43 protein-coding genes and 1 pseudogene (2 of these 44 cut by a window edge) are annotated in these 57,671 nt (G+C 50.1%); 19 read left to right on the forward strand and 25 right to left on the reverse strand.

Annotated features, from left to right (window positions below; genetic code table 11):
• Nucleotides 1-1,328: the 5' portion of an L-glutamate gamma-semialdehyde dehydrogenase gene (gene pruA / locus HNV11_RS23105; protein ID WP_171741907.1), read on the reverse strand. Its footprint begins 304 nt before the window's first position; the window shows 1,328 of its 1,632 coding nt (coding positions 1-1,328); it begins with the start codon at nucleotides 1,326-1,328; the stop codon falls past the left edge of the window.
• A gap of 195 nt (nucleotides 1,329-1,523) precedes the next feature.
• Between pruA and thrC the strand changes: the two genes are divergently transcribed.
• Nucleotides 1,524-2,834: a threonine synthase gene (thrC, locus tag HNV11_RS23110; protein ID WP_171741908.1), complete on the forward strand. Its 1,311-nt coding sequence runs from the start codon at nucleotides 1,524-1,526 to the stop codon at nucleotides 2,832-2,834.
• Between the two features lie 41 nt (nucleotides 2,835-2,875).
• On the opposite strand, the gene HNV11_RS23115 is transcribed toward thrC, so the two are convergent.
• The 5 genes from HNV11_RS23115 to HNV11_RS23135 form a co-directional block, all read right to left on the reverse strand.
• Nucleotides 2,876-4,642, reverse strand: coding sequence for a tetratricopeptide repeat protein (locus tag HNV11_RS23115; RefSeq protein ID WP_240163658.1), 1,767 nt, complete (start codon nucleotides 4,640-4,642; stop codon nucleotides 2,876-2,878).
• Between the two features lie 531 nt (nucleotides 4,643-5,173).
• Nucleotides 5,174-6,052 (reverse strand): class I SAM-dependent methyltransferase, encoded by an 879-nt coding sequence (locus HNV11_RS23120; RefSeq protein WP_171741910.1) that lies wholly within the window; start codon nucleotides 6,050-6,052, stop codon nucleotides 5,174-5,176.
• A gap of 81 nt (nucleotides 6,053-6,133) precedes the next feature.
• Nucleotides 6,134-7,993, reverse strand: a complete 1,860-nt coding sequence (gene mnmG, locus HNV11_RS23125) for a tRNA uridine-5-carboxymethylaminomethyl(34) synthesis enzyme MnmG (RefSeq protein WP_171741911.1) — start codon at nucleotides 7,991-7,993, stop codon at nucleotides 6,134-6,136.
• A gap of 147 nt (nucleotides 7,994-8,140) precedes the next feature.
• Nucleotides 8,141-11,446: a DUF4175 family protein gene (locus tag HNV11_RS23130; RefSeq protein WP_171741912.1), complete on the reverse strand. Its 3,306-nt coding sequence runs from the start codon at nucleotides 11,444-11,446 to the stop codon at nucleotides 8,141-8,143.
• A gap of 19 nt (nucleotides 11,447-11,465) precedes the next feature.
• Complete coding sequence (locus tag HNV11_RS23135) at nucleotides 11,466-11,810, reverse strand: hypothetical protein (protein ID WP_171741913.1); 345 nt, start codon at nucleotides 11,808-11,810, stop codon at nucleotides 11,466-11,468.
• A 69-nt stretch (nucleotides 11,811-11,879) separates the two neighbouring features.
• Here HNV11_RS23135 and HNV11_RS23140 point away from each other — a divergent pair, with 69 nt between their 5' ends.
• Entirely contained in the window at nucleotides 11,880-12,590 is a 711-nt protein-coding gene (locus HNV11_RS23140; protein ID WP_171741914.1) for a ComF family protein, read from the forward strand.
• 33 nt (nucleotides 12,591-12,623) lie between these two features.
• Here HNV11_RS23140 and HNV11_RS23145 read toward each other — a convergent pair whose 3' ends face one another.
• The 7 genes from HNV11_RS23145 to pdhA all read right to left on the reverse strand — a co-directional run bounded on the left by HNV11_RS23145 (nucleotide 12,624) and on the right by pdhA (nucleotide 21,283).
• Nucleotides 12,624-13,883 (reverse strand): SUMF1/EgtB/PvdO family nonheme iron enzyme, encoded by a 1,260-nt coding sequence (locus tag HNV11_RS23145; RefSeq protein ID WP_171741915.1) that lies wholly within the window; start codon nucleotides 13,881-13,883, stop codon nucleotides 12,624-12,626.
• 40 nt (nucleotides 13,884-13,923) lie between these two features.
• Nucleotides 13,924-17,277 (reverse strand): transcription-repair coupling factor, encoded by a 3,354-nt coding sequence (gene mfd, locus HNV11_RS23150; protein ID WP_171741916.1) that lies wholly within the window; start codon nucleotides 17,275-17,277, stop codon nucleotides 13,924-13,926.
• 130 nt (nucleotides 17,278-17,407) lie between these two features.
• On the reverse strand, nucleotides 17,408-17,854 hold the full coding sequence (locus tag HNV11_RS23155; protein ID WP_171741917.1) for a barstar family protein: 447 nt from the start codon (nucleotides 17,852-17,854) through the stop codon (nucleotides 17,408-17,410).
• 213 nt (nucleotides 17,855-18,067) lie between these two features.
• Nucleotides 18,068-18,364 carry a muconolactone Delta-isomerase family protein gene (locus HNV11_RS23160; RefSeq protein WP_171741918.1) on the reverse strand — a complete coding sequence of 99 codons (297 nt, stop codon included), beginning with the start codon at nucleotides 18,362-18,364 and terminating at the stop codon, nucleotides 18,068-18,070.
• A gap of 38 nt (nucleotides 18,365-18,402) precedes the next feature.
• The gene (locus tag HNV11_RS23165) at nucleotides 18,403-19,035 is read right to left on the reverse strand and encodes an alpha/beta hydrolase (protein WP_171741919.1); all 633 of its coding nucleotides are present in this window, start codon (nucleotides 19,033-19,035) and stop codon (nucleotides 18,403-18,405) included.
• An 84-nt stretch (nucleotides 19,036-19,119) separates the two neighbouring features.
• Nucleotides 19,120-20,058 carry a ring-cleaving dioxygenase gene (locus tag HNV11_RS23170; protein ID WP_171741920.1) on the reverse strand — a complete coding sequence of 313 codons (939 nt, stop codon included), beginning with the start codon at nucleotides 20,056-20,058 and terminating at the stop codon, nucleotides 19,120-19,122.
• Nucleotides 20,059-20,209: 151 nt separating this feature from the next.
• On the reverse strand, nucleotides 20,210-21,283 hold the full coding sequence (gene pdhA / locus HNV11_RS23175; RefSeq protein ID WP_171741921.1) for a pyruvate dehydrogenase (acetyl-transferring) E1 component subunit alpha: 1,074 nt from the start codon (nucleotides 21,281-21,283) through the stop codon (nucleotides 20,210-20,212).
• A 195-nt stretch (nucleotides 21,284-21,478) separates the two neighbouring features.
• On the opposite strand from pdhA, the gene recF reads away from it, so the two are divergent.
• Nucleotides 21,479-22,621 (forward strand): DNA replication/repair protein RecF, encoded by a 1,143-nt coding sequence (gene recF, locus HNV11_RS23180; RefSeq protein WP_171741922.1) that lies wholly within the window; start codon nucleotides 21,479-21,481, stop codon nucleotides 22,619-22,621.
• Here recF and HNV11_RS23185 read toward each other — a convergent pair.
• Nucleotides 22,618-24,114: a hypothetical protein gene (locus HNV11_RS23185; RefSeq protein WP_171741923.1), complete on the reverse strand. Its 1,497-nt coding sequence runs from the start codon at nucleotides 24,112-24,114 to the stop codon at nucleotides 22,618-22,620. The two genes, recF and HNV11_RS23185, sit on opposite strands and share 4 nt — an antisense overlap.
• 237 nt (nucleotides 24,115-24,351) lie before the next feature.
• On the opposite strand from HNV11_RS23185, the gene HNV11_RS23190 reads away from it, so the two are divergent.
• The 11 genes and pseudogenes from HNV11_RS23190 (at nucleotide 24,352) to HNV11_RS24060 (ending at nucleotide 36,685) form a co-directional block, all read left to right on the forward strand.
• Nucleotides 24,352-25,716: a glycoside hydrolase family 140 protein gene (locus HNV11_RS23190; RefSeq protein ID WP_171741924.1), complete on the forward strand. Its 1,365-nt coding sequence runs from the start codon at nucleotides 24,352-24,354 to the stop codon at nucleotides 25,714-25,716.
• Nucleotides 25,717-25,924: 208 nt separating this feature from the next.
• Nucleotides 25,925-26,554 carry a TetR/AcrR family transcriptional regulator gene (locus HNV11_RS23195; RefSeq protein WP_171741925.1) on the forward strand — a complete coding sequence of 210 codons (630 nt, stop codon included), beginning with the start codon at nucleotides 25,925-25,927 and terminating at the stop codon, nucleotides 26,552-26,554.
• A 46-nt stretch (nucleotides 26,555-26,600) separates the two neighbouring features.
• Nucleotides 26,601-28,181, forward strand: a complete 1,581-nt coding sequence (locus HNV11_RS23200; protein WP_171741926.1) for a TolC family protein — start codon at nucleotides 26,601-26,603, stop codon at nucleotides 28,179-28,181.
• Between the two features lie 25 nt (nucleotides 28,182-28,206).
• A complete protein-coding gene (locus tag HNV11_RS23205) occupies nucleotides 28,207-29,337 on the forward strand; it encodes an efflux RND transporter periplasmic adaptor subunit (protein ID WP_171741927.1) in 1,131 nt (376 codons plus the stop codon).
• A 98-nt stretch (nucleotides 29,338-29,435) separates the two neighbouring features.
• Entirely contained in the window at nucleotides 29,436-32,870 is a 3,435-nt protein-coding gene (locus tag HNV11_RS23210; RefSeq protein WP_171741928.1) for an efflux RND transporter permease subunit, read from the forward strand.
• Nucleotides 32,871-33,001: 131 nt separating this feature from the next.
• The gene (locus HNV11_RS23215) at nucleotides 33,002-34,300 is read left to right on the forward strand and encodes a metallophosphoesterase (protein WP_171741929.1); all 1,299 of its coding nucleotides are present in this window, start codon (nucleotides 33,002-33,004) and stop codon (nucleotides 34,298-34,300) included.
• Between the two features lie 114 nt (nucleotides 34,301-34,414).
• Complete coding sequence (locus tag HNV11_RS23220) at nucleotides 34,415-35,269, forward strand: dienelactone hydrolase family protein (protein ID WP_171741930.1); 855 nt, start codon at nucleotides 34,415-34,417, stop codon at nucleotides 35,267-35,269.
• 127 nt (nucleotides 35,270-35,396) lie between these two features.
• Nucleotides 35,397-35,720 (forward strand): hypothetical protein, encoded by a 324-nt coding sequence (locus HNV11_RS23225; RefSeq protein ID WP_205402739.1) that lies wholly within the window; start codon nucleotides 35,397-35,399, stop codon nucleotides 35,718-35,720.
• 78 nt (nucleotides 35,721-35,798) lie between these two features.
• Nucleotides 35,799-36,002, forward strand: coding sequence for a YDG/SRA domain-containing protein (locus HNV11_RS24105; RefSeq protein ID WP_262889961.1), 204 nt, complete (start codon nucleotides 35,799-35,801; stop codon nucleotides 36,000-36,002).
• Between the two features lie 29 nt (nucleotides 36,003-36,031).
• Nucleotides 36,032-36,208 (forward strand): annotated as a pseudogene (locus tag HNV11_RS24110) (YDG/SRA domain-containing protein); the annotation flags it as partial.
• On the forward strand, nucleotides 36,209-36,685 hold the full coding sequence (locus HNV11_RS24060; RefSeq protein ID WP_240163989.1) for an HNH endonuclease: 477 nt from the start codon (nucleotides 36,209-36,211) through the stop codon (nucleotides 36,683-36,685). It begins immediately after the preceding pseudogene.
• A 1-nt stretch (nucleotide 36,686) separates the two neighbouring features.
• Here the strand turns inward: HNV11_RS24060 and HNV11_RS23235 are convergent, their stop codons facing one another.
• Complete coding sequence (locus HNV11_RS23235) at nucleotides 36,687-37,127, reverse strand: gamma-glutamylcyclotransferase family protein (protein ID WP_171741931.1); 441 nt, start codon at nucleotides 37,125-37,127, stop codon at nucleotides 36,687-36,689.
• A 75-nt stretch (nucleotides 37,128-37,202) separates the two neighbouring features.
• Here HNV11_RS23235 and HNV11_RS23240 point away from each other — a divergent pair, with 75 nt between their 5' ends.
• The gene (locus tag HNV11_RS23240) at nucleotides 37,203-37,409 is read left to right on the forward strand and encodes a hypothetical protein (protein ID WP_171741932.1); all 207 of its coding nucleotides are present in this window, start codon (nucleotides 37,203-37,205) and stop codon (nucleotides 37,407-37,409) included.
• Between the two features lie 217 nt (nucleotides 37,410-37,626).
• Entirely contained in the window at nucleotides 37,627-39,441 is a 1,815-nt protein-coding gene (gene typA / locus HNV11_RS23245; RefSeq protein WP_171741933.1) for a translational GTPase TypA, read from the forward strand.
• A 54-nt stretch (nucleotides 39,442-39,495) separates the two neighbouring features.
• Here typA and HNV11_RS23250 read toward each other — a convergent pair whose 3' ends face one another.
• The 9 genes from HNV11_RS23250 to HNV11_RS23290 form a co-directional block, all read right to left on the reverse strand.
• A complete protein-coding gene (locus HNV11_RS23250) occupies nucleotides 39,496-39,684 on the reverse strand; it encodes a hypothetical protein (protein WP_171741934.1) in 189 nt (62 codons plus the stop codon).
• A gap of 17 nt (nucleotides 39,685-39,701) precedes the next feature.
• Complete coding sequence (locus tag HNV11_RS23255; protein ID WP_171741935.1) at nucleotides 39,702-40,325, reverse strand: hypothetical protein; 624 nt, start codon at nucleotides 40,323-40,325, stop codon at nucleotides 39,702-39,704.
• 21 nt (nucleotides 40,326-40,346) lie between these two features.
• A complete protein-coding gene (locus HNV11_RS23260; protein WP_171741936.1) occupies nucleotides 40,347-41,654 on the reverse strand; it encodes an LVIVD repeat-containing protein in 1,308 nt (435 codons plus the stop codon).
• Nucleotides 41,655-41,825: 171 nt separating this feature from the next.
• On the reverse strand, nucleotides 41,826-42,251 hold the full coding sequence (locus tag HNV11_RS23265; RefSeq protein WP_171741937.1) for a hypothetical protein: 426 nt from the start codon (nucleotides 42,249-42,251) through the stop codon (nucleotides 41,826-41,828).
• 3 nt (nucleotides 42,252-42,254) lie between these two features.
• A complete protein-coding gene (locus HNV11_RS23270; protein WP_171741938.1) occupies nucleotides 42,255-42,698 on the reverse strand; it encodes an META domain-containing protein in 444 nt (147 codons plus the stop codon).
• Complete coding sequence (locus tag HNV11_RS23275; RefSeq protein WP_171741939.1) at nucleotides 42,695-43,942, reverse strand: serpin family protein; 1,248 nt, start codon at nucleotides 43,940-43,942, stop codon at nucleotides 42,695-42,697. The genes HNV11_RS23270 and HNV11_RS23275 overlap by 4 nt, the downstream gene beginning before the upstream one ends.
• Before the next feature lie 141 nt (nucleotides 43,943-44,083).
• Complete coding sequence (locus tag HNV11_RS23280) at nucleotides 44,084-44,563, reverse strand: hypothetical protein (protein ID WP_171741940.1); 480 nt, start codon at nucleotides 44,561-44,563, stop codon at nucleotides 44,084-44,086.
• A gap of 11 nt (nucleotides 44,564-44,574) precedes the next feature.
• Nucleotides 44,575-46,152: a hypothetical protein gene (locus HNV11_RS23285; protein WP_171741941.1), complete on the reverse strand. Its 1,578-nt coding sequence runs from the start codon at nucleotides 46,150-46,152 to the stop codon at nucleotides 44,575-44,577.
• Nucleotides 46,145-46,735: an RNA polymerase sigma factor gene (locus tag HNV11_RS23290; protein ID WP_171741942.1), complete on the reverse strand. Its 591-nt coding sequence runs from the start codon at nucleotides 46,733-46,735 to the stop codon at nucleotides 46,145-46,147. Before HNV11_RS23290 ends, HNV11_RS23285 begins: the two co-directional genes overlap by 8 nt.
• A gap of 143 nt (nucleotides 46,736-46,878) precedes the next feature.
• Between HNV11_RS23290 and HNV11_RS23295 the strand changes: the two genes are divergently transcribed.
• From HNV11_RS23295 to HNV11_RS23305, 3 genes are all read left to right on the forward strand, one after another.
• Entirely contained in the window at nucleotides 46,879-47,751 is an 873-nt protein-coding gene (locus HNV11_RS23295) for a sugar phosphate isomerase/epimerase family protein (RefSeq protein WP_171741943.1), read from the forward strand.
• 87 nt (nucleotides 47,752-47,838) lie between these two features.
• Complete coding sequence (locus tag HNV11_RS23300) at nucleotides 47,839-50,922, forward strand: PVC-type heme-binding CxxCH protein (protein WP_171741944.1); 3,084 nt, start codon at nucleotides 47,839-47,841, stop codon at nucleotides 50,920-50,922.
• Nucleotides 50,923-51,048: 126 nt separating this feature from the next.
• Nucleotides 51,049-57,450, forward strand: coding sequence for an alpha-2-macroglobulin family protein (locus HNV11_RS23305; RefSeq protein ID WP_171741945.1), 6,402 nt, complete (start codon nucleotides 51,049-51,051; stop codon nucleotides 57,448-57,450).
• A gap of 71 nt (nucleotides 57,451-57,521) precedes the next feature.
• On the opposite strand, the gene HNV11_RS23310 is transcribed toward HNV11_RS23305, so the two are convergent.
• Nucleotides 57,522-57,671, reverse strand: the 3' end of a protein-coding gene (locus tag HNV11_RS23310) for a phage holin family protein (protein ID WP_171741946.1). The gene runs 186 nt beyond the window's last position; 150 of the gene's 336 nt are visible here — the last part of the coding sequence; its start codon lies off the right edge, out of view; the stop codon is at nucleotides 57,522-57,524.

The following is a 57,671-nucleotide window of genomic DNA, read 5'->3' on the forward strand; positions in this document are numbered from 1 at the left end:
TTTTCAAACTCTGCTGGTTCATAAACGTAAACAGACAAGACAGGCCCGAATATCTCTTCACACATTGTCCGATAGCTTGGATCATTTACCTGCAGAACAGTTGGTTCGATAAAATATCCTTTGGATCCCTCGTAATTACCCCCAGCAATAACGATGATCTGGCCGCTTTTTTTGGCTTCGTCTATATATCCGGTAATTTTTTTGAATGAGCGTTCGTCGATGACGGCGTTAATGAAGTTGGTAAAATCTTCCGTGCCTCCCATTTTCATTTCACGGAGGAACTGCGTCATTTTTTCCTTGACAGCCGGCCAGAGCGTTGACGGGATATAGGCACGGGATGCCGCTGAACACTTTTGCCCCTGGTACTCAAAAGCACCCCGTACCAGTCCGGTAGCTACCTCTTCTTCATCGGCAGATTCGTGTACTAGAACAAAATCTTTACCCCCTGTTTCTCCAACGATCCGCGGATAAGATCTGTACTTGTGAATGTTTGCGCCAATTGTGCCCCATATTTGTTGAAATACCTTAGTACTTCCCGTAAAGTGGATACCGGCAAAGTCAGGGTGGTTAAAGATTACTTCGCCAGCAACAGGACCATCAACATAAATCAGGTTAATAACTCCCGCTGGTAAGCCAGCTTCGTGGAGTACTTCCATAATAACTTTTGCTGATAACACCTGCGTATAAGCAGGCTTCCAGACAACCGTATTACCCATTAATGCGGCTGACGTCGGCAGATTACCCGCGATCGCTGTAAAATTGAAGGGGGTCAAGGCAAAAACAAACCCTTCCAGTGGCCGATACTCCAGCCGATTCCATACACCCGGCGACGAATTCGGCTGTTGTCGGTATATTTCTGTCGCATAGTGTACATTGAAGCGTAAAAAATCGATCAGCTCACAAGCGGAATCAATTTCGGCCTGATAAGCATTTTTTGACTGCCCAAGCATTGTAGCCGCGTTAATACGAGCCCGGTACGGTCCAGTAATCAGTTCAGCAGCTTTCAGAAAAATGCTTGCCCGATGCTCCCAGGATAAGTTTGCCCAGGCTTCTTTAGCGGATAAAGACGCTTCAATAGCTTGGGTTACGTGTTGCGCATCACCTTCATGAAAATAACCTAGAGTGTGCTGGTGGTCGTGTGGGGGCGAAACACGGAGTTTACGATCTGTGCGAATTTCCTGGCCACCAATGTACATGGGAATATCTGTTTCCTGCGAACGAAATTCGGCAAGGGCTTTTTTGAGAGCCTCGCGTTCTGGTGAGCCGGGCCGATATTCTTTGACTGGCTCATTGACTGGCGTTGGTACGTTGAATTGTCCGAAAGACATACTTTTAGAAATTTGATTATGGGCGATTCCTGCATGAATACAGTGCCGGCCACCGCTGTGTTGTGAAGCGTATACAAAGTTAGAGTGGATCTCTCTTATCAACTTATAAACTTAAGTTTTCCACATTTCCGTTCACAACCCGCCGATTCATTGGGCTGATTTGCCGTACTTTGCAGTTTTACAACGATTTGCTGTATGCGTTTCTACAGTACGAATAATCCGCAGGCTACCGTGTCTGCCGAGGAAGCTCTTTTCCACAGTATGCCCAGTGATAAGGGCTTGTATATGCCCACGCCCCTTCCCCAGCTGGGCGCTGGTTTCTTTGAGCGGATTGCCGGACAGTCATTGGCTGAAATTGGCTTTGCCATCAGCGAAGCTTTATTTAGTAATGAAATTAGTCAGGCAGACTTAGAAGAGCTAACGCATCGGTCGTTTCCGTTTGACACACCAGTAGTGAACTTAGAGCCGGGCACGACAAGTGTGCTGGAATTATTTCATGGGCCTTCACTGGCGTTCAAAGACGTTGGTGCCCGCTATATGGCGGCTCTGATGTCGTATTACTCGAATCGTAATGATAAAGAAGTAAATATTCTGGTAGCCACGTCTGGCGATACCGGTGGCGCTGTGGCAATGGGTTTTCACAATGTGCCGGGCGTACGGGTTTCAATTCTTTACCCAAGCGGTCGGGTTAGCGATCTGCAGGAAAAGCAGCTGACCACGTTGGGTGGTAATGTGCAGGCCTTTGAAGTAGATGGCTCTTTTGATGATTGCCAGGCAATTGTTAAGCAAGCCTTTATTGATGCTGAACTGAATACCAACTTATCGTTGTCCTCAGCTAATTCGATAAATATCTTCCGGCTAATTCCTCAGGGCTTTTATTACGTGCGGGCCTACGGACAAGTTCGTCAATATGGCAAACCGGTTGTGTTTTCTACGCCGAGCGGCAATTTCGGCAATCTGAGTGCGGGCGTAATTGTTCAGCAGATGGGATTACCGGTATCCCATTTTATAGCCGCTACGAATCTCAACCATGTTGTACCGTCCTACATAAAATCAGGTCAGTATCTGCCTAAGGAATCCGTTGCCACAATTTCAAATGCAATGGATGTTGGCAGCCCCAGCAACTTTGTTCGTCTGGCACATTTGTATGGCGACGATCATGACCGCTTCAAAGCGCAGATGTCTGGTTACTTTTACAATGATGAAGAAACCCGGGCAGGCATGAAGCGGATTTTTGATGTTTATAACTACGTCGCCTGTCCTCACACCGCCATTGGTATCATGGCACTGGAAGCTTATCAGAAAGAAAAAAAGCAGGATGTTGTGGGTGTATCATTAGCAACGGCGCACCCCGCCAAATTTAAGCCCCTTGTAGAGGAAGTGTTGGGGCGGCCGGTTGATGTACCGGAACGACTGGCGATTCTGGCCGATCGGCCAAAGCAAAGTATTCGAATACCCGCGCAGTATGACGCATTTAAAGAATCACTACTCCAGACAGTAGCTTGAAAACGAGAAAGGGCCAGATTTAGAAGTCTGGCCCTTTCTCGTTAATTGAGGGTATCACCCCGTAATGCTCGAAACCGCTTACGAGCCTCCGCTCCAAAAATGCTACCCGGATACTGAGTCAGTATTTTCTGGTAAGCATCCATGGCAGCCTGTTTATCCTTTAAACGTTCTTCGTAGATTTTGCCCTGAGTGAATAAAGCGTCATCTCCCAAGATATCAGTCGGGTACGTAGCGACGATCTTTTTGAGATCTTCGAGCGCTTCGGCGTTTTTTCCCTGCTTCATGTACGTATTGGCGCGTAGCCAAAGTACTTCATCGGCCAGACTATGTTCGGCATACTTTTTCCACATCTGGTTGAGTTTATCCACAGCCTCATCTGTTTTGTTCTGAAAAAGTAACAGATCAATTGCTGCGTATTCACGCATGGCTGCCTCGGTACTATCCATGCCGGTGTTATCCACAATTAATAAACTCAACTGCTCGGCGTCGTTGGCAATCTCGCGGGAGGTAGCCAGTTTCAGGATGTCCAGAATATCTTTGGAAACGGCAAAATCACCTTTGTAGTAATAAAGTTTCGCATTTTTAAGCTTTGCTTCATACCCAAGCAATTCTTCTTTCTGCGATTTCTCTACTTGGGAGTACAGCAGTGTAGATTCCCAGGGCTCCCCTTTCAGTAAATAGATATCGCCTTTATCGAGCTTACACCGATCGACAAAATTTTTGTCGGTTTTACCCAGATCAATTGCCAGATCCAGAACTGTCAGGGCGGTGTCTTTACTGTCCAGATACGTGCCATACAGATTGGCAGTACTCCGTAAAGCTTCCAGCGTTTTATTGCTCGTTCCAATTTCCTGCAGCATGCGCTGGTAATCGTTGATAAGCTTACGAATTTCAGCTTTATCCACCGGGTAAGTATTTTTTACCTGTTCCTCCCGAGCATTGATCACTAGACGACGAGCAAACGGATACAACTGGCCCTGTGGATAGGTTGTGATAACGTAATCAAATGCCTCAGCTGCGGTTTTATATTCTTTGTTATTCATTGCTAGCATGCCAAGGTCATATACTCGACCACCATTCAGCTTAAGCCGCTTATCAGTTGCTTTTTCCTGAAGCAAAGCCCGGCTGAATCTCTGCTTCTGGACAAAGTACCAGATTAGAAGTTCGTTGTAGGCAAGCTCATTCGGCTCCTGCTGAATTTTATTATACAAGGCTTTTTCCACAAGAGGTTCATCTTTAGTGTTAATAAATCCCTGTAATGATGCCAGCACAGCTTCTTTTTTATCAGATTGTTTGCTGGTAGTAATAATTTCGTCAATTGCTTTCTCAGTTTGGCCGGTGGCTTTATACAGCGTCATTAAATCCTCGCTGTACGACGCTGGCTCTTTACTGACCTCTCGGGCCATTACCAACGCGCGAATCGCCCAGCGGGGCTCTGCGGCCTCGTTAAAGGCCGTAGCAATCTTTTCCAGCTTTGATACTGACGCTTTACTTGATTGAAGCGCTGCACTGAACAGTTCTTTTGCCTGGGTTGTATCGCTACGTAGCGTTGCTAGTTGTCCCGCTAATAATTCATAATAGGCCCGGTTTTGCTCGTCACTGCGCTGCTGTTTGCGAACATACTTAAGGGCATCTTCAGCTTTGTTGCTTTTCAGGAGACTGTTTACGTATCGCGATAGCCGCGCCCAGGTCACATCAGTTTTCAGCAGCTTGCTGTATTCGTTGGCCGCCTTTTCAAACTCGCCGGCTTTATAATACTCGTCAGCCAGTGTCGCCCCACCCTGACCCATCGTGAACCCAATAGACAAGGTGCACAGCAGTACAGCAAATCCAATTGACCTTATTAACATTTTATATAAAGCTTTTTAAAAGAAACGTTATTATAACCATTAAGCATGTGGAAATGTGTACAAATAAGTTGTCCACTATTCTACTTCACTACTGTGGATAAATATAAGATGTTTTCAACACTCAGCGCATGACTTATCCACTTATAACTGGCTCATTAGGAAGTAAATAACATTTTATCCACAATTTGTGTGCTTCACTCGTGTGGATTTGTGCATAAATTTTATACACCGGATCAAGTGGGGAAAATATGTGGAACTGACGGTTGACATGTTGACCTTTTTCCACACATTCACTCATTTTAAAAGTACTTGTGGATTACTTGAGGGGTAGTCCACAGGCGATCAGTAGCTTATAAACAAGTTTTCCACCATACTGGTCTAGTTATACACATACTTATCTACATGAAATTTTAACTTTTTTTATTTAGAATTGACCTGTAGACCGGCAGAGAGGAAATTAGTGTTTAGAGACCACATTTAGCTGGTTTACTATTTTTTGAATAGATACGTAATACTAGAGGAGTTGCCTGTTCGACTAGCTTCCATATTTGATTTCAAGCCTATCTGAAAACTTTTTATATAATCAGTCTTACCGGTTTGATACCGGGTGCTAAGCATAGAAATATAATATGCATCAAAGACCATTGGTCGTTGTCCCACCAAACTGAAACCATACTTTTTAAATAAGGGCTCGATAGTTTTAGGGGTGAAATGATGTAAGTGGCGCGGTACGTCATAAGCTGCCCAATACTGTTTGAAATACTGCGCATCGTATGAGTCAGAGTTTGGGACAGCAATCAATAAGGAACCTTTTTCGGAAAGCAGGGCGTGCAGAGTTTGGAGTGCCAGGTCTATATCAGCAATGTGTTCGAGCACATGCCAGAGGGTAATGATATCGAAGGGCTTTTCTAAACCTATACTTTTCAGCGTAGGCTTTATATCTACGTTAAGCTTGGTGGCCGCGATGGTCCGGGCATCTGGATCAGGTTCCATACCCGCTACCTGCCACCCTCCCTTCTGGCATATTTCTAAAAACGCGCCAGTTCCGCAGCCAACATCCAGAAGCCGACCGGTACCTGTATGTAAGGTATTGATTAATTTTAACTTCGTGCGTAACGTATAATTTCTGACAAGTCGATAAACTGTATTTACTGGTCCGCTACTCGAATCATTGTGCGAAACGTATTGATCAGATTTATAATAAGAGCCAATTTCATCTGCATTAGGTCGCGGATTAGTAAACCGGAAGCTACAATTCAAACATTGCTGAATCGAAAATTCCTGGTTGCTTACCAGGTAATCCTTACAAACTAAATAGGGGCTAAACTGGGTGTGGTTGCAAACCGGGCAGTGAGTGATAGCTTCCAAAGGTTAATCAGTCAATAGTAAAACAAAAAGTTCTGCCCATAAATGAAGTGTTCATTCACAGGCAGAATTGTATAAATCATTTTATCGACCCATATAAACGAGCAGAATCGAAACATCAGAAGGGCTAACGCCACTTATTCGGGAGGCCTGTCCGATTGTTGATGGCCGGAGTTTTTTAAGCTTTTCCTTTCCTTCAAACGATAGAGCTTTCAACTGATCGTAGTCAAAAGTGGGGTTTATTGACAAGTTTTCCCACTTGTCCAGCTTTTCAGCGTTCTGCTTTTCACGATTCAGATAGTCTTCGTACTTGATTTCGATGACAGTTTGTTCTACAATTTCCGTTCCCTCCTGCGGTAGTTCAGGGAACATTGCTAACAGTTCGTCAACATCCTTCTGCTCAATTTCGGGTCTTTTTAGCAGTGTGTATAAGCTATTCTTCTCACGTAATGGTGAACTGCCTTTAGATTCAAGCCAGTGATTTACGTCTTCAGGTTTCACCTTTGCTGTTCGAATAGCTTCTGTAAGTTTAGTGACACCCTCCCGTTTCTGAACCATATTATCATAGCGCTCCTGCGAGGCTAGGCCTATCGCATAACCTTTTTCTGTTAAACGCAAGTCAGCATTATCCTGACGAAGTAAGGTACGGTATTCAGCCCTCGACGTAAACATTCGATAGGGCTCTTCAGTCCCTTTCGTGATCAGGTCATCAATTAATACACCAATATATCCTTCAGAGCGCTTGATAGTAAATTCAGCTTCTTCATGTACGTTACGGTGCGCATTGATGCCGGCCATTAACCCCTGGCAGGCAGCTTCTTCGTACCCCGTAGTTCCGTTTATTTGTCCAGCGAAGAATAAATTTTTTACCAGCTGAGTTTCAAGAGTCGGCTTAAGCTGAGTTGGTGGAAAGAAATCATACTCTACTGCATAGCCCGGGCGAAACATGCGTACATTTTCAAAACCCGGTATTTTACGGAGTGCATCATATTGTACAGTCTCTGGCAGCGAGGTTGAAAATCCATTCACATACACTTCTACGGTATCCCAGCCTTCAGGTTCTACAAAAATCTGATGCCGATCTTTATCAGCAAAGCGGTTAATCTTGTCTTCGATAGATGGACAATATCGAGGCCCCAACCCTTTGATCCGACCCGTAAACATAGGCGATTTCTCAAAGCCGGTTTTTAACTTGTCATGTACATCCTGATTAGTATAGGTTATCCAGCAACTACGTTGTGTCTTTAATGGAGAGGTGTTGGTGTATGAAAACTTCCCTGGGTTTTCATCGCCTAGTTGTTCCTCCATTATTCCATAATTCAGGCTCCGGCCATCAACCCGTGGCGGTGTTCCGGTTTTCATACGGCCCGATTCAAACCCTAATGATACAAGTTGCTCGGTTAATCCAGTGGCTGATCTCTCGGCTGTCCGGCCACCACCGAATACTTTTTCACCAATAAACATTTTGCCGTTCAGAAAAGTACCGTTCGTTAAGACAACGGCTTTGGCCGTGAACTCCACGCCCAAGCTTGTCTTTACTCCACTTACCCGGCCATCCAGTACGATCACTTCGCTAACTGTATCCTGCCAAAAATCAACACGTCTGTTTTCTTCTAAAGCTTTACGCCACTCCCAGGCAAACATATTTCGATCGCTTTGGCAGCGCGGGCTCCACATGGCGGGACCCTTTGACCGATTCAGCATTCGAAACTGAATCATACTTTTGTCGCTGATGATGCCAGACATTCCTCCTAACGCATCAACTTCGCGTACAATCTGGCCTTTCGCTACCCCGCCCATAGCTGGATTACAGGACATTTGCGCAATGGTCTGCAAGTTCATGGTGATCATTAACACACGTGAGCCCATGGTGGCAGCAGCATGAGCCGCTTCACAACCTGCGTGACCTGCCCCTACTATAATTACATCGTACGACGAATACATTGCAATGAAATTTAAAAATGTTTCACGTGGAAACTTTTCACATAATTGATAAAAGTAGATGAAAGCGAATAGCTCAACATACTATTGTGCAAACAAAAAAGCGTTAACCAAAGTGCATGGCTAACGCTTTTTTGTAAAATTAGAATGCTACTTGCCTACCTTTTGAAGATACTGGTTAGCTTCCTTTTTATAGAATAAGTTGTAATTAGGATTAACAGAACGAAGCACTTCAACCTGTTTCGCTTTATCCTGCAAGTTGGTGGAATCAAAAAACGACGGTGAACTTCGCTTCATTGACTTAGCAGATTCGGCTTCCCGTTTTGGGTCCTCTTCCTGTTGTTTGAGGGCTTTTTCAGATTCAAGCAGGCGTGTCAAAATTTCATTCTGACGATTAATTGTATTCTGGTTGACACGTTTATTTACTAAGTCAGTTTCAGTCTCATCCATTTTTTCCATAAGATCCTGAACCTGTTTTTCTTGTTGTTTTCCTGTCTCAGTACCTTTTGCATTTTCCTGCAATTTCTTGAGTAAACTACGGATCATTGCCTGTTCAGCTGCCATTTGAGAGAGCTCTTCGGATAATCCCCTACCAGACTTCCCCCCTTTCTGGAGATCCTTCATACGCGCATTCAGTTGTTTCTGCATTTCACCCATACCGTCACCAGGCTTCTTACCTTTCTTACCTTCCTGACCTTTTCCAGGCATGGACATAGCATTCATTTGCTGCTGCATATTTTTCAGAACGTCGCTAAGCATAAGCGCCAGATTGTTAATAGATGTCATAGCGAACTGTTGCTTAGAGGCCGCCATACTTAAACGACGATCGCGAAGTTGCTGCACACTTTCATCCATATAAAATTTCATGTTCGTTAACTCACGAGTAACGAAAGACTGAATCTGAACGACGCGGCTAGCCAACGCATTCAGGCTATCTTCAATGATTTTTGCATCATCCTGTAACTTTAGTTGCTCCTGAGATAACTTCGTAACACGTGGGTCCTGAAGGCTCATTCCACGGAAATCCTTCATAACTCGCTCCTCACTGAACGATAATGTGATGAGGTTCTCAAGGATGTTACGAAGATCCTCCATGTTCTCCTGCATTTGCTGCATTTCCGAAGATTCCATTGACTCCTTCATAGCCTTACTCATCGAACGCATGGATTTTGCCGATTTGTTTTGCGATGAAGCCGCCTTTTTACCCTGGTTCTGCTTCATTTGTTTCATGGCTTCATCCATCTGCTTCTCAATCTCCTGCTGTTCATTTTCGGACGCATCAGGTTTATTCAAATCATCCTTTTCGGCCTGTTCTTCAATTTGTTTGAGTTGCTCCTGTGTGTTCTTAAAATCTTCCTGAGACTTCTCTTGCTGCTTTTGCTGATCTTCTGTCGTCTCATTCTGTTTGGCACTTTCTTCAGCCTGCTTTTCTAGGTTTTCGGCCTGTTTCTCTAGATTTTCGGCTATATTATTAACCTTCTGCTCCAGCTGCATTTGCTTGAAAAGCTTTAAAGCACGGTCAAGGTCCCGTTCCATATTCCGTTCTTTGCGGCTTAAACGGTCCAGTAGTTCAGAGGCTTTTTCGTCCTGTTTACGTTCCAGGAGCTGCTTAAGCTGTTCATACAATTGCTTCGATTCAGGGTCCAGCAGTTCGTTGAACAGCTTTTGTAACTGTTCCATTTTATCCTGCATAGCCTGGTTTTTCTGAGCAAATCGTTGCTGAGTATCGTTCGTTTTCTGAAACTGCTCCTGAAGCTTCTGAACCTCACGCAACAGTTCTTCGCGTTTTTGAAGTACGTCCTGAAGCTGCTTTTTATCCTGAAAATCGGAAGACTTTTTAGTACGAAGACGGTCTTCCATCTGATTAAGTTCTTTCTTGATTGCCTGGGTTTTACTGAGTGCATTATTAATGTCATTCTCAGTTTTTTCGGCCGATTGATCTACCTGCTTCTGAATTTCAGCATTAGAAGGAATGACGAAATTCAACTGATTAGACCGGCTGGACTTCGGACCAGTAACGCCATCGTTATCCCATACCTGCACAAAATATTCCAGACGATCCTCCTGCCCTAGTTTCAGACTGTCCAAAGACCAGTTAAAAACAAAGTTTTGTGAGGTTGTTGATCGGTTAACCAGGATGTCCTTTGTGTATAAAGGGGAAGCTTTACCATTCCGATTTATTTTATAATTCAGCCGTAGTTTCGAAAAACCGTAGTCATCGGATATCAATCCAGACAAAGCAATGTAATTATACGTAACGGTGTCCTGAATCCGGTCAACAGAGATTTGGGGAAACCGGTCTGGAATAACCTGAACATTGTATTGAATTGTTGATGGTGTATTAACCTGATTATTACGAAGTGACACCGTATAAGTTGCATTCTGCATCAGGCGTCGGTTTACAGCAAACGTATTATTGTCAATCAGTCGGGCCGGTAATGGCTTGGAATCCGTATTAAACCGGAGAGATAAGGAATCTGTATGGTCAGCCGCAAACTCCCAGTTTACAACCGTCCCCTGAGGCACCAGTAAATTTCCAACGTTTGAAAGCTGCTCAGTTGGCTTATTCAGGTAAACCGGATAATCGAGACGCACGTTAAAAGATAGAACTGCCGGACGATCAATTAAGGCAACCTTATAGGTAGGTGAATTGAAGCCAGCCGCTTCCAGATGAAAATCCAGATCCCGCTGCAGGTTGTCGAATGTATAGAAATACTTAGTGCCTGACTGCTCAAGTCTGAACCGTGTTCCATTTGTAACGACATATACCGCCTGCGGCAGCACATCGCCGTTTAATCGTACCGATAGAGGGAAATCTTCATTCCGGAACGCCTTTAGCGATTTGTTCTGAACAACGAACTGAAAGGGTGCTTCTTCAACAAACTCTTGATTATAATTAACAAGACGTGTCGATGACTTGGTAAAAAACGCCGGATTGATGATTAAAATTGCCAGGATCAACGCCAACGGGGGAATGGCATATTTTAAAAACTGACGATTACGGCTAATCTGAATAGCACTGGCAAACCGATTGATCAATAACTGCTGAGACCGCTGATCCAGACTGGCCTGAAGCAAATCACTCTGAGCTGCACTGATTCGCTGAAGCTGCAGTGTGTTGAGTAGCTTATCCCCCACTTCCGGAAAATACATCCCTATCTGACGGGCAGCCTCATCGTTGGTTAAGGGTTTATTTAGCCCATACAAGCTCATTAACGGACGAAGGATGAATAAGTATAGACCGGTTGCAATCGTGAGCAGAAAGCCAAAAAATAAGGCTCCCCGGCCAACCGAATTGAAGCGACCAACAAATTCAGCTGTGTTAATCAGAAGATAGCCACTGCCCAATAAGGCGACAAAAAAGAGAGTGCCTTTTACCAGCTGGTTTTGAAAATACCGTTTTTTATACTCGTCAATGCGCTGCAGCAGCGTTGTATAAGCGTTTGAGGACTGCATAAGAATTCAGATTGAGCGGTTAAACCAGCAATGACTGAAAATACTGAATTACGTGTTCCTTTAAAAAATTCTCTTGTTTTAGCAAATCGCCAGGGGGTATTGGTTTTTCCAGCAACCATTTGGGCCAGCCATCTTTGTCATAACCATCAAACGTATAGTAACCCGACTGACTCAACACCCGACAGACGGCAATGTGCATTAAATCCTGTTTAGCTTCTTTTGAAAACCGCTTCGGTCCCTTCCCTAATTCCTGCACGCCAATTAAAAATAGAACGGCATTCAGATCAGCAGGCCGCTTACCAACCAACGACTGAAGTTGGCCCAGTAAGTCCTCCCAGCGTTCATCTATAGTTTTTTGATCCATGTAAGCACAAACTTTATTCTTCTCCCTAAATTACGAACCTTTCCACTAGCTAACTAACGAACACCCACCATGTTTCGGTTTATTCATAGACTCTTAAGCGACTTTGTTAATCTGATTTTTCCGAAGCTTTGTCTGGGCTGTGATCGATTGATTGGCGTGAACGAACGTGTATTATGCTCCCAATGCCGACTGAGCCTACCCGAGACTGGCCAGCATCGTCTTGCAACTACCAGTTATGTGGCTAATCAATTTGCTGGCAAAGTCCCAATCCAATTTGCAACTTCCTATCTCTACTTTAAAAAGGGCGGGGTCGTACAAAAACTAATTCATCAGATAAAGTATAAAGGGCAAAAAGAAGCCGCCAAAGAAATAGCCAGCTGGTATGGGTATCAATTGAAAGCTGAAAGTGAAATGGCTAAACAAATAGACGTATTAATCGGCGTTCCGTTGCATAAAAGCCGACTTAGCCAGCGGGGATATAACCAGGCTGACTGGATCGCCGAAGGACTGGCTGAGTCGCTTGGCGTACCGGCACAAGCCGATATTCTGATCCGTGAACGGTTTAACGCGTCGCAGACGCGTAAGAATCGGCTGGAACGCTGGGAAAATGTAAAGACGGTATTTGCCGTACAGAACCCTGCAACTGTAAAAGGGAAAAACGTCGCTGTTGTTGATGACGTGTTAACCACGGGCGCAACCATTGAAGCCTGCGCCATTGAACTGCTTAAAGCAGGCTGTAAATCGGTAGGTGTTATAACAATAGCGGCCACCCATCGCTGAGTGGCCGCTAAGGACTTATATTCGGTCGCGCTATTACTTGTTCCGGCCTACGCCAATCATGGCGCAACGGAAGCCCAGCATAGCCGTAGCGGAATCCTGATCGAGGAAGCGACGCGTACCCGGCGAGAGCCAGTACGCTACGTCATTCCAGGAGCCGCCTTTGTAAACCCGCAGCTTATCGTCAATCAGCGACTGCTTGTTCTTTGTGTCGTAATTTTTCGCATCATCCAGATAGCCGTTCCGACGGATTGGGTTCAGGTCGTTAACGTCCTGATACGATAGCGGGCGATATACGTCATATACCCACTCGTTTACGTTACCAGCCATGTTGTAGAGACCAAAGTCGTTGGCGGGATAGGCGTAAATCTCAGCAGTAATGATAGCACCGTCGTTTGAGCGACCAGCGATACCAGCGTAGTCACCGCGACCCCGCTTGAAGTTAGCCAGCATCTGACCTTGCTTCCGTCCTTTTTTCGGATTACGTACCGACGAACCATCCCAGGGATAAATCCGCTGGTTAATCTGGTTTTCGTCCATATACTGCGTGCCGATAAGAGCCTTTGCTGCGTATTCCCACTCAGCCTCCGTTGGGAGCCGGTAATCGGGCAGGATCATACCACTTTCCAGGCTTGGCTTGGTTGACGCGGTCGCCGTACTTGTTTCAGCCAGAGCAGGATCTTCGGTTTTCTTCGACTTCCGCTTCAGGGAGAACCCCCCTTTTTTCTTTTCGCCACCACCTTTCGCCAGTTCATTATTTACAGCAGCCGAGCGCCAGGCTGCATAATCGCTAGCCTGCACCCAGGATACGCCAACAACAGGATAGTAACGGAAAGCAGGGTAACGAAGGTACTGCGTAACGTATGAATCGTTGAAAGACAAGGGGTTAGCCCATACAGTCGTGTCAGGCAGAGCCGCTTTAACAACTTCTTCAGACGAATCCCGCGTAATCGCACTCAGGTACTCAAGGTAGTGAACGTTCGCGATCTCAGTTTCATCCATGTAAAAGGATTGAATCGATACCGTCCGTTCGCGGTTATCGCGGGTGTTCATTACGTCTTCTTCAAGCGCACCCATCGTGAACCGGCCCCCTTCAATAAAGACGAGGTTCGGTCCGGCTTTCTGACCCGCAAATTTCTTTACCTGGAAGCCTTCTTTCTGGTTGTAAGCAATCCCCGTTGCCGTACTCTTCTTGCCTGGCTGCACGCTGGTCGGATGCTTAGGCTTACAAGACGCCAGGGCCGCCGTTGCCAGCAGCACATAAGCCGCTCGTTGCAGGTGATACTTCTGAATCATTGCTTTATTTTGTGTAAATACGTAGGTGCAAAATTCGCTGTTAATTTGTCATCGCGCCCATGATTTCATCCAGTTGCTCGACTGAAAATACGTCGGAATGAGTAAAGATTGGGCGTCCTTTTGACTCTTTCAACGAGCATTTGGCCGGATTTCGCTTAATGTAGTCAATTACCTTGCCAAACTGATCGGACTTGAAGAAGTCATCATTCCCGTTAGAAACGAAGTAGCCCTTCAGGATATTATTCTTAAGCGTCAGTTTTTCAAGGTATAAACGCTCTGCTTTCCAGCGCACGTTGACCATTTTGATCAGGTTTTCAACCTCTTCCGGCATCGGTCCAAAGCGATCGAGCATCTCCTGTCGAAACGCCTGTAGTTCTTCGTTGTTCTGAATATTGTCTAAGCGGGTGTATAGCGCCAGCCGTTCGGAGATGTTCGATACGTAACGTTCCGGAATAACAACCTGCAAATCAGTTTCAATGACCGTATCCGGCAAAGATACCTTCAACTCGCCGGGTTTGGTTTCAAACAGGTCTTTAAATTCGTTTTCACGTAATTCCTGAACGGCTTCGTCCAGAATCTTGTGGTACATCTCAAAGCCGAGATCATTCACGAAACCACTTTGCTCAGCACCAAGTAGGTTACCCGCCCCCCGGATGTCGAGGTCGCGCATGGCAATCTTGAATCCCTCCCCCAGATCTGAGAAATCTTCGAGGGTCTGTAGCCGCTTGCGGGCATCGGCGGTTAGCACCGAAGGCGGGGGCGTTATCAGATAGCAGAATGCCTTCCGGTTCGACCGGCCAACCCGTCCCCGCATCTGGTGGAGGTCTGACAAGCCGAAATGATGCGCATTGTTGATGATGATTGTGTTGGCGTTGGGTATATCCAGACCCGATTCAATGATGTTGGTCGATACCAGAACATCATAATCGCCCTCAATGAATCGGGTCATCATACGTTCCAGTTTATCACCTTCCATCTGTCCATGCGCTACGCCAATACGGGCTTCGGGTACCAGCCGCATGATGAGGTTACCGATTGACTCAATGTCGTTGACGCGGTTGTGGACAAAGAAAACCTGTCCCCCACGCCGGATCTCGTAACTAATGGCATCCCGAATGGTCGCTTCGTTGAACGCGTGAACCTCGGTCGTAACCGGCTGACGGTTGGGTGGTGGCGTAGCGATAACCGACAAATCGCGGGCACCCATGAGCGAAAAATGGAGCGTTCGTGGAATTGGCGTAGCCGTTAGTGTCAGCACATCCACCTCAACGCGCATCTCTTTCAGGCGATCTTTGGTTTTTACGCCAAACTTCTGCTCTTCGTCGATAATGAGAAGGCCCAGGTCCTTGAATTTGATGTCTTTATTAACTATCCGGTGGGTACCGATCAGAATGCCAATTTCACCGGACGTAACACCTTTCAGAATTTCCTTGATCTGCGTAGGCGTTCGAAACCGGTTAATGTATTCAATCTTAACCGGAAAGTCGGCCATGCGATCCGTAAAGGTCTTATAATGCTGCATGGCCAGGATAGTCGTCGGTACGAGTACGGCGACCTGTTTGTTATCCGTAACGGCCTTAAATGCAGCCCGGATGGCAATTTCGGTTTTGCCGAAGCCCACATCACCACACACAAGCCGGTCCATAGGGTGTGGCTGCTCCATGTCATCCTTGACATCGTTGGTCGCTTTAGCCTGGTCCGGCGTGTCTTCATACAGGAACGAAGATTCAAGTTCGGCCTGTAGAAAGCTGTCGCGGCTGTACGCATAGCCCGGCGCTGTCCGGCGTTTGGCATACAGCGCAATCAATTCGCGGGCAATGTCCTTGACCTGCTTCCTGATTTTAGACTTCTTCTGCTCCCATTCCTGCGAGCCGAGCTTGCTCATGGTCGGAGGACCGCCTTCCCGGCCGCTGTACTTGGCGATCTTGTGCAAACTGTGGATACTGACCAGCAGGATGTCGTTATCGCGGTAGATCAAGCGTATGGCCTCCTGTTCGCGGCCAGCGTTGTCGACCTTCTCTAATCCCGCAAAGCGCCCGATGCCGTGATCAACATGCGTAACATAATCGCCGGGCTGCAGCGTTTTCAGCTCACGTAATGTCAGGGCTTTTGACTTCGAGAATTTATCCTGGACGCGGTATTTGTAATACCGGTCAAAAATCTGGTGATCCGTGAAGCAGGCAATTTTAAGCGCGTCGTCAATGTAGCCTTCGCGCAACCCAATGTTCATGGGCTGAAACTTGACGAACGGATCAAGCTCCTCAAAAATCGTTCGTAACCGGTCGAGCTGCTTGAATGATTCAGCTGCAATGATGTTGGTGTAGCCCTTGGCCTGGTTGTCGCCGAGTGTATCAACTAAGCGCTTAAAATCCTTATTAAAAGACGGCTGCGGCTTTGAATTATATTGCTGACGACCTTCGGTTTTAAAGTAAAATTTACGGCCAAACTCTACAGTCCGGAAGCCTTTCAGCTCGTTCAGAAAGGCTCGGCGCGTTTCAAACAGCTCGGCGGGGTCCGATATTACCTGAATACCGCCACTCCCGGCCAATACCGACGCAAAACTCTGCTCTGCTTTCTCGTATGATTTCTCGATGATATCGAGCGTAAACTCAACATCTTTCACCCAAATCGTGGTTGCTTCCGGCAGGAAATCCAGAAATGGCTCGCGGGTTTCTTCGATAAGCTTAGTCTGGATGTTTGGGATAATGTTGATAAAATCAACCGGTTCGGTAGAAAGCTGCGTCTCCGGATTGAATTGACGGATGCTTTCTACTTCGTCGCCAAACAAATCAATCCGGAAGGGAAACTCGCTGGCAAACGAAAAAACATCAATGATTCCACCTCGTACGGAGAACTGGCCTGCTTCGTAGACGAAATCCGTTTTTTCAAATTCGTAGTTCAGGAGCAGTTCGGACACGAAATTGGTATCAAGCTTCTCCCCCACCCGAATGGTGAGCGTATTGGCCTGCAACGACCGTTTGTTGATGACCTTTTCCGATAAGGCTTCCGGGTAGGTCACCATCAGCAAACCGTCTTTCGGAGCCGGGTTAAGCTTATTAAGTACTTCGGCCCGCATCAGGACATTGGCGTTCTCAACTTCCTCGTACTGATACGGTTTCTTGTACGACATTGGAAACAGCAGCACCTCGCGGCCAAGCAGGTTTTGCAGATCGTTGAAGAAGTAAGCGGCTTCGTCGCGATCCGTCAGTACGTAAAGGTGATTACCTCCAACGGACTTAAATATAGCCGACGCCAGAACTGCATCCAGACTACCCGCCAGGCCCTTGATTTGCAGGCGCTGGGGTTCGCCGGTAGGCTTACGGCCAAACGGTTCGGCCAGTAATTTTATAAAGCTATCGTCAGCATAAAGGCTGAGCAATTCGTCTGGTTTCAAGTGTGTTCAGGTTGTGATAGTCAAACGCGAAAAGCCGCTGGAAGGCTAATTCCGGCGGCACGTTAGGGTAACAGCAGGTTTCGGTAATTTGTTGCAGAACAGCGTGATGGGTTAGCTTAGGTCGAAAAAATTAATCCAGCTCGGCCATTAGCTTATAGTCAATGCTCTCCTGATCGAGCAGTTTCCGAATACGAGGGCTGTCTTCAAAGACGATAATAATCTCTTTTCGGTCGGCCTGTTCGTCGTCATCTACCCATTTCCAGTCTTCGGCGGTAGCATCCAGAACATTCAGGACGCTGCTCATCTTAGCTGGATCGCGCTCCTTGCTAATGAAGTCGGCCGTGTTTGTGATGTACAGAACGATGCGCTCGTCTTCAAGCCAGCCCAGATCATTGAGCGCATCATTCAGGGCTTCAAGTGTAAATCCGAAGTCCGGGATTTCGAGCAGGTCGGCAATCGCTTCGTAAAACTGCCGGAGTGTGGTGGTTTGACGTCCGTCAATGTGGGCGATAAAGTCAGCAGAAAAGTGGCGTTCGAGCTCGCTTTCAGACTGAGAGAGGAGAATGTTTGGATTCATGAATTCTGGTGGCGAGTTAGGCGATTTTCTCAAAAATGAAGAAATCTAACATTTGCTGATTTTCAATGCCTTACTTCTGTATGTAACCAGTTTTATGGTGGTTACTTTAATGTTTTTAGCTAAAATTGCGCTCTAAAGTTCCTAGCTAAAGGGACGTAAAATTAGACGTAAGGCCGACAAAAAAGCCCTCTTTTAAAGAGGGCTTCGTTGGGATCAGTTCAGTGAAAAAAGTGGAATTCGGGCCGCGACCATGTTATGAAACATCAACTCGGTAATCATCGGCGTCATGTATTTTATCAGCGGAAATTCCGAAATTGACTCCATAACCTCCAGTTCAGAATCAGCTTTGAAGATGCACCAAAGTTTCTGACGGTCAGCGGAAAGCGAATAAGAGAGAAGAAACCCTTTTTCCATTAGTTCTTCCACTTTAAGCCGTTGGGCGGGAATTCGATTCGTGAAATTCTCGTCCATAACAGCCGGAAGCTCAAATTCAACCATGTACTGGCTCATAAGCATTGCTGTTTAGTAGTCGCCGGCTCGATCGGTGGCTAACGTTCACCGGCTATAAGCAAATTAACAAAGTTTAGCTCATCTTCGTTAATCGTGTGCGGAAAATTTGGGTATAGCTTAGCCGTTACGTTAGCACCCATATCACGAAACACCCGTTCAGACTCCAGAAAGCGTTCCTTAGGAATGTGCGTGTCAACGTCACTACAGCCCAGGAAAATGGGCGTGTTTTCAAATGAGCCTTCGTAGTTGCGTGGCGTACCAGTCGGGCCAATCAAGCCCCCGCTCAACCCGAATATACCACCATATTCCATGGCATTGCGGGCTACGTACTCCAGCATCAGACAAGCGCCCTGCGAGAAGCCGAACCAGTAAATTTGTGGTAATTTAAAATTGTAATCCGATTGTAGCCGGGCCCGTAGGCTGGTCAGCATCTGCAAAGCAGAGGACAGGTAAGGTTCGTTTTCGTTCAACGGCCGTAGAAACGAGTTTGGATACCACGTACCGTTAGCCGCTTCGGGAGCTACATACGCAAAGCTGTCGTCATTTATATACTCCGATAGTGACAGAATGTCCCGCGCCGAACTGCCTCGCCCATGGATCATTACCATTACTTTAGCGGCTTCTTCCAGGGGTTTTCCGGTGGTGACTAGGTTGTTCGGATTATGTATCATATTCTTCTTGTTAATGCATTAGGTCCGAATTATTAAAACGCAGGATATTACCCAGCTTTACTAATTCGGACCTAATGGGCACATTTATTTTACCGTAATCTGGGGCAAAGCTTGTTCTAAAGCAGCCCGGCGGGGTTCATACTGAGGAGGAAGTTTCAAGTTCGTTCCCAGTTCAGCCAATGGTTCATCAATGGCAAAGCCTGGTGGGTTGGTTGCAACCTCGAACAGAATCCCGCCCGGCTCGCGGAAATAGATGCTGTTAAAATAATTACGGTCCTGAACCGGTGTGACGTGGTAACCCGCATCGAGCAGCTGGTGTTGGATTACCAATTGGGTTTCGTCGGAATCCGTCGAGAAAGCAACGTGGTGTACTGAACCGGCCCCCTGCAACGACCTGACATCGTTGGGCGAAGCCAGCACATCAACATAGTTGCCCGGTCCACCCGTACCGGCTTTGAACCGGAAACGGCCCTGCTCCTCCCCTACTAGTGTGTGCTGCATAACTTCGGTCAGGAGCGTAACAGTCCGGTCGGGATTTGATTCATTTAGCGTAACGGTATGAAAACCCCGAACGGCAAAGTCGGCGGGAATGCGGCCGTTGTCCCAGCCCGGCCGCTGATCTTCGTCATTAAAAATCAGTTCGATACCCATGCCGTCGAAATCCTCGAAACGCAGATACGTTTCCGAAAAGCGTTTGTACGGTCCGGCGTAAGGAATGTTACGTTCGTGCAGACGATCCATCCAGAAGCTGAGCGAAGCTGTTGGCGCTGAAAACGCCGTATAGGTTAACTGACCAACGCCTTTACGGCCCCGTGGAATGCCGCCATACGGAAAGAACGTCAGGATTGTGCCCGGCGAACCGGTTTCGTTGCCGTAGTATAGGTGATAGACGTCGGGCGCGTCAAAGTTGACGGTTTTCTTAACCAGCCTCAGGCCAAGGATGTCCGTATAGTAGTCAACATTTCGCTGGGTATCGCCAGCTAACGTAGTGACGTGATGAAGGCCATTGATGAGCGTTTCCATGAGCTTGAAAGTGAAATATGGTCAGAAATGTTTTAGCCTGCAATTATGATGTATTTACATTTAATGTATATACAATTAAATAGTAAAAAATGTTCCACAAAAAAAGTCCGAAGGTTATCCCCGGACTTTTCCTTGCTCAAATAAACTAGCTCTATTCCTTCAGGAACGGATAGTCACTTTGCATATAAACATCTTTGTAAGCTTCTTCGGCAGGCGGGTATGGCGACTCTTCGGCAAATTTAACCGACTCATCAACAATACCTTTTATTTTCTGATCGATAGCGTTCAGATCATCTTCCGTAGCGATACCCTGTTGCAGAATACGTGCCTTAACCATTTCAATCGGGTCGCGCTGCTTATACTGCTCAACCTCTTCCTTGCTACGATACTTCTGTGGATCCGACATGGAGTGACCCCGGTAGCGATACGTCCGGAACTCAAGGAAAGTAGGGCCTTCGCCAGCGCGGGCCCGTTCAGCTGCGCGGCTTACCGCTTCGTGAACAGCTTCCACGTCCATTGCATCGACCGGCTCTGATGGCATATCGTAGGCTTCGGCAAGGGTGTACAGGTCAGTTACGTTCGATGTACGGGCAACCGACGTGCCCATGGCGTAACCGTTGTTCTCGACAACGAAGATGGCGGGTAACTTCCAGAGCATGGCCATGTTGAAGGCTTCGTGAAGAGCGCCCTGGCGAACGGCTCCGTCGCCCATGAAACATATGCAGAGGTTTTTAGTCTTGTTATACTTCTCTGCAAACGCAATCCCCGCTCCCATCGGAATCTGAGCGCCAACAATACCGTGGCCACCCATGAAATTAACCGACTTATCGAAAATGTGCATGGAGCCGCCCTTGCCTTTCGACGAGCCCGTTTGCTTGGCAAACAATTCGGCCATTACGGCTTTCGGATCAGAGCCGAGGGCAAGCGGAATACCATGGTCCCGGTAGGCGGTTATCCATTTGTCGTCTTTAGTCAGAGCCGAATACGAGCCCGACGAGGCTGCCTCCTGACCGATGTACAAATGGCAAAAGCCCCGAATTTTTTGCTGACCATACAACTGCCCGGCTTTCTCTTCGAATTTCCGCTGCAACTGCATAGACTCATACCAGTACATATACCGCTCCTTAGGATGCTGCGTTTTTGCTGCAGCCGGAGCCTTACCGTTTTGTTTTGCGGTTTCCGGATTAGCGGATTCCCGCTCGGATTTTTCTTTGACGCTTGCCATGAGGAATGAGTTCAATGAAATCAGCAATCGCTGTTACCGGCCTTCTGACATATAAACCGACCATTTGAGCAGTCTATTTACCTAACAAACCGGCTGTATCTTTGTTGCCAATACCGAATCATAACTTGCGGTAACGACTGGCTTCGGTTGGCAACAGCCGCGAAATTACGCAATCTCCCGTTATGCGCCACACGTATGCACCTCGAAAAGCTGAGCCTAACCAATTTTAAAAATTACGAAGATGGCCGGTATGCGTTTGGGCGGCAGGTAAACGTAATCGTTGGACCAAATGGCAGCGGCAAAACCAACCTGCTGGACGCCATTTATTTTTTAGCGCTGAGCAAAAGTGCCTTTCAGAATCAGGATGCGCTGAGCATTCTGCACAATGCCGATTATTTTATCCTCGACGGTATTTTTGAGGAGCAGGAGCAGCATCACGTTCAGATTACGATTAGTCTGCAGCGAGGACAGCGTAAGGTCGTTATGGCCGATAAGAAGCCCTATGAACGGGTGAGTGAACACATTGGCCGCTTCCCGGTCGTGTTGATAGCTCCTAATGACACTGACCTGGTGCGTGAACATAGCGAAGACCGGCGACATTTTTTCGACGGGGTTCTGTCGCAGCTTGATGCCGAATACCTGCGCGATTACCTAATGTATCAGCAGGTTCTGAAACAACGGAATAGTCTTCTGAAACTATTTGCCGAGCGCAACCAGGTGGATAATGACATGCTGGATACGTATGATGTGCCGTTGCTGGAGATTGGTCAGCGGATTCATGACCGGCGTAAGCGGTTCGTGACGGAATTTTTGCCTGGTTTTCGGGCGCATTATGCCTATCTGAGCGACGAGCGCGAGGCTGTTGATATTGTATATGAATCGGAGGTGAGCGATCCAGAATTCGTTGCTGAATTTCGGCACTTCCGGCGTCGTGATACGGTCCTGCAACGAACAACGATGGGCGTTCATAAAGATGATTACAGCTTTCGGATTGGTGGTCGCGACGCCGATACAACCTCTTCTTCCAGCCCTGGACTTTTTAGCTCTGAACCAATTCCATTAAAAAAATTCGGGTCGCAGGGGCAGCAAAAAACGTTTGTTATTGCGCTGAAACTGGCGCAGTTCGACCAGCTCGAAGCCCGAAAGAACATTAAGCCGATTTTATTGCTGGATGATATTTTCGATAAGCTGGACGACCGACGTATTGGAAAACTTATTCAGCGCATGGATGAGGGCGACTTTGGCCAGTTGTTTATTACCGATGCCCGACCTGAGCGCACCCGCGAGCTTTTGAAACGGGTGAAAGCCGACGTGCGGTTTTTCGAGACGGGCAGTTAACAATTTCGGAACGTATTCAGCACGGGGAAAATCGCGTCTTCGTCCAATAAACCTCGTGGACCGTGGGTTTCAAAATACGTAATGGAGGCCGCTCCGGCTTTTGTGAGCGTTTCCAGGCTTTGCCGGGTCCATTCAGCGCCAAACGAGGTCATCTGACGTGGGTCGGCGGGCAGTACACCCCGACCTGAACCGGATGTTGCATCGGGGTTGAAACGAGGCAGTAACGTAACCGTTGAAATATGAACTGGTTTGCCGCCTGACAGCGTTCGTGCTGAACGAACTGTATCGCCCTGGGCGGCAATATTCTCCAGTAGCGTCTGGTCATCGAAAGCATGAACCTGCGGGTTTATGGAATAGGTGACAAAGTCAATCTGCTTAAAATCGAACCGGTGCCGGTTCAGCTCAACGAAATAAGCGTCTGTCCCACCGCCAAGCTGAACATCGGGTAGTTGTTGGCGAAATATTGGCGTTACCTGATTCAGTAATTCGTCGGTTGTTCGCCAGATGTCGGCCTGAAAAAGCAGTAGTGAATGAACACGTAAAGCCTGTTGGCGAATAAAATCAGTAATTTGATGAGCTTCAGTTGGAGTATGAGCACCGAAGAACAGAGCTATTTCTAAAGAAACATTCAGCCGGTCGGCGTCATGCCAGGCGGCTATCAGTTTATTCTGCCAGTCGTCCTGAGCCATAAATACATCAGCCCGCAGATGGGATAGGTTAAGCGCCTTAAGCTTGTCAACCTCCTGTTGCAACAAGGGCCGGCCGTCGGCAGGATATCCTAAGCCAATGCGAGGGCTTACCTCAGTCTGCGACGTTACGTTACGCGGATGCATCTGAGCTAAGGTTTGAATAAAAACGGGCCGGAACGTAACTCGTTGCCAAACTTCCGTACCGGCCAGCACTTCAACCGGAAATGGACGTTCGAGGGGTGTGCAATAGGTTTTATAAGACGTATCGCTCCAGTTGCGCTGATCTTCGGTTTCGAAAATGTCGCCATCAAAGTCCAGCCGGAACTGCTGCCCCGAGGCCATCGTCCACACCATGGCCTGTATATCTAGAAATGGCTGGTAGGGATCAATAAACTCAGGGAAAATAGATTCAGTCGTTTGTCCATCAGGATGTTCAATCCGGCAGGCTTGACCGGCAAGGCCATCAACGGGATGCAGAATACAAAAACCAAGACGATTCCGGTAGAACGTGTTGATTGCTTTGCCGTAAAAGCCAAAGCTGATTTCGCCCTGAGAGTTGCCTTGAATGTGTACGTTACCACTTATCTGAATGCCCAGATCATCAATCTGCCAGTCGTAACGGATGAGGAATGCATCCGTATCGGTCTGCACCGATTCATTTGTTATACGCATCCGGGCTGTGTTCCAGTCGCGGTCGCGCAGAGCAAAATAGATCATACGCAACGACTCTTCGCTATTAGCAGTCAGGGTGCGCAGAAAGCCATTTTCGTACTGGAGCTGGATTGAACCGGCCGTAAGTTGCATGCAGTCAGGGTTAAGTAGCCATCGCCAGTTGGACTGGCCTGGTTTTGTGAGAAGAATCAGCAGGAAAAGATCTTCTACTTATGTTAAGTCAGCGAATAGTTTGCCTGCCTGTTATTTTCAACGAATTCGGGGCTTTATACCTGAACGACAGGGTCGTAAACTTTGATTTCGTTGATTACCGTTAAAAAGCCTTTGCTGGATGAGATTTAACCCTTGCTTACAACCCTACCTTCACCTATGAAAAAATTTGTTCTCCTTGCCGGACTCTTATCTATGCAGCAGTTTGCTGTAGCGCAGAATCCGTTTACAAAAGGTCCGCTACGCGTGTCTGATAATAAACGGTACCTGGTTCATTCGGACGGCAGTCCGTTTTTCTACATGGGCGATACGGCCTGGGAGCTTTTCCATCGCCTGTCGCGTGATGAGGCCGACCGCTACCTGAAACGGCGGGCCGAACAGGGTTTTACGGTCGTGCAGGCAGTAGCCCTGGCGGAACTCGACGGGCTGAACTCGCCAAACGCAACGGGCGATAAACCGCTGTTGAACAACGACCCCACTACGCCGAATGAGGCATATTTTAAGAATGTCGATTACGTAGTCGATAAAGCTGCGGAGTACGGGATTGTCATTGGTCTGCTGCCAACCTGGGGCGATAAGCTGAATAAAATGCAGTGGGGGAAAGGGCCAGAAATCTTTAACACGCAAAATGCAGGTACGTATGGTCGCTGGATTGGCAACCGTTACAAAAACCGACCGAACATCATTTGGATATTAGGGGGCGACCGCAACCCACGCGATGGATCGCAGGACGTAGCGGTCTGGCGTGCCATGGCCGAAGGAATCGAAGCGGGCGTTGGCGGAGCGGATAAAGCGCTAATCAGCTATCATCCACAACCCAATGGCATGCAGGGTGGCGCTACCCAATGGTTTAACGCAGAACAATGGCTGGATTTCAATATTCACCAAAATGGACATTGCCGCGATACACCCATGTATGATTACATAACGGCATCCTATAACCGAACGCCCACTCGGCCAACGATGGATGCCGAACCCATCTACGAAGACCATCCGGTATGTTTCAATGCGAAGGACCTGGGTACGTCTAACGCTTATGACGTTCGGAAATATGCCTATCTGGATTTGTTCGCTGGAGCATACGGCCATACGTACGGCTGCCACGACATCTGGCAGATGTATGCCCCCGGTCGGGAGCCGGTCAACGGCCCACATCTGCCCTGGACCGAAGCGCTGGAGCTTCCCGCAGCGAATCAGATGAAATTTGTTCGGCAGCTCATGGAGTCACGACCTCTACTGGATCGCGTTCCCGACCAGTCCTTAATTGTCGAGAACAATTACTCGCCGGCAGATCGGATACAGGCAACCCGTGGCAAAGAGTATGCCTTCGTGTACTCAGCGGCAGGCAAACCCTTTACCCTTAAACCTAATAAAATTGCGGGTAAACAGCTTACTGCTTCCTGGTTTGACCCACGCACGGGCGAAATGCAACCGGCCGGCTCATTCGAGAACACCAGACCACAACGATTCACTCCGCCTAGAAGCGGCTACGGCCAGGACTGGGTGCTGATAGTTGGTAAGTAAGACTTACCGAAAAACGCGTCTCGATTGATACGAAGGCCACTTTCGTATTTTTCATCAGAATACAGCCCGGCAGCCATTCAGGTTCGTCGGGCTTTTTAGTTGGTTCACACCAGTATTTAGGCCGTTCGTCACTTATCGGAAAACAAGCCGGAAACTCTGAACTATATTTGAGTTTCCAAGGTTCAGCCCGTAAAAGTTCAATTTCATAATGAAAGAACGGATACTGGCAGAGGCTGAGCGATTATTCTGGAAATACGGAGTTCGGTTGGTAACTATGGAAGATATTGCCCGGCAACTTGGTATTTCAAAAAAGACAATCTATCAGCATTTCAATGATAAAGAGCAGATAATTTATCAGGTAATCGCTGATAAAGCGGTTAAAAATCAGTCGGAAGTGGCGTGTATGACGACCACAGCCTCTAATCCGGTAGAGGAAATCCTACAGGTATTGAATATGATGCAGAAGCATGCGGAACAGGTCAGCCCAAATCTGCTGATTGACATCAAACGGCACTACCCGCAGGCATTTGCTTTATTCCGTCAGTATAAAGAGCATCAGATAATGCGATCAATTCTTGAAAATATACAAAAAGGTATTTCTCAGGGACTTTACCGATCGGATATCAACCCGGCAATTCTGGCCCGGCTTCGGGTCGAGCAGATTGAGCTCGCTTTCAACAGTGAGCTATTTCCTACAGATCAGTACACTATGCATCAGATTCAGCATGAACTGATCCATCATTTTGTGCGTGGAATGCTGACTGAAAAAGGATTTGCTACCTACAATGCCTACTGCCCCAAGCCCAGCGAGTACAACCCAACCATCAACCCCGAGTAATGTCGCGAGCCCATTCAGTCGGACCACGGCCCTAATTTAACTGCCAATGAAAAAAATAATTACCTATCACCCGCTCCTTGTTGTGGCCCTGCTGCTGACCGCTAACCCGACCAATCGGGTGTGGGCGCAAGTGCAGGCAGCCCCTGCCGGGCAGCAACCCGCCACACCCGTGTCGCCGGCACAGCAACCTGCCGGACTACAACCGGTTAATCCGCCAGCAACAACGGTTCCTCCGGTGCCCGTACCAACGCCCAGCCAAGCCGATTTGAGCCCGATTGGCACAACGCCAGCCGGTGAGGTTGGCCGGCCGGCCAATGCGCCACTGGTGGCCGGTCAGGGCTTTACGATGCAGGAGGCCATCAATTTTGCCGTACGCCAGAACGTAAATGTGCGGAACAGCCAGCTCGATGCGCTAAGTGCTGAGGCCCGGATTAAAGAAGTGAAGTCTTCGGCGCTGCCGCAGGTTAGCCTTAACGGCTCATTTACCGATAACCTGATTATTCAGCGGGCGTTTTTACCGGCTAATTTTTTCGATCCCAACGCGTCGCCCGATGCGCCGGCCGTACCGGTTCAATTTGGTGTAAAGTTCGCTGGTAATGCTTCGGCTGCTGTCAATCAGTTAATCTACAGTGCCAGCCTGAACGTTGGTCTGCGGGCCGCGGCAACGTATCGCGAACTGGCGCAGCGCACTACCGAGGCTACGAAAGTGACGGTGGCTGAACAGGTCGCTAAGGCGTATTACGGTGTACTGGTGGCCCAGGAGCGCGCTAAACTGCTCGACCTGAACATCGGTCGGCTCGACACGCTGCTGCGCGAAACCCGGGCTCTGAACCAGCAGGGATTCGTAGAAAAGATTGACGTTGACCGGCTGGAGGTGCAGGTAAATAACCTGCGCACCGAACACCAGAATGTCCAGAACCTCGTTCAGTTGAGCTATACGCTGCTAAAGTTCCAGATGGGCCTGGGTGTTAATGATGAGATCACATTAACGGAGCAGCCGCTTCAGGAGCGAAATCTGAACGAACTGGAACAGATGATTACGCCAGACCCGACATTCCGGTATACCAGCCGGATTGAGTATTCAACGTTGGAAACGCAGATCAAGCTGGCTCAACTGGATATTGAAAGCACCCAAAAAGGCTACTACCCAACGCTGGCGGCATTTGCTAACTACGGCTACAACAGCGGCCGGAATCAGCTTTCACAGCTCGTTACGTCGCCCTGGCTGAACTTTGCAACAGCCGGTATCAGTCTGCAGGTTCCGATTTTTGACGGATTTCTAAAGCGGTACCAGATTGAGCAGAAACGCATTACGTTACAGAAAGCTCAGAACAGCGGGGAGTTGCTCCGGAACTCGATTGATCTGCAGATCCGGCAGGCAAACATTACGCTGACCAATAGTTTGCAGACGCTGCGCACCCAGCAGCGGAACCGCAATCTGGCCAGCGAAATTGTTCGTGTAACCCGCATCAAGTATAAGGAGGGCGTCGGCTCAAACATTGAAGTGCTCAATGCCGAAAGCTCGTTTCGCGAAGCACAGACCAATTATTTCGCGGCTCTGTACGACTTCCTGATTACAAAGGTTGATCAGGACAAAGCCATCGGTAAACTCTACACTGGAAATTAACACTCTCCCATTGAATCCATTACAAATGAAAGCATATTACGCAATTGCCCTGACCACCAGCTTGTTGATGGCATGTGGCGGTGAAAAGAAATCGGATCTGCAAAGTAAACGGGAAGAATTGACCGAGCTAAAATCGCAGCAGACCGAATTAAACAGCAAGATTAAAGTGCTGGAAGGCGAACTGGCCAAACTCGACCCGACTAAAAAGGAAGAGGCTCGCGTAAAAGATGTAGTGACAGCACCGGTTGCTCCGTCGACGTTCCGTCGGTACGTTGAGATACAGGGGACCATTGATGCTAAGAACAACGTGCAGGTGTCGCCTAAAACGGGCGGGGCCGTAACGGCGGTTTATGTGACCGAAGGCTCATCGGTACGCGCGGGTCAGGTCCTGGCTCGCATTGACGATCAGATTCTGCGGACCTCCCTCGAAGAGATAAAAACCCAGCTGGTCTTAGCTAACACGGTTTTCGAAAAGCAGTCGAACCTCTGGAAACAGCAGATTGGTACGGAAATCCAGTACCTCCAGGCCAAAAACAATAAGGAGTCGCTGGAGCGTCGGCTGGCGACGCTGAACACGCAGTTAAACCAGTCGAGCGTAACCGCCCCTATCTCGGGTGTAGTCGATAAGGTGTTTGCCAAAGTGGGTTCGGCTGCCGGACCGGGCATACCGATGTTTCAGGTGGTCAACCTTTCGCAGCTGAAAGTAAAAGCTAACGTGGCCGATACGTATGCGGGTAGTGTGCGCCGGGGCGATGAAGTCATTGTTCGTTTCCCGGACGTGAACAAGGAGCTGAAAACCCGCATCAACTTCGTATCGACGACCGTAGACCCTCTCAGCCGCACGTTTACAATCGAGGCTCCGCTGCCATCAGACAACGCCCTGAAGCCTAATATGCTGGCACAGGTTAAAATCAACGACGTAAATAAGCCCAATACCCTGGTTATTAACCAAAACCTGATTCAGAACACAGAGTCGGGACAATTGGTGTACGTAGCCGTGAATGAGGGTGGCAAGAAAGTGGCCAAGTCGCGGAAAATCACGACCGGGCAGAGCTATGGGGGGCAGATTGAGGTGGTTGCAGGCCTGCAGCCGGGCGATCAGCTTGTAACGCAGGGCTATCAGGAGTTGACCGATGGCACACCCATCAAATTTTAGTCATTCGCTGTCAGTTTGTGGCATTCTGAACCGAGTGCCCATGACATCCAATGACGCGAAGCGAATGACAACTTTATGACAACAAATGACCTCAAGGTATGAAAGCAGAACACATAAAAACCCTCAGCTTTACCAACTGGTGTGTTGAGAACCGGACGGCCATTTACATCTTCACGTTCATTATCACGATGGGCGGTCTGCTGGTGTATAACAACCTGCCCAAGGAGCAGTTCCCGGACATCAAAGTGCCGACAATCATCGTCCAGACGGTGTATTTCGGTACAGCGCCGACCGATATTGAGAATACGATTAACAAACCAATTGAGAAGCAGATCAAATCCATCTCGGGCGTGAAGCGCGTCAAATCCAATGCGCTGCAGGACTTCTCACTCATTACGGTTGAATTTAACCCCGACGTGCCGACGGCCGAAGCGTTGCAGCGCGTTCGGGATGCTATCGACAAATCGAAGCGCGATCTGCCTCAGAAGCTCGATGATGGTCCCACGGCTCAGGACGTAAACTTCTCGGAGTTTCCGATCATGAACATTAACCTCGCGGGTAACTTCTCGCTGAATCAGCTGAAGACTTATGCCGAGGACATGCAGGATGCCATTGAAGCCATGCCCGAAATTAGCCGGGTCGACATTGTGGGTGCCCTGAAACGCGAAATTCAGATCAACGTCGATCTCTCCCGGATGCAGTCGGCAGGACTGGCTTTCTACGATATTCAACAGGCGGTACAGGGCGAAAATGTAAACGTGTCGGGTGGAGACCTGAACGTAGACGGTGTTCGGCGAACGCTGCGGGTGAAGGGCGAATTTACGGATGTTCAGTCGCTGCAAAACCTGCAGATTCGCACTGCTACGGGGGCAACCGTTCGCCTGGGCGACGTGGCTGACGTACGCGATTCGTTTGAAGAACAACAGGACTTTGCCCGGTTGAGTGGCAAGTCGGTTGTGACCCTCAACGTAATTAAACGGGCCGGAGCCAACCTGATTGCAGCCTCTGACCGGATTGAACAGACCATCGACGAGTACAAGGCAGATCGGTTTCCATCGGGTCTTGACATAACCGTAACCGCCGATCAGTCGGAACGGACCCGCGCCGAGCTCAATGATCTAATCAATACCGTTGTACTCGGCTTTATCTTCGTGGTACTGGTGCTCATGTTCTTCATGGGTATCCGCGACGCCATCTTCGTGGGTCTGTCGGTGCCGCTCTCGGCGCTGGTGGCTTTCGTACTCATGCCTGTTATCGGGCCGGTCGTTGGTGCGGCTTTTACGCTGAACACCATCGTTCTGTTTGCGTTTCTGCTTGGCCTGGGACTGGTGGTCGACGACGCCATCGTGGTTATCGAAAACACACACCGCCTGTTTAACCTGCACAGAAACTGGAACATCAAGCAGGCCGTAAAGGCAGCCGCGGGTGAGGTATTCGTGCCGGTTTTGTCGGGTACGCTGACAACCATTGCCCCGTTCTTCCCGCTGCTGTTCTGGCCGGGGATTGTGGGTGAGTTCATGAAGTTTCTGCCACTTACGCTCATCCTGACGCTGTTTGCGTCGCTGTTCGTCGCTTATGTAATGAACCCCGTCTTTGCGGTCTCGTTCATGAAACGGCACGATGAACAGGAGCACAGCACGAACCCAACATTTGCCCAGATTCAGCGGACGCTTCTGATCCTGACAGTACTGGCAGGAATAGGCTACGTGATTGATCGCGGCATTGGTAACCTGTTCATCTTCTTCATCATTCTGTACGTTTTCAACCATTACATCCTGACGCCCCGGATCATCGTGCCGTTTCAGGAAAAGTGGTTGCCTAAACTGATGCGGGGCTACCGTAAACTCATCTCGTGGGTGCTGGTGGGCTACCGGCCCGTAGGTGCCATCCTGAGCATGTTTGTACTGCTGGCCGTCACGTTTGTTCTGATGGGTATCGTGCAGCCTAAGGTTATCTTTTTCCCCAGCGGTGAGCCCGATTACGTGTACGTCTACAATGTCATGCCGATTGGTACCGACGCCCGCGTGACCGACTCCGTGACGAAAATCATTGAGCAGCGGGTGTTCAAGACGCTCAAAGACGAGAAGGCTGAAGACATGGTGAATTCCGTAATCGCCAACGTCGGAAAAAACGCCGGTGACCCGTTCAACCCCGACCGCAACGCCACCCCCCAGAAGTCGAAGGTAACAATAGCCTTTATAAAAGGGCAGGATCGCGGAGGGCGGTCATCGTCGGCCATTCTCGAAAAGATCAGAACCGCCGTTCAGGGTATTCCGGGCACTGAGATTTCGGTTGAGCGCGAAGCCAATGGCCCACCCACGGGTAAACCGATCTCGATTGAGATTGCGGGTGAGGAATTTGCCCAGCTGACTAAGCTGGAAAAAGAAGTTCGCCAGCGGATTCAGCAGGCGGGTATCGAAGGGATCGATCAGTTGAAGTCTGACCTGATTACCAATAAGCCTGAGATTACGGTCAATATTAACAAGGATAAAGCGCAGCGCGAGGGCATTTCGGCGCAGCAGGTCGCCTTTGCTATTCGTACGGCTTTGTTCGGTACCGAAATCTCGAAGTTCCGCGATGCCAAAGATGAGCACCCGATCATGGTTCGACTGAAACAGGACGATCGCAGCCAGATTGAGCGATTGCTGAGCCTGAATATCGTTTACCGCGACATGAATCTGGGCGGGCAGTTGCGGCAGGTGCCGATCTCGTCGGTAGCTGATATTAGCTACTCGACAACGTTCAGCCAGATTAACCGCAAGAACCAGGAGCGTCTTGTTACGCTTGGGTCCGATGTGGTACCGGGTGCCAATGCCAACGTCATTAACGGGCAGATTCAGCAGGTCATCAATCAGATGGAGATCCCGAACGGCTACTCTGTGAAGCTCGGTGGTGAGCAGGAAGACCAGCAGGAGTCCGCTACGTTTCTGATGACAGCCTTTGGAGTAGCCATCCTGCTGATTTACCTGATTCTGGCTACGCAGTTCAACTCGGTCGTGAAACCGCTGATTATCTTCTTCACAATTCTGCTGTCGCTGATTGGGGTGTTGCTGGGTTTCATGGCTACGGGCAAAACCTTCTCCGTAATTATGTCGGGTGTCGGTATTATTGCGCTGGCGGGTATCGTGGTGAAAAACGGAATCCTGCTCATTGAGTTTATCGACGAGCTGCGCGGACGCGGTATGCCTCTGCGTGAAGCTGTGATCGAGGGCGGGGCTACGCGTCTGACGCCGGTATTGCTGACGGCTTCGGCCGCTGTACTGGGGCTGATTCCGTTAGCGCTCGGCCTAAGCGTCGATTTCGTGGGCCTGTTCCGCAATTTGGCTCCGAACGTCATTATCGGTGGCGACAGCGCGGTGTTCTGGAACATCCTGGCCTGGACTATCATCTTCGGCCTGACGTTCTCAACTGTACTTACACTGGTGATTGTGCCCTGTATGTACTGGGTAAACGAACGTATCCGGATGAAGTGGTTCGGGAAGAAAGACCCCGCACTGGAGCCAAAAGAGCAGCCGGAAGAAGAGTTAGTATAAGTTTATTCTGAACAAAGAAAGACACGGAAGGCACAGGGGAAACTTTGCGCTCGCCGTGTCTTTCTTCATTCGGTGTATGCTTAAAAACATTGTATAGTCCACCTGGTTTACCATATGTTTTTAGTATTGTCATGAACCGTACCGTCTTCTTTTTTATCGTACCTATCTTATTTCTTCTCATTGACTGGTACGTGTATCAGGCCGTTCGTACCCTCGTTCGGTCAACCAGCGAAACCACCCAGCGAACCATTGCTATTATTTACTGGGGCTTTACGGTGGTATCCATCGTATCTTATGTGGTTATGCAACTCCTGCCGCCCGATTCGCTTGGGCGCCATACCCGCACATTCATCTGGGCCAGTATCGCCATTCCTTACTTCTCTAAATTTTTCGCCGTTCTCATTATCTTCATTGACGATCTCGGCCGATTTTTCCGCTGGATCGTTTCGCTGTTCTATAAGCCCGAGGTTCGCGAGGCAGTAGAAGACACTTCGCGCCAGACAATTCCAACGGCCCGTACGGTTCCGCAGGATGCAATTTCGCGCTCAGATTTCCTCATGAAAACGGCCATCGTCGCCGGAGCGGTGCCCCTGGTTGGCTTTACGTGGGGGATTCTGTCCGGGGCGCATGACTACCGCATCCGACGCGTCAAACTGCCGCTGAAAAATCTGCCGTCCGGCTTCAACGGCATGACGATTGCGCAGATTTCAGATATTCACTCGGGAAGCTTTTTCAACAAAACGGCCGTTCGGGGAGGGGTTGATTTACTCCTGAAGCAAAAGCCTGACCTGGTGTTTTTTACGGGCGACTTAGTCAATAGCCATGCCGAGGAGGTGAACAGCTATATTGACATTTTCAATAAAGTCAAAGCTCCGCTGGGCGTTTATTCAACGCTCGGCAATCATGATTACGGTAAGTATGTTCGCTGGTCGAGCGCGCAGGCCGAGCGGCAGAATGTGCTGAACGTGATAGCCGCCCACCGCCAGATGGGCTGGAATATTATGCTCGATGAGCACAAAATTCTGGACCAGAACGGTGACAAGATTGCCCTGATTGGTGTTCAGAACCTCGGTTTTGGTCCGGCAGCTCTGCGGGCTGGGGATCTGGCTAAAGCTTACCGCGGCACTGAAGACCACCCTATCAAGTTACTCCTATCCCACGATCCGACACACTGGGACGCTGAGGTTCGGCCGAAGTATTCCGATATTGACGTAACGTTCAGCGGGCATACGCATGGCGCCCAGTTTGGGGTAGAAATCGGCCGGGCTGCCCGATGGAGCCCTGCCCAGTATTTTTATAAACAATGGGCAGGATTATACCAGGAAGGCAACCAGCGGCTTTACGTAAACCGGGGTTACGGGTACATTGGCTATCCGGGCCGGGTTGGTATTTTACCGGAGATTACAATATTTGAATTAACAAAAGCCTGAGCTACATCTGCTTTTGCAGATTACAAGTAGATACATTAATTCGTATTACTTTGTCAACCATTTGCCTGATCAACCCGTTACGCAGATAGCTTACCTAACCAACTCCAAGCTTGTATGAAGATTGTTTTTATCACTGGTCTCTCGTTTTTCATGTCGTTCTTCTCGTGGCTGATGCCAAAGCCTGAAGAAACTAAAATCCCGGTCTGTCATGCGCCTGCTAATAACATGGCCATGATGGCAGCCGACCCGGCTTTTCAGCGCCTACACGAAGCTCCTTTGCCCTTCACGTATGTTGGGGCCGGTGAAATGGTTAAGTTTTCAACGCCCGACGGACAATCGGCCAATGGGTTTTTGCTGAAGGCGAAAAAGCCTTCTAACAAATGGTTGCTGGTTTATCAGGAATGGTGGGGTCTGAACGATAATATCAAACAACAGGCCGAATCATTTTATAATGACCTTAAAGATGTGAACGTACTGGCCGTAGACATGTATGATGGTAAAGTAGCTACTGAGCCATCTGAGGCTGGTAAATTGATGCAGAGCGCCGATAAAGCCCGGCTCAACAGCATCATGAAGGGCGCGATTGCTTACGCAGGCCCTAAGGCGGAGTTTGCCAGCGTTGGCTGGTGCTTTGGGGGTATGCTTTCGCTTCAGTCGGCATTGCTGGAGGGCAAGCAGGCTAAGGGCTGCGTCATGTACTACGGTCGCCCGGAGCAGGATGTTGAAAAGCTGAAAACGCTGAACACGGACGTACTGGGTATTTTCGGGAGCCGCGACAAAGGAATCACTCCTGAGTCGGTGAAGCAGTTTGAAGAAAACATGCAGAAAGCTGGCGAAAAGGTAACGATCAAAATGTATGATGCCGGTCATGGCTTTGCCAATCCGAGCAATCCGGTTTACGACAAGGAGGCCACGGCTGATGCCTATAAGCTGGCCCTGAACTATCTGAAAGACAGATTAAAGGCGTAATAACCTCCACTCCTGTTGAACCCCATGGCACTAAACCGCTATGGGGTTCGTTTTTTAGAAGAGGGTTAAACCTTTTGTCGGCCGGGTTGTCTAACAGAAAAGGTTGACGATTAAATCGCATTTGATTATGAAAACCATAAAACTCATGCCTTTATTGACGGCCGGTTTGCTGGTCGTATTACTAGCAAGTTGCGGACCGTCGTACGTGGGTGTTCGCACGGCTCCGCCTTATGGACCTGCACCTGGCTATTATGGTCCCCGCCCCTACTATGGATACAACTACGGCTATAGGCCCTATGCATATCGCCGTCCGCCGGTAATCATTGAACGGCGAACCTACGTAACGCCCCGTTATCGATACAATAATGCGCCGAATGCCCGGGCTGGGGTGCCCAATGGCGGTTATCGGGGGAATAACTACAACAACGGTCGTTCCCGCGGCCCAAGGTAAGGTCTTGTTGAATAGTTAATAACAACAAAAATACCGGCTCTGGTGGGCCGGTATTTTTGTTTCTGTTTATATTGGCTAGTGAGCAAAGCAATGTCGATGCGGGTATTTGGTCATGTTTCATTCTACCGTCTGGGCGACAGTTTCAAAACCCGTATCGAACTGGCGCAGAGCGGTGTACATAAGCCTCGGCAGGCTGGCATCAGTGGCTCTGTAACGGAAGGTGCCGATTCCATTGTCCTATCAGGAGGATACGAAGATGATGAGGATTTTGGCCAGATCTGATTCTGTATACAGGGTATGGAGGACGCGATCTGAAATCCGGTAAGCAGGTTGCTGACCAGCAACTAGTTGGCTACAATCTGGCACTGGCACAAAACGTCGCAACTGGCCTGCCAGTGCGCGTTATCCGCGGGGCAAATAGTCATTCACCTTATGCACCCGCAACTGGCTACCGGTATGACGGTCTGTACCGCGTTACGCAATACTGGATGGAGAAAGGAAAATCTGGTTTTACAATCTGGCGTTATCGGCTGGAGCAGATTCAGGATCCAGAGGCTGTTAACGATGAGGTAAGTGAGCCAGAGAGTACCTATCTGGCAACTCCACGGGCCGTGCAAATTATACAACGAATTGTGAGAGATACGGCCTTAAGCCGTTACGTTAAGACGTTGTATAAGTACACCTGCCAGGTTTGTCAGGTACGCCTAATTACCAATGCCGGTTTTTATGCGGAAGCTGCACACATTCAGCCCTTAGGGAATCCACATAATGGTCCGGATAACTTAGGCAATTTGCTATGTCTGTGTCCTAACCACCACGCGCAACTTGACTTGGGCGGCTATTCAATAAGTGACGATCTGCAATTACTTGGCTTGGATGGCCGGCTTATGGTTGATGCTCGTAGGCACCGTATCGCCACCGAGTTTGTTCGGTACCATAGAGAGCATTTTTACCTCAATCGCTAATTCACAAATTAGAGTTATTGATTGTAATCCGCTCCAGACAGTACGTTACGTAATCGCCCGATTGAATGCATAGATTGCCGTCAGTGGAAAGATTATATAGATAAACCCAGCAGGTAAGCGTCTCGGTGCCGCAGCGAACGGGAATGAGCGTTCTGACGTATTCCGTTGGCTGCTGGAAGCTCTCTCCTACTCCTTCGTATTCGTCCAGGCGATCTAGTAGCTGGTATTTGTCATTTCCAAGCTGGTATACAGTGCCCCATACCCTTGTCTGGCTGTCGGGTTGATAAAGAGCGCCGGGGTAAGTTCCTAAATCGACCAGCAGCCCTGGGAAAGTGCCCTCGCCGACGTATTGGCTATGCTGACGGAGATATTGGGCAGGAGAATTAGTAAAACCCGGTCGCAACGTGCCGTAGACGATGAGAAAATCAGAATCATCAGCCATATTGACTAAAAAATCTTGTCTGTTTGTATGACAAACTCCGCAACTTTGGCGTTAAGCATAAAACGACCTTTCACTATGAAAAAGACGAAAGTACTGCTATTACTCTCTGCGTCGCTGATACTGGTCGAGATTCCGTTTGAAACGATGGCTTCGGCGAGTGAAACCAAGTCTGAAATGACGACCATTGGCCGTAAGCGGAAAGGTTATAAACCCCGTCGGGGAGGGCTCTTCAATACGGGTCTGTTTAAGAAGAAAAACCCCTGCGGCTGCCCGAATCATTAAGCTAATGTTAAGAAATTGGATTTATAACAGAGTCGGGCCTTATTAAGGCCCTTTTTTTGTTTTATTAATTGTAAAATTCTGGGTTTCAGCGTAAAATTTTGTATCTTTGCGGTTTGAAACTGGCTTGAACTGTGGTTCGTGTGATTCAATTGATTACGCTAACTCGGAGGGAATCATAGTTCAGCAGATAAATCACCAGAATCACAGCTCAGACTGTATGCAATCAATTCGCAACATAGCTATTATAGCTCACGTCGACCACGGCAAAACAACCCTGGTTGACAAAATTATTCACGCGTCGAAACTCTTCCGGGAGAACCAGGAGTTTGGCGACCTGATCCTCGACAACAACGATCTTGAGCGCGAACGGGGTATTACCATCGTTTCGAAGAACGTTTCGGTACGCTACAAGGACGTAAAAATCAACATTATCGACACCCCGGGCCACAGTGACTTCGGTGGTGAGGTAGAGCGCGTTCTAAAAATGGCGGATGGCGTCTGCCTGCTGGTTGACGCTTTTGAAGGCCCGATGCCCCAAACCCGTTTCGTACTCAGCAAGGCCCTGCAACTGGGTCTGAAGCCGATCGTAATTGTTAACAAAGTCGATAAGGAAAACTGCCGGCCTGACGAAGTGCATGAGCAGGTGTTCGACCTGATGTTCAACCTCGGCGCTACCGAAGATCAGCTGGATTTTCCAACGGTTTACGGTTCGTCGAAGCAGGGCTGGATGGGTCCGGACTGGAAAACGCCGACCGACAACATTACGTATCTGCTCGATACGATCGTCGAAAACATCCCATCTGCTCCGATCAATGAAGGTCAGCCGCAGATGCAGATCACGTCGCTCGACTACTCGGCCTTCGTGGGTCGGATTGCCATCGGTCGCGTGCACCGTGGTACGCTGAAAGAAGGTGCTTTTATGGCCCTTGTGAAGTCGGATGGTTCGGTTAAAAAAGTACGCGTTAAAGAACTGCACACGTTCGAAGGTCTCGGCAAGCAGAAAGTTACTGAAGTTCAGTGTGGCGACATCTGTGCCGTAACGGGCCTTGAAGACTTCGAGATTGGCGACACATTGACCGATGCAGAGAATCCCGAAGCGCTAGACCGGATTTCAGTTGATGAGCCGACGATGAACATGCTGTTCACGATCAATAACTCGCCCTTCTTCGGTAAAGAAGGTAAGTTCGTTACGTCGCGTCACCTGCGTGACCGGCTGTATCGGGAGATTGAAAAGAACCTTGCCCTGCGGGTTGAAAATACCGACAGCGAAGACCGCTTCTTAGTCTTTGGCCGGGGTATCCTGCACCTGTCAGTTCTGATCGAGACCATGCGTCGCGAAGGGTATGAACTGCAGGTTGGTCAGCCGCAGGTATTGTATAAAGAAGACGAAAACGGTCAGAAACTCGAGCCAATTGAAATCCTCGTGGTTGACGTACCGGAAGAAACGGCAGGTAAAGTCATTGAACTGGCTACGCAGCGCAAAGGAGACCTGCTCATCATGGAGCCAAAAGGCGATCTGCAGCACCTGGAGTTTGAAATTCCATCGCGTGGTCTGATTGGTCTGCGCTCCAACGTCCTGACGGCTACCTTTGGTGAGGCTGTCATGTCGCACCGGTTCAAGGAATACCAGCCTTACAAAGGCAACATTCCGGAGCGGATCAACGGCTCGCTGATCTCCATGACCAGCGGTGCGGCTACTGCCTACTCGATCGACAAACTCCAGGATCGGGGCGTATTCTTCATTGAGCCGGGCGATGAGATTTATACGGGTCAGGTAATTGGCGAACACAACCGCCAGAATGATATCGTTGTGAACGTAACGACTGCCAAGCAATTGACCAACATGCGGGCATCGGGTTCGGACAACAACGTAAAGATTGCCCCCAAAATCGCTTTCTCGCTCGAAGAGTCAATGGAGTATATCCAGAAGGATGAGTATCTGGAGGTAACGCCTAAGTCGATGCGAATCCGGAAGATTTATCTGGATGAAAACGAGCGCAAACGGAATCAGAATAAGTTCGCGATGGCGTAAGGAACAAAATAGTCTATAAAAAAGGCCTTCTGAATATTCAGAAGGCCTTTTTTATTAAGAGGGCTTTACCACAAATCGAAAAGCCGGGGATTTTTTCATTTCGGCTGAAACTGTTGTGGGCGTTGTGTAGGTAGGCGTTGTAATGGCCGACTTAGCCGTAACATATTCGGTTTGTCGGCGGGTCTGGTGATAGCCGGTTATAAAGAGCGTAACTCCTATAACGAGCATAACTACTTTTCTCATAACGTTTTTTATAGCACTTAAAAACTGAATCCCATTCTGAAAAACAGCCGGTTGTAACGCCGGTATTCTACCTGCGACAGCGTCTGGGTGCCGTCTACGGATGCAATATGCCGCGCTTGCTGATGCTTGTAGCCGGCGCTGATGAGGAAACCCGTGCCGTTTCCCTTGTTGATGCGTAAGCCAATACCCGGACTCCATAGCCAGCCTCCTTTCAGTTCTTTTTCGTGGGGGTTCGGTCCTCGGAACGCGTACCCACTTTCAAGACAGTAAAAAGGCGTAAGCCGTTGTATGCGCTTGAAAATATTTCCCTGAACAGTTGCTGCTACCGGAAAAAAAGCTGAATTATTGTAATAATCTACGCCTGTTGACAATCCAACATGGAGCGAAGGCGTAAAGGTATAACCCGAGAACGCATGAATTGTTAAACCTACCCGGTTTCCGGCGGGTCGCTGGCTATAGTATGGCGCCGGGTAATAAGACCAGTAGCCGTAATTCTGATTCAGATTGTCGGGTCGTACGCGGCCTGTCTGAACACCCATTTCGATTGTTGTTAACCAGCGGCCGGCAGCGATGGGTTCGTTTTGTGCACACACGAAGCCGATACGCAAAAGCCCTAAAAGCAACGTAAACAGTTTTTTCATGGGAACGGCGTTGGGTTGAGGTTAGTATGGCCGTCGGACGGCAATCTTACTGAGTAGCCGTAAATTGTTCGGGTCAGTATAGTCGTATTGATACAATCCATCGTTTCCCACCATCAGTAACCTTTTTGAAACAGGAATGACATCGAAGGCATGCGCGTCCGGAAACGTCTGACGGGATTGCAGGTTGAGCGGGTTGCTGGCATCAAATACCCGCAGGCCTTTCTGTCCCTGGCAGATGAACAGTGTCGGGTAGTCAATACCCAAACCATAGGGCGTTTCGAGTGGATAGGTCTTTACGCGCTGGGGCGAGGCTGGGTTGCTGATGTCGATGATATCGAGAACATCCTGGCTGCCCGAACCGCAGGCACTCGTACCGCGAAGCGTAACGTAAGCATAGTTCTCATGCACAACCACCGGATCGCAGGAGCGAACGTGCGAAAAAGCTGACACCTGTTTAGGCTCGGCGGGGCTAGTGATGTCATAAATGTACATACCCGACGAGGTGCCGATAAACAGATTTGAACGGTAAGGGAAGATGGTTTCAACGTTCCAGTTCAGACTGGCGGTTTTGCCTTTTACGGGTGTGGCCGCCGTTCTGATATCGAAGAGCTGCAGCGAGTTGTTGTTGACGACGTACAACTGGTTATTGGCGATGGCAAACCGGGCCATTGAGCCGCCAACACCCGTCGTGGGCGTACCGCCAGTGCCCGTACTCGGAGCGGCCGATGCGTTATAAAAAGCCGCGTCCTCATAAAAGCGTCCGAACCAGGCAATCGACGAAGCGACGTAGGGCAGGAAATTAAACGTACCCTCACAGTCGGTCTTAACGGTTTCGGTGGCAATTTCCTCTTTCGTGTCCGAAATCTTCGCATTGAGCTTGTCGTACCACCAGCTCGTGCGGCCAATCACGCCGTTCTGAAAGCCGGTTTCCGTACGGCTTACTTCCTTGATTGCCGCCGGGTTACTGATGTCCAGCGCGACCAGATCAATGAAGCTATCGGCGTAAAGAAAATTATCCCGAACGGCGATATCGACATTGCCCGGAATGGATAAAAACGAGATAGCCCTGGGGTTAGCCGGATCGCTGTTATCGAAAATGTGGATGCCTTTTTTGACTTCCACAATGAACAGATACTGATCCTTAATGTAGAGTTTTCCCGGCTCGACGAGAGGCTGGGGCGCTCCCGATGCCACCGTCTGCCGTAATTCGGTTAAGGGTATTTGATAAGGCGTGTATCGGCGAAAGGTTCGCACCTGTTCGCAATTGTCGGTACAGCTCATCAGACCCCGGAGCGGGAGCAGAAAAACGAGTAAAGCATACGGCTTCATAGACGGAAATAGCTCGGTTCTGCCGTAAAGATTCCTGTGGTGACAAAAGCGTTGGAAACGAAGAAAATAAATTGCCCGGCTGTCCTGATTACGGCCGGGCAATATTGATCTTACACAAAAAGTCAGCAATTGGCACTAAATCTATTCCAGCAAACCAGATAGGGCTTTGCTTTACTGCTTACTATACTCGTACGTTGAACCGTCGGCAATTGTGGCACCTACGGGCGTGCGCTCGTAAAGAAACAAATGGCCGTCCCGAAATGAATAAGGCTGCGCCACGTTAAGGTCCGGGAAGAAAATAGCCATAGCTTCCGCGGTTTTACTCGGGTTTGTATCGGTATAAAACCGGCCTTTTTCTTCCTTTTGGCCGTCTTTATTCTCAGTAAGTCGCCGGTAAGTTCCGTCGGTGTTAAACTCAATTGTTTCGGAGTAACCCGCCTTTTCGGGCGTCGTGCTAACCTGCGAGAAGCCGTACGTAATTTTTATCAGCTTCCAGTGGCCAACAAGCTGCGTATCGGCGGAACTGAGCACGGTTTCTTTCGTGCACGCAAAAAGCCCAATTACGGTCGTGAACAGAGCAATGATTATAGTTCTCATAGTCTAGTTCGTTTTTTCGTAAACCAGTACGCCCGGCTTTGGGCCTCCATACTGAATCCGCAGCCGGTCGTTTGTCAGTTCATAGCGAACAATGTTCTTCAGATTCGTGAAGTAAGCCTGTTCAAATTCCATGGCTTCGGCGGGGCCAGCCATTTTTGTGCTACCTACTTCACTTACCAGAATCATGCCATCGGCAGCGGCAAACAACAAGGCATTGTATTGATTAACCGACGATCTTCCACTGGCTTTGAATGGCGTAACGTCAACCGGAGGGTTTTCTTTATCCAGCACCAGCTGAAGCGTTACGTCGTAGGAAGAACTCGGGTCAACAAGCCGCCAGGTTCCAATCAGCTTCGCTACGCCCGGCGCTACGACGGGTTCCTTATCGCTGCTGCATTGAAAAGCCATCAGCAGGAGTAGCGAAGCTAACAGAATAGCGTTTCTCATGAGTTTGTTTTCGTTGGATCGGCAATCCGGCCTACGAACAGTACGGTTCCCGATGCTTTTTCATGGATGACGAACACAAATGGCCGGTCGCACAGAATTGGGACAGGCGCTGACGTGACCGAAACCCCACCCGTTGTTACGGCAGCTGCTTCGGTACCCTTCTCGTCAACCGCAACAAACGTGTTCTGTTTCACAAAGCTGAGCGTCAGCCCGCCGTTTGCATTCATCTTAGTGAAGTCAGCACGATCGGTAAACGCCGTTGGCATACCCATAGCACTTAGCACATTGTTCAACTTGACTTCGTAGTTTAACGTAAACTTAGGCAGGCCAATATCAATCTTGCCCATGGTCATGTCTTTCTGCAACTGGTTCCAGTCGGCGCTGGTTAAGGTGCTGGCCAGCGACTCAGCCGTAACATTCTGCGCGGGCAGCAATACGGTCATCGCAAATTTATCGGAGCCGTAGGGCAGTTCAAAGGCCATGAAGTTGGCACGACTGGTCCGGCGCAGCTCTGTATTGAGCCGCATCATTCGCACCGTTACCGACTGGCCCGAAGCCAGTTTAAACGGCGCATCGATAGTTTGACCCGGATTGAACTGCGTTTTCCAGTCACCCTTGAAATACAAAGCGTTCAGCAGGAACATAACATTGTTGGGCTGAATCTGGTCAATAACCTTCGGAATCTTACCATTGGTTTTCTGGCTGGCCCAGATGTTTATTTTGCCGACTGTAGCCGGGTCGTTGAAGTCCTGGGGCGACACTTCTGCGCTGAAAGTCTGTTTCAGAAGGTCCTGAAACGATGTCGCTACCTCAAACGTATTCCGGTACCAAACCGAGTTTGCCAGCGTCATCGTCACGCTCGGGTCCACGGCGGGCAGGTTCTGCATCAGGTTTTGATACGTCTGATTGGCTTCGGCCAGCGTCTGTGCGTCCAGTTTAAGCGTTTTCTGAATTTCCTGTGCCGTTTGTCCATTCGCTCCGTTCAGAAGCATGCCCAGCACAATATGCAGGCTCAATGGCGAAATAAACACGTTTTTAGCCTGCCCGTCCTGCGCGATAACTCGATTGGCCAGATCAAATGCAAACTGGGTCGTCTGACTGGCAAAGGGTGCCGAGACGCGCAGTTCACCGGTTGCCGAATTAGGATTCGGCGTAGGCGTTACGGTTGAGTTCTTGCAGCTAAGCGCCATCAGCATAGAACCAGTTACGATGGCGGTTAACCTTACAAAAGGGTTCGTTTTCATACTTTACAACGAGTTAGATTTTAAAAGCACAGCCGTGCCGGTAAAAATCAATCATGTTGTGAACAGGGTGACCTGACAGCCACAGGTTATTATTATGACTCTCAAACGGCGATAAAGTTCAAAACCTGGTCAGGGAATCAGCTACTTACAGGATGGGTGAGCCGTCCGTTGCCTACGCAGTAAGTCGACCAGTGGTTCGAAACCCGGTATCGTTTTTCCGTACTCGAACGTAACCCGATGCTTCTGGTCATTGAGCTGTAACTCAATGAATTCAGCTCCGCCATCGGCGCAGTCGGGGCAACCCAGCCGTTCGGGCTGCTGACGGAACGCATCGACGTTTGCCGCGGCTTTCAGTGCACTCCAGTCGGCCTCATTAATCGTAAACTGGCAGGTTCGGATTGGATGCTGGTTCTGGGTGCGTGTAGCGCTTTGCGTTAAGGCGACGCTTGTGCCGTTGATTACATATTCATGTACGCAGTACCCCGCACACATGCCGAACGACGTTCCCGTGCGGATTGTCAGGGCATCGGCGGACGCCTGCTCAGGTGTTGGTGTAAGCGCTGTATTCGTACAGTGGCCGAGCGCTACTGAGAAAATAAGTGCCACAACTAGCAGTTTCATAGCAGTACGGTCTAAAAGTGATAGTCAAGGCCAAAACTCATACCCGCCGACGTTGGCTGGCTCCGCACCTGCGCGTTCGGCCGCGTGCCTGACCCTAATGTCGGCTGATAAAGACCCGCCAGCGAAGCCGACCACCGACGCGAAGGGCGGTAGCGGAACCGGGCGCCCATAGAGGCAGCCCACGATACGGGTCGGTAAATACCGTCGCCGGGCGTAACCACCAGCTCATCACCAACGGTATTCCGAACAAAAATATTTGTTAACAAACCACCCAGTAGCGCTAGTCCTAGCCGTTTGCGGGGCCGTAGCTGATAGCCCACCTGAAAGGGAACCTGCACGTATTGAAAGTCGTTTGTCAGCGACTGCCGCGTTTGTGCGTTGTAGTTCTGGATAACGTTTCGATCGTTTGGAGCCAGATTGCCGTACATGGACGAAGGACTGTTGCTGGCCAGATTATTCGTTGAACTTTGCCGGAGCACACTGACGTAAAGATTCTCGGCGGCTGCCGGGTTGTTTGCTACTGCCTGAATGCTGGCAAACTGGGTCTGCGTCGGACTTTCGACCGTAGAGTGGCCGGCCAGATAACCAATGCCCGATTCAACCGACCAGTGTTCCGTCAGTTGAACGCCTGCGCCAGCCTGGTAAGCTACGGAGAAGTTTGGCCGACTGTTGACCGAAGGTTGAGCCATTGGCGCGGCATTTGAAACAAATGAGTTAGCCATTACCGATTGCGCCGGACGTAACGCTACGGATGGGTTAAAAGCGCCTGGCATCATACTCACCGAGGCCCATAATTCCCGGCTTTCGCGCTTCAGTTGACTCATTTCCGGTTCAATATCCAGCTCTGCGGGACGGAACCAGACAATCCGGTTGATTGGTCGTGGCTCACGCAGGTGCAGAGGAAGGTGTGCCAGTTGGTTAACTGTCAGCTCGCCTTGCTGATCAAAGTGTCTCATACCTGAAGTTGCCGACGCCGTACTAAACGCAATCGATGACATTCGGCTATCCGCCGGGAGCTTCGTCGCCAGTTGCGGTTCATTTGCGTATGATGCGGTCGCAGCCCTGCTAACAGGGTGGGCTTTATCAGCCGCAAGAGTGGCTATCTGCGAGCTAAACTCACCCGTTGGCGTAAAGACCGGGGCAGTTGTCGCCGAATGATTACGCTTAGCAGACGACTGGTCGATAGATTTAACTTTCTTATTAGCTGCCGCAATCCTATCCGTGTTCTGTTCCTGAACCGCCTGTTCGGACGCGTTTGTAGTTGGTTCCGTCGCCCGAGCTGGAGACGCGGCCATACGTTCAGTTTGATTGGCTGGGCGGTTCTGAGCTATAGACCGGCTGGGTGATTCCGGACTCATAACCCACCAGCCCACCAGCAGCAACGCCAGCGCAGCGGCCACTCCGACGCCCCATACCCACGGTCGGGACGAGGCCAGCCCCGTACCCCATAATGGCAGAATGCGTGGTCCATTGGACTCATCTAACCGACGCTCGACGGCATCCCACACGCGGGGCGGGGGCGTCTCGGCGGCCTCCTCAAAGGCTTTCTGCCAGAAATCGTCCGGTATGTTTTGCTCAAGCTCACTCATTTCGTAGTCGTTGTTCGTATGAATAGTTGGCTGCGATCCGTCCGTCCGCAGTACGACTATCCGATTGTAATTTTTGTTGCAGCAGACCCCGTGCCCGGGCATACTGCGATTTTGATGTCCCCTCGGCGATGTCGAGCATCTCGGCTATCTCCAGGTGATTATAGCCTTCAATGGCATACAGGTTAAACACCGTTCGGCAACCCGGCGGCAGTTCCTGAATCAGTTGCAGCAGGTACTGATAGTTCAGCGTGGGCAGGCTTTCATCTGCCTGCGGCAGCACCGGACCCAACTCCTGTACGTCGGCTGTGTGCTCCCACGGCTTCTGTTTACGTAAATGTTTCAGGGCCGTGTTGATCACAATGCGTTTCAGCCAGGCTTCAAGAGGACACTCGAATCGAAACGATTCGATGTGCCGGTAAATCTTTACGAACGAATCCTGCAGAACGTCTTCGGCTTCGTCAGGATCACGAACGTATCGTTTGCAGACCACAAAGAGCTTCCCGGCAAACCGCTCGTAGAGCTGTCGCTGCACAATCCGATCCCCTCGTCGGCATCCTTCGACTAATGCGTATTCATCCTGCATATCAACGTTGACAGAAAAAAGACCCTTCCATAAGGGAAACGGTTGGAAACGAGGTAAAAAATTTTCGAAAAGCCCTTTCCTACGGTAAAGATTAGTATTTTTTCTACCTGTAGTTTTGATAAACCGTCATTAGGTATTTATATATGAATCGTCGCGATGCGCTACGCTATTCATTGGGGACCGGTTTAGCCGTACTGTCTTATCCGGCACAGGCGGCTATTAACAACCGGGAATGGCTTAGTTTAAAGAGCCGGTTCAGGATTGGTGCCTGCGATTGGTCTATTGGGCCTGCGGGCGATAGCAACGCCTTTGCGGTGGCTAAACAGATTGGCCTCGACGGTGTGCAGGTAAGTCTGAACACACGAACTGACACCGAACATCTGCGCCGGGCGACTATGCAACAGCAGGTTAAACAGGCGGCTCAGCGGGCTGGCGTTGCCATCAGCGGACTGGCTATCGGTTTACTAAACGAAATCCCTTACAAATCTGATCCGCGCACCGAAGCCTGGGTAGCCGACAGTGTCGACGTCGCCAAGGCGTTGGGCGTAAAAAACGTTTTACTGGCATTTTTCTCGAACAACGACCTTCGAAATGACCCTAAAGGCACGCAGGTGGTCATTGACCGGCTGAAGATGGTAGCGCCCAAAGCCGAAAAAGCCGGCGTAGTATTGGGCATCGAGTCGTGGCTTTCGGCGCCAGAGCATGTGGCCATTCTGGACGCCGTTGGCTCTCCGGCCGTAAAAGTTTATTATGACGTCTGCAACTCAACGGTCATGGGATACGACATCTTCAAGGAAATCCGGGCGTTGGGTAAAGACCGTATCTGTGAGGTTCACCTGAAAGAAAACGGCCACTTACTGGGCAAAGGCGACGTAGATTTAGTGGAAGTTCGGCAGGCGTTAGACGACATTGGGTATGAGGGCTGGCTGCAGCTGGAAGGAGCGGTGCCCGCCGGAAAGCCCATGCTGGAAAGTTATATTGAGAACAACCGGACCGTTCGGGCGATATTTGGTTGAAATTCCCCGGTCTCGATTTATAAAATCGGGGCCAGACTTGAAATTTCTGGCTCCGGGCTAAGGCACCGGAGCAATTAAAAAGACACGATGAGAACAACCTTTTCTTTTTCTGCTTTTCCGCTGGTGTTAACAACCGGCTTTGTGCTTCTGGCTGCGCAGGTCATGCAACCCGTAAAGCAGGACATTCGGTCGGCTCCGGCGGATGAACCGATGCGGCAGCATAGCGCCGTGGTAGGTAATGATTCGACCCGGCTGTATTTACCCGACGACCTCGAAGCCACGCTTTGGGCCGAGGCCCCCATGTTTTATAACCCAACCAACATGGATATTGACGTACGGGGGCGGGTCTGGATTACCGAAGCGGTCAATTACCGCAAGTTCAACAACAAACCCGAAGAGCGGCTGAACCACCCCGAAGGCGAACGTATTGTGATTCTGCAGGATACGAACGGCGACGGTAAAGCTGACGACAGCAAGGTCTTTGTAACTGACCCAGATCTGGTTTCGCCCCTTGGTATTGCCGTTGTTGGCAATAAGGTGATTGTGTCATGTTCGCCCAATCTGGTCGTGTATACGGACGAAAACGGCGATGATAAACCCGACCGGAAAGAGGTTATGCTAACCGGCTTTGGCGGGTTAGACCACGATCATGCCCTTCATGCGGTCGTTGTCGGGCCGGATGGTAAATACTACTTCAACACGGGCAATGCCGGCCCGCACGTTGTGACGGACAAAGATGGCTGGACGCTCCGGTCGGGTAGCCTGTACGTTGGTGGAACCCCTCATAACAAAATCAATCACGGCAATCAGGTCAGCGACGATGGGCGCGTCTGGACGGGTGGTATGGCGCTACGCATCAATCCGGACGGCTCCCGGCTGAAGGTGATGGCGCATAATTTCCGCAACAACTACGAAACCGCGCTCGACTCGTACGGAAATATGTGGCAGAACGACAATGACGATCAGGTTGTTGCCTGTCGCACGAGCTGGCTGATGGAAGGCGCCAATGCCGGGTACTTTAGCAGCGATGGCACCCGCTACTGGCAGGCCGACCAGCGCCCCGGACAGACGATTCCAACCGCCCACTGGCACCAGGACGATCCGGGCGTTTTACCAGTTGGTGACATCACCGGCGCGGGTTCGCCCACGGGTATTGTTGTTTACGAAGGTGATGAACTGGGGCCGCAGTACCGGGGCATGTTACTGAGCGCCGAAGCGGGCCGGAACGTAATCTTTGGGTATAAACCCGAGCCGTGGGGCGCGGGTTACCGACTGCCCCGCACGGATCTCATCAGTACCTTTCCAAAGGTTGATGAGAACTACAAATGGAACGACATTGACAGCGATACCCGTAAGTGGTTCCGGCCGAGCGACGTAGCAGTTGGTACAGATGGCGCGCTGTACATTGCCGACTGGTATGATCCGGTTGTGGGTGGCCATCAGATGCAGGACCGTAAAGGCTATGGCCGCATTTACCGCATTACGCCCAAAGGAAAACGGCTCCGGTCGCCCCGAATCGACCTGAACACAACCGCCGGACAGATGGCCGCCTTTCTTAGCCCGGCTGTTAACGTTCGGGCGCTGGGCTTTGAAGCCTTGAAAGAGCAGGGTGAAAAAGTTATCGAACCGGTAATGGCCTTGCTGTCGTCACCGAATCCATATCACCGGGCGCGGGCTATCTTCCTGCTGGCTCACCTGGGTGCCGAAGGGCAATTTGAGGTAGAGCGATTGCTGAAAGCCAGCGACGCGCCCGTACGTATTACGGCCTTGAGAGCTCTGCGGAGCATCACTCCCGAAAATTCAAAGTCAAATCCGGGCCTGACAGCCTCGCAGAAAGCGTTATTGCCCTTGCTGGGTAATCTGGCTACTGATCCCAATGCAGCCGTTCGGCGCGAAGTGGCCGTGGCTCTGCGCGACATTCCTTACGCCGATTGCCGGTTCATGCTGCTGAACCTGGTGAAGGGTTACGACGGGCAGGACCGTTATTACCTGACCGCACTTGGTGAGGCTGCTGATGGCAAGGAAGAAGCTTTATTTGCGGACCTCCGCCCTACCCTGCCCGCCGACCCCCTGAAGTGGGATCAGCGAACGGCTAATCTCATCTGGGAACTACACCCGCCCTCAGCGGTGAGCCTGCTAAAAAAGCGCGCCGAGGCATCGACGCTCTCAGCGGATGCCCGGCGGCAAGCCGTGGTTGCATTAGGCTTTATCAAAAGTCAGGCCGCTGCTCAGGCAATGATGGATCTGGTCAAATCAGACAATGGGTCGATTGCGGAGCAGGCCAAGTACTGGACTGGCTTCCGGCGGGGCAACGACTGGGCAACCCTTGTGAAGTGGGAAGAGGTAATGCCCACAAAAGTGTCGGCTGAGGAGCAGAAGATGCTGGCCAAGCGGCAGATTCTGCTGGATGAGTATAAGAGCGATTCCGAAAAACGTAAAGTCGCCATTGAAATGTCGCGGGATGTAGAGGGGGCCAAATTGCTGATCGGGTTAGCGGCTGATGATAAGCTATCGGAAGATTTGATTAAAGCGGCCGGTCCCGGTATACGCACCAATACGGACCAGACTGTTCGGACGATGGGCAAAGAATACTTTCCCTGGAAGCCTAAACCTGAACCGACAACCACTACCGTTACAACCACAAGCACTCCGACCGAAGCCCCTACGGTAGCATCAACCGTAGCGTCAACCGACACCAAAGCGCCGGTTGTGCCCTCCAGCAGCACGAACGTTGATGCTGCAGTTGCGCAGATTGCGGCCCTAACCGGTAATCAACAAAAAGGAATGAGCGTGTTTAAGGCCAGTTGCACAACCTGTCACCGATACGGGCAGCAGGGAAACGATATTGGCCCCGATTTGACGATGATTCACCAGAAGTTTGATAAGAATAGCCTGCTCGATGCCATTGTGCATCCCAGCGCGGGCCTTGCGTTTGGATACGAACCCTGGCTGGTGACGACAAAAAGCGGTCAGGCTTATTACGGCTTACTCGTTAGCGACAACGCACAGGCGCTGGTGATAAAAGGCGTAACGGGCCAGAAACACACTATCCCGGCAGATAATGTGAACACCCGTCGGCAGTACAAGAAAAGCCTGATGCCGGAGCCTTCATCCATGGGCCTGAGCCAGCAGCAAATCGCTGATCTGGCGGCTTATTTATTGAAGCAATAGCAAAACAATGAGTGGTTAGCCCCGACTTCCGGCCGGAAGTCGGGGCTTTCTTTTTGTGGAAAACTAAACCCTTGCGCATCGAAAGAGGTCAATGAACTAGTGATTGCCTGACTTACCCACCCCACTATGCTGCGCTTATTCGCTCTTGCCCTGTTAATAGTTATTCTGCCTCTCTCTTCTCTGGCGCAGAATCGTCGGCCGGATAAGGAGTTCTCTGATTACGCCCGCGACTGGCAACGAGCCGATTCGCTGGCTGCCAAAGGCTTGCCTAAATCGGCACTGGCGATTGTGAACCATATTTATGTCGAAGCGAAAACGGCGCGCAATTATCCGCAGGTTGCCAAGGCGGCTATGCACCGGGTAATCTTCCGAAGTTATTCCGACGAAGATGCTTATGTAGAGCTGGTTCGTTCCTTACAGGCTGATATACAGGACACCCCAGAACCAGCTAAATCTGTGCTGCAATCAGTGCTGGCAGACGTCTACTGGCAATATTTCCAGCAAAATCGCTACAAGTTTTATGACCGGGCCACCATAGGGCAGCCATCTGGCAATTCGAACGAAGCCGACTTCCGGACCTGGGATGCGCATCGGCTGATTGAAACGATTACGGGAACGTATCTGGCCTCTATTGAGCAGCAGGCTCTGCTCCAGAAAACGCCGATTTCCGCGTATGACGCGCTTCTGGACAAGGGCGACCCCGATGCCCGGCTCCTTCGGCCAACGTTGTTTGATTTACTGGCGCACCGGACTATTTCCTTTTTTCAAAACACCGAGCCTGATCTGCTGAAGCCCATTTTTCGATTTGAACTCGATCAGCCGGATTACCTCAGAGGGCCCGCTGTTTTTGCCAATCTTTCCATACAGAGCCGTGATTCGCTGTCAGGCCGGTATCAGGCGTTACGGCTCTATCAGCAACTGCTGGCATTTCACCTGACCGATACCGACCCGACGGCTCTGGCCGATGCTGATGTGCTGCGGCTGGCGTTTGTGCATGGCTACAGCGTTGTGCCGGAAAAAGATTCATTATACCGCCAGACGTTAACGGCCCAGATGACCAGATACAAAAACCAAACCGCAGAAGCTATTTATGGGTATCAACTGGCCTACTTTATGGCCAGTGATAACAGGTTATTCCAACGAGTTGAAGAGCCATTTGCGCTGGGTAGCGCAGATACTGCCCAAACCCGCTGGAACCGTAAACAGGCGGCTGACATCTGTCGGGATCTGATAAAACGCTACCCGAAAACACTTCCCGGCCAGCAGGCTGCACAGTTGTTGAACCGGCTATTACAGCCGACTTATTCGCTCCAGATAGAGCCGGTAAATGCGCCCGGCCAGCCATTTCGGGCACTCGTGACGTACCAGAATATCGGTCAGATTCGCTACCGGATTCTGCGTCAGTCGATACAGGCGCTTACGGCCGAACAGAATCAATCTGGTACCGAAGACCAACGTAAACAGATTATCAAAAACTGGCTCAGGCAGCTAGCCATCGCAGAAGGATCAGTCACCTTACCTAATGACGGCGATCTCTATCAGCATTCAGTTGAGATGCCGCTTGCGGGCCTTCCCGTTGGTCAATACGTATTGTTGACAACAGACAGCACATTTGGCAATGAAAAGGTTCAGTATGTAGCGTTTAGCATTTCCTCGATTAGTTATGCCTTGACGAATACCCGACCTGACAACTCACGTCAGTCGCTGTTTGTCGTAAACCGGCGAACGGGTGAACCGCTATCCGACGCGTCGGTTGCCTTACTGGTTGTAAAAGGGCAGACAGCAGGCCCCCCATCTGCACGCTATCAGACAGACGATAACGGTCAGGTTAACGTGCCCGCCAATGCACTTCCGGACCAAACCAGCTTTTATTACCTCATCAGCCGGGGGGCCGACTCGTTGCTTTCCGATCCGCAATACAACTACAACTATCGTGGGAATACCAGCGAGGAGCCAGTCGGGACGTACACCAAACTCTTCACCGACCGGGCAATCTACCGGCCCGGCCAGCCCATTTACGTTAAAGGGCTGGTTTACGAAGGAAAGGCTAACCAGTTTAACGTAAAACCCAGCCAGGACGAGACAATCGAACTGCTCGATCAGTATGGCGAACGGGTTTCTCAGGTAACCGTGCGAACCAACGAATTCGGTACGTATAGTACCAGCTTTACAGCACCCGTAGGACGGCTAACGGGCCTGATGACCATCCAGACCAGCCACGGCAGCACAACCGTTCGGGTTGAAGAATACAAACGCCCAACGTTCGAGGTTACGATCAAGCCTATTCAGCAATCATTCCGCCTGGAACAGACCGTTACGCTCTCGGCGCAGGTAAAAACGTTTGCCGGGGCTGTGGTTGATGAAGGACAGGTACGGTTCCGGGTCGTTCGAAGATACCGACCGCGCTGGGACTGGTGGTCTATCCGTCAGCCCCGGTACAGGTCAGAAACCGAAATCACGAATGGCGTGGCGCAAACCGACGCGCAGGGCAACGTAAGTCTGTCGTTTCCTGCCCTGCCCGACCGTCAGATTGCTCGTCAGACCAATCCGATCTTCGACTTCATTATAACGATTGACGTAACCGACCGGGCGGGCGAAACTCGTAGCGCCACCCGGACGCTGGGAATCGGCTATTCGGCTCTTCAGATTGAACTGGCGATTCCAGCCCAGATCGAGAAAAGTCAGCCGGCTGACAGCGCAGTCGTTACGTTTCCGGTACGAATCACGAATCAGTCAGGTGAAAACGTATCTGCCAAAGGCTTGTTAACAATTTACCGGCTTCAACCTCCATCATATCCCCTGCGTAGTCGGCTCTGGGAGCGTCCGGATCGTCAGTTACTAAGCGAAGCGGAGTTTAAGCGGCTGTTTCCCAACGACCTTTACGCCAACGAACTGGACCCGCGTGCGTGGCCAAAAATCAATCGCGTGCAGCAGCAGACGCTAACCTATCCCACCGATTCGCTATTTAAGCCTAACCTGACGCAGTACGCTCCGGGCGAATACGTCGCGGAGATGACTGCTACCAGCTCGACCGGCGATACGATCCGTGAACAGGCATTTTTCTCGGCCATTGACGGGGCGCAACCCATTGCCTCTGCCCGCGCCGACGGCTGGGTGCAGGCGCGGAAGGCCACGGCTGAACCGGGTGGAGAAGCTGTTTTCTGGGTCGGTAACAACCAGCCCGGCTGGGTTTTAATGACGGTGGAAGAACAGCATAAAATCAAACGGCAGGAGTGGCTAAAAACCGATGGTAAACCCCGGCGGGTAGCTTTTTCGGTAACTGAAAGTCAGCGGGGTGGGTTTGCGGTGCATTTTCTGATGATGCAGAACGGACGACTGTACCAGAAATCGCAGGTGATTACGGTTCCATTCACGAATAAGCAGTTGACGATTGAAACCCAGACGTTCCGCAATAAACTCAGGCCCGGCCAGCAGGAAACCTGGACGCTAACAATTGCTGGCCTGAACCAGACACCCGCCGAACTGGTAGCTACTCTTTACGACGCATCGCTGGATGCCTTCGCCCGGCTCGATTGGCCAACGACTATTTACGAGCCGTATCGGCCATCAGGAAACAGTTGGCATTACGTAGGGCTTTATAGCCGGCAAAGCAATCCTCTGGTTTACCGCTACCGGCCTGAGCCCCCCGCTCCTGTCCGCCAGTACGATCAGCTAAGCTGGGGCAACTATCGGTTTACGCCCTACGGTGGTCCTTTGTTTCGACGTAACCGCGTTTCGGATCAGGCTTTGCGCGTAATGGTTCAGCGAAAAGGGAAGCGCTTGTTTGGTATTGTAAAAAACAGGGGTGGATCAGGCGTATCGGGCGTTAGTATCTTCCTGAAAGGCACTACTACCGGGGTGAGTACAGATACAAAGGGAACGTTTTCGCTCCCGGCAGCATCGGATAGTAAATCCGTCGTGCTGGTCTTTTCGCTGATTGGCTATAGAACAAACGAAATAACAGTTAGCCAGAAAACCATCAGCTTCCGAATGCAGCCCGACAGGCAGGCGTTGGAAGAGGAGGTTGCCGTTCAATACAGTGCTGCTCCATCCAAACAGGCTATGATGAGCGCGAGGGTTTCCAAACGGGAAGCAGGGGGCGGAGGTGCCGCTCAGGCTGCTGATGCAGAAGCTACAACGGAATTGCCTGAGGCTATTGCTGCCGAAAATACTAACTCGGCTAATCCATCAACCGACGGACTCATAAACCCACGTCGGAATTTCAACGAAACGGCCTTTTTCTTCCCGCAGCTCCGAACAGATGAGCAGGGCCGCGTGGTTTTGACGTTCACCATGCCGGAAGCTCTCACGCGCTGGCGACTGCTGGCGTTTGCCCACACAAAAGACCTGAAAACCGGAACCTTTGAGCGCGAGATTATTACGCAGAAAGAACTCATGATTACGGCCAATGCCCCGCGCTTCGTTCGGGAGGGGGACACCATCCGGCTCGCGGCCCGCGTAAACAACCTGACCGGGAAGGCTTTATCTGGCTCGGCTACTCTTGAGCTGGTGGATGCGCTGACGGGTGAGCCGATGAATAGTAGACTGCCTCATTCGGCATCTCCCCTCTCCATTACTATGGCGGGTGGCCAGAGCCAGTCGGTTGCCTGGACGCTGGTTGTTCCAGCGGGTCTTGAAGCCGTTACGTGTCGTCTGACGACCCGGTCGGGCAGCTTCACCGATGGCGAAGAGTTTACGATTCCCGTCCTGCCAAACCGGGTGCTTATAACTGATACGCAGCCGTTCTGGGTGAATGGTTCAAATTCAGCAGAAACGAAGACATTCAAGCTGAAAGAACTCGCGAATCTTACGCCGGAACTGCCTGTTCAGCACGAACGGCTAACGGTAGAGGTAACCAGCAATCCGGCTTGGTACGCCCTGCAGGCGCTTCCTTATCTGATGGAGTACCGCTACGAATGCGCCGAACAACTGTTCAGCCGCTTGTACGCCAACAGCCTGGCGGCTCATATAGTTGGAAGTCAGCCCGCGTTCAGGCAGGTAATTGACGAATGGAAACGAAAATCGCCCCGGAACCCGCTTCAGTCTAACGAAGAACTAAAAGCCGTTACGCTGGAAAACTCACCCTGGCTGGCCGAAGCGCGTTCCGAAGCCGAACGGCAGGCGCAGTTGGGTCAGTTGCTCGATCAAAACCGCATGACCGATGAACAACAGCGGACGTTCTATAGACTCAAGCAGTTGCAGACCGAAAACGGTGCGTTTCGCTGGTTCGGCGGCATGACTCCAGACTTGTCTATGACCCTGCATATTCTGAGTGGGTTTGGGCATCTGCAAAAGTTGGGGGTTCGCTTTCCTGACGCGATGCAGACGCAACTAAACGAAATGCTGGCCAGCGCAATTCGCTATTCCGACGCGGAGGTAAAAGAGTGGATTACGCAGCAACAGCAAAAAAGTAAGACGAGCGGTGAACGACCATTTACAGAAACGCAGTACCTCTACGCGCGTAGCTTCTATCCGAAGCAGCCGATGGACAAAGACGTGCTGGCGTATCTGAAACAACGCGTAAGCAATAACTGGCTGAAACAGAGCTTGCAGGGTCAGGCCCTAGCCGCGCTGGCGTTGGCTCGTTTAGGCGATGCAAAAACGGCCAACCAAATCCTGGCTTCGTTACGTGAGCGGGCGCGGGAATCAGAGGAAATGGGTATGTACTGGCCCGATAACCAGTCGGGGCTATTCTGGTACCAGGCCCCTATCGAAACGCAGGCATACCTGATGGAAGCGTTCAATGAGATTGCTCAGGATCAGGCCACTATCGATAAGATGAAACGCTGGTTAATACGTCAGAAACAAACGCAGTCCTGGGGCTCAACAAAAGCTACGACAGAAGCCGTATATGCGTTGCTGTTGCGGGGCAGCGACTGGCTCAGCACAAAATCTACCGCACAGGTTAGTTTAGGCGGTCAGTCCATTGAGAGCCGGGCCATGAAAACCGAAGCCATTACGGGTTATCAGAAAGTAACCTATGCCGCCAGTGAGATCAAGCCGGAGATGGGCCTTATCCAGATCACGAAGAGAACAGAAGGCCTGGCCTGGGGCGCGTTATACTGGCAGCATTTTGAACCCCTGGATCGGGTTATGCCGGGCAGTGCGGGTCTATCGGTTCAGAAAGAACTGTTTATACAGCAGCACTCACCCGGTGGGCCGGTTAGTTCGCCCGTTACGTCGCAAACTTATTTGAAACCCGGCGATCTGATCAAAGTTCGGCTGGTGCTGAAAACCGATCGCGCGATGGAATACGTCCATCTGAAAGACGGTCGTGCATCGGGTTTTGAGCCGGTGAGCGCCCTGTCGGGGTACAAGTTTCAGAACGGCCTTGGTTACTATGAATCGCCCCGCGACGCATCGACGGACTTTTTTCTGAGCTATCTGCCGATAGGAACCCACGTGTTTGAATATAATCTTCGGGTCGCTCAGACCGGCGATTTCTCGGCGGGTGTTGCTACGGTGCAATGCTTCTACGCGCCGGAGTTTTCAGCGCATTCAGCCGGTGGGCGCGTGCAGGTAAGGTGATTAGTATAAAAAACAGTAAAGCCTGCCAGCGCGTAAACCGACTGGCAGGCTTTGTTATGATGTAGTATCAACTAGACAATCGCATCAATCAGGGCGGTCACAATAGCCACCACAATACTGAAAAGTAAAGCGGAGATGAACCCACTAACGGCAAAACCCGGTATCAGATAGGCTGTCAGATACACCATTAGAACGTTGATAACCAGCAGAAACAGGCCCAA

This window comes from Spirosoma taeanense (assembly GCF_013127955.1).
Lineage (GTDB): Bacteria > Bacteroidota > Bacteroidia > Cytophagales > Spirosomataceae > Spirosoma > Spirosoma taeanense.

What these genes read in the sequence shown, in the direction of transcription:
- HNV11_RS23155 (WP_171741917.1), bottom strand. Translation starts at nt 17,854, where the DNA reads ATGAATCCAAACATTCTCCTCTCTCAGTCTGAAAGCGAGCTCGAACGC.
- typA (WP_171741933.1), top strand. Translation starts at nt 37,627, where the DNA reads ATGCAATCAATTCGCAACATAGCTATTATAGCTCACGTCGACCACGGC.
- HNV11_RS23170 (WP_171741920.1), bottom strand. Translation starts at nt 20,058, where the DNA reads ATGGAAACGCTCATCAATGGCCTTCATCACGTCACTACGTTAGCTGGC.
- HNV11_RS23235 (WP_171741931.1), bottom strand. Translation starts at nt 37,127, where the DNA reads ATGGCTGATGATTCTGATTTTCTCATCGTCTACGGCACGTTGCGACCG.
- recF (WP_171741922.1), top strand. Translation starts at nt 21,479, where the DNA reads ATGCACCTCGAAAAGCTGAGCCTAACCAATTTTAAAAATTACGAAGAT.
- HNV11_RS23200 (WP_171741926.1), top strand. Translation starts at nt 26,601, where the DNA reads ATGAAAAAAATAATTACCTATCACCCGCTCCTTGTTGTGGCCCTGCTG.
- thrC (WP_171741908.1), top strand. Translation starts at nt 1,524, where the DNA reads ATGCGTTTCTACAGTACGAATAATCCGCAGGCTACCGTGTCTGCCGAG.
- HNV11_RS23130 (WP_171741912.1), bottom strand. Translation starts at nt 11,446, where the DNA reads ATGCAGTCCTCAAACGCTTATACAACGCTGCTGCAGCGCATTGACGAG.
- HNV11_RS23295 (WP_171741943.1), top strand. Translation starts at nt 46,879, where the DNA reads ATGAATCGTCGCGATGCGCTACGCTATTCATTGGGGACCGGTTTAGCC.
- HNV11_RS23220 (WP_171741930.1), top strand. Translation starts at nt 34,415, where the DNA reads ATGAAGATTGTTTTTATCACTGGTCTCTCGTTTTTCATGTCGTTCTTC.
- HNV11_RS23250 (WP_171741934.1), bottom strand. Translation starts at nt 39,684, where the DNA reads ATGAGAAAAGTAGTTATGCTCGTTATAGGAGTTACGCTCTTTATAACC.
- HNV11_RS23195 (WP_171741925.1), top strand. Translation starts at nt 25,925, where the DNA reads ATGAAAGAACGGATACTGGCAGAGGCTGAGCGATTATTCTGGAAATAC.
- HNV11_RS23300 (WP_171741944.1), top strand. Translation starts at nt 47,839, where the DNA reads ATGAGAACAACCTTTTCTTTTTCTGCTTTTCCGCTGGTGTTAACAACC.
- HNV11_RS24060 (WP_240163989.1), top strand. Translation starts at nt 36,209, where the DNA reads ATGGAGAAAGGAAAATCTGGTTTTACAATCTGGCGTTATCGGCTGGAG.
- HNV11_RS23285 (WP_171741941.1), bottom strand. Translation starts at nt 46,152, where the DNA reads ATGAGTGAGCTTGAGCAAAACATACCGGACGATTTCTGGCAGAAAGCC.
- HNV11_RS23215 (WP_171741929.1), top strand. Translation starts at nt 33,002, where the DNA reads ATGAACCGTACCGTCTTCTTTTTTATCGTACCTATCTTATTTCTTCTC.
- HNV11_RS23135 (WP_171741913.1), bottom strand. Translation starts at nt 11,810, where the DNA reads ATGGATCAAAAAACTATAGATGAACGCTGGGAGGACTTACTGGGCCAA.
- HNV11_RS23265 (WP_171741937.1), bottom strand. Translation starts at nt 42,251, where the DNA reads ATGAGAACTATAATCATTGCTCTGTTCACGACCGTAATTGGGCTTTTT.
- HNV11_RS23160 (WP_171741918.1), bottom strand. Translation starts at nt 18,364, where the DNA reads ATGAGCCAGTACATGGTTGAATTTGAGCTTCCGGCTGTTATGGACGAG.
- HNV11_RS23185 (WP_171741923.1), bottom strand. Translation starts at nt 24,114, where the DNA reads ATGCAACTTACGGCCGGTTCAATCCAGCTCCAGTACGAAAATGGCTTT.
- HNV11_RS23305 (WP_171741945.1), top strand. Translation starts at nt 51,049, where the DNA reads ATGCTGCGCTTATTCGCTCTTGCCCTGTTAATAGTTATTCTGCCTCTC.
- HNV11_RS23190 (WP_171741924.1), top strand. Translation starts at nt 24,352, where the DNA reads ATGAAAAAATTTGTTCTCCTTGCCGGACTCTTATCTATGCAGCAGTTT.
- HNV11_RS23240 (WP_171741932.1), top strand. Translation starts at nt 37,203, where the DNA reads ATGAAAAAGACGAAAGTACTGCTATTACTCTCTGCGTCGCTGATACTG.
- HNV11_RS23270 (WP_171741938.1), bottom strand. Translation starts at nt 42,698, where the DNA reads ATGAGAAACGCTATTCTGTTAGCTTCGCTACTCCTGCTGATGGCTTTT.
- HNV11_RS23140 (WP_171741914.1), top strand. Translation starts at nt 11,880, where the DNA reads ATGTTTCGGTTTATTCATAGACTCTTAAGCGACTTTGTTAATCTGATT.
- HNV11_RS23145 (WP_171741915.1), bottom strand. Translation starts at nt 13,883, where the DNA reads ATGATTCAGAAGTATCACCTGCAACGAGCGGCTTATGTGCTGCTGGCA.
- mnmG (WP_171741911.1), bottom strand. Translation starts at nt 7,993, where the DNA reads ATGTATTCGTCGTACGATGTAATTATAGTAGGGGCAGGTCACGCAGGT.
- HNV11_RS23205 (WP_171741927.1), top strand. Translation starts at nt 28,207, where the DNA reads ATGAAAGCATATTACGCAATTGCCCTGACCACCAGCTTGTTGATGGCA.
- HNV11_RS23165 (WP_171741919.1), bottom strand. Translation starts at nt 19,035, where the DNA reads ATGATACATAATCCGAACAACCTAGTCACCACCGGAAAACCCCTGGAA.
- HNV11_RS23255 (WP_171741935.1), bottom strand. Translation starts at nt 40,325, where the DNA reads ATGAAAAAACTGTTTACGTTGCTTTTAGGGCTTTTGCGTATCGGCTTC.
- HNV11_RS23280 (WP_171741940.1), bottom strand. Translation starts at nt 44,563, where the DNA reads ATGAAACTGCTAGTTGTGGCACTTATTTTCTCAGTAGCGCTCGGCCAC.
- HNV11_RS23260 (WP_171741936.1), bottom strand. Translation starts at nt 41,654, where the DNA reads ATGAAGCCGTATGCTTTACTCGTTTTTCTGCTCCCGCTCCGGGGTCTG.
- pdhA (WP_171741921.1), bottom strand. Translation starts at nt 21,283, where the DNA reads ATGGCAAGCGTCAAAGAAAAATCCGAGCGGGAATCCGCTAATCCGGAA.
- HNV11_RS23210 (WP_171741928.1), top strand. Translation starts at nt 29,436, where the DNA reads ATGAAAGCAGAACACATAAAAACCCTCAGCTTTACCAACTGGTGTGTT.
- HNV11_RS23275 (WP_171741939.1), bottom strand. Translation starts at nt 43,942, where the DNA reads ATGAAAACGAACCCTTTTGTAAGGTTAACCGCCATCGTAACTGGTTCT.
- HNV11_RS23225 (WP_205402739.1), top strand. Translation starts at nt 35,397, where the DNA reads ATGAAAACCATAAAACTCATGCCTTTATTGACGGCCGGTTTGCTGGTC.
- HNV11_RS23290 (WP_171741942.1), bottom strand. Translation starts at nt 46,735, where the DNA reads ATGCAGGATGAATACGCATTAGTCGAAGGATGCCGACGAGGGGATCGG.